A 57,671-nucleotide genomic window follows, 5' to 3' on the forward strand; every position below is an offset into this window, starting at 1 on the left:
CACCCTATTTTGCGCTCAGTACGCGTGCGCCGCCGTATGCTGTGCCAAGATCAACCCGATCCACCAGCAGGTACCTTTGAAGCCAGAGAACAAAGACTGGCTGAACTCTCTGATATGTTGCAAGACCCATCAACCACTAACAAGCTTAAGTATCACAGCTTAACAGAAGGTCAGCCTTGCTCTGCTTGTCACGAAAAGTATATCAACCCAATGGGATTCGGCATGGAAGACTTTGATGCCGTGGGCAAAATCAGAAGTGCAGACAACAATGGTAATACCATAGATGCATCCGGTACCCTATTCGCCCCCGAGAAATACGCAGAAGTCAGTGAGTCCATCCCATTTAATGGCGCCAAGCAACTAGGTGCCGTGATCTCGGATCTGTCATCAGCGCAAAGTTGCTTGCCACAGCAAATGTTCCGCTACGTCATGGGCGTGGGTCACGACTCACTCGACCCAACCAGCGACGAAGATAGACGCCTATCCGAAACAGAAAAAGTCGGTTACATGTGCGAAATAGACACGCTCACAGATGCCATGATGCAAAACAGCCCAAGAGCCATGTTGGAGAAGTTTGGTTCATTGAAATCTGTCCGTTATCGCAAAGCTTGGTCCAGAAATGAATAGTGCGGGTCACAATACAGAAGGTTAATAAAATGAAAGATGAACATTTAAATAACATGATGATGTCGCGCCGTAGACTATTAAAAGTGTTTATGGCATCGGGGATTTCTACCGCCCTGATCCGCACTTCGCCATTAGTATCGGGCCTGTTGTTTGCCAGAGATGCAGATGCGCAAACCGCAGGGCTGCCAAATAAAACCGTATCCATTTATATACCCGGCGGGTCCATATCATCTCTTTGGAACCCAACTGGTAGCGGTGAAAATATGCAGTTGGGCGTGATGTCCGCAGGCTATGAACCGGTCAAAACAGAATGTAACTTTATGGTCAACATGTCACATTCCAACGCAGGACATGGCCGAATGCCAATTTTGCTGGCACAAAACTGGGGCAGCGATAGCTATGACGTGACCATGGGTAATGCACTTGGGCCTAACTTGCCGTTTCGTTATCTTAATTTGGGTGTGCACAGCAATGGTCAAGGGCAGTTAACCAAGGACAATCGCAACCACTTGCCGTTCCAAGAAAACCCGTTCACCGTTTTTAAAATGGTGTTCGGCAGTGCACAAGGCAGCAATAGTAAAACGCCTATCATGAATGCGCATATGTCGGCGGCCAATGCGATTAAAAACCGATTGGCCGGTTATGAAATACAAAGAATGAATGACCACCTCGATGCGATTTCAGATACTCAGCGCCGTTTAGATGACCTATACGGCGGCGTATCTTGCGGTATCGCACCGGATAACACTGAGTTTCCTTTAACCTTTGATACCTTCAGTCAACAAGCCCGTTTGCAAGCAGATATTGCCGTAGCTGCCCTGCAATGTAACTTGACCAGCTCAGTATCGTTGGCATTTGGTAACCATCAGGCGGAGTTCCGTATTCCTGAATTAAATTTCCAAGGCCACTATCACAATGCAATTCATGGCGGGAGCAACGGCCAGCCAAACTATCCGTATTACACCGAAATGCGTAGCCACTTGGGTAGCCTAAGTGCGTACTTAATCCAAAAGCTGAAAGCGGCAGGCATACTGGATAGCACCGTCGTACTAGAAACATCAGATATGGGACACGCAGATAAACATTCTGCAAACCCATGCTCGTACCTTATTGCTGGCGGCGGCGCACGTATCAACCGAGGCGTAGTCAGTAATATGGGCTCAGGTTATAACCAACATGATGTACTGCATACAGCTGCTAAAGCGTGCGGTGTTGACCTTGGATTTGGCAAGGAGATCCCTGGGATTATTGTTTAATAGGTGATGACTTTATAAGCCCCTTTTTTAGGGGCTTATTAATTTGCTGTACATGCATTGGCCATTAAAGGTAGCTACAATGCAATTAAAATTAAAATTCTTTCCATACTCAGAGTTCCAGCTAACATTTTCACCTACAACTGTTTTTGCATAACCGTAACATATCAACATAAATAGATAAGCGACAAAACACAACATATACTCATGGCACTTTTAACAAAAAAACGATTGTCTGATATCTTTTATCGTCCCTAGTGATTGACTTTGATTAGGTGGGGAATTTGTTTTTATCAAAAAAATTAATGGAGAACTGGCTAAGTATCGTTTGGATTATACACTTCAACACCTTTTCCATTTATAACCCAACCGACCTTTCCTTTTTGAATGATTTTTATAGCCATATAGTCTTTAGTATACTGAATTCCCTTCACCTGAAACGTTTTGGTGGGAATAACTTCAAACACTATGGTGCAAGAAGCAATGTTCTGATAGCCGCATTCCCAATCGTTAAATGCAGGCACAAACTCGCTGATCTTTACAACTTTTTTTTTGTCTTTATAAGTTTCAGCTTGCCAAAAAAAAGTGATGGTTATAATAGTTGTTAATAGTATAAAAATGTTTGTTTTCATTGGGATTATTAAAGCCTAATTACAAGGCTGGGATAAAAGCGCGAAACAACATATCCAAGATGCCTTCATTCTAACCGATGTGCAGCTGGTTATGTAATCATAAAGCAAAGTATTATTTATGGACTTGACCTATTGAATTTGAAGTAAGCTAAAAATGGACAGGCACTTTTAAAAAGGCAAGTGAATCAATGCATTTCAAATGCCTAAACTTATTTTACAAATAAAAGCTGTCAAAAACTCAAAGTGTGAAAGACATAAGTTCCACTTAGGAATATTTTCATTTTGTAAAACGAGAAAAATCTAGGTGTGGAATATGGATAAGACCACTTTTTACTAGCCAGCCCCCTTATACCATTTCACATCATTTTTTGCAGACATGGGAGACGCAGATAAACATTCTGCAAACCCATGCTCGTACCTTATTGCTGGCGGCGGCGCTCGTATCAACCGAGGCGTGGTCAGTAATATGGGGTCAGGTTACAACCAACATGATGTGCTGCATACAGCTGCTAAAACGTGTGGTGTTGACCTTGGATTTGGCAAGGAGAACCCTGGGATTATTGTTTAATAGGTGATGACTTTATAAGCCCCTTTTTTAGGGGCTTATGGTTTATACCGTCTTCCTTACCTACCTTCTGCACAATGCACTCGCTGAGGTTTTTCATGTACCAGCTAATGTCATACAGTCTCGCTCGCCACTTTTCAATCAACTCTGATACAAGTAGCTGCTCTACTTCAGTTAATACTTATCTTCTGTGCATAAAAAAGCACGGCGTTCACCGCGCTATTAATTTATCATCAGAGGTCGACGACAAATATATCAGTGCTTTTCGAGCTTAATATAAAAGGCTCACTAGAGTAACTACGGTTCTTGGTGGCAACCAATCTCGCTGTCGCAATTTGCAGCGCGATTGCGCCATATCATCCCATCCATACGCACGCGCCAGATAGCTGTGTCATGGTGAGTGCCATCACGATTTTTCGTAACAACTTTAACATCGGTATAGTAGCCACCTGAATGCAGTGCTCTCAGTCCTTCTCGTAATTGAAGATAATCCAAGCTAGTCATTCCAAAGCTACCGCATTCTGAACGACACCTATACTCGTACCTTTCCATGGCCTTGATGGAGGAATTACCTTTGCCTAGCATGTTGTCGCTCATCACTCTGCCATCCATCACAAACTGAGCATACTGTTTAATAAACGGATGAAGCTGCTCAGTTGTCAGTCCCAAGTATGTGGCTAAGCGGGCATCATTTAGGTTTATCTCGGCTCTGAGGCGTTTTTCAAACTCTGGGGAATAGCCCTCGGCATGGTACGCTGCTTCCTGTACCGCAGGGATCTGATCAAAAGGCAAGATATCATCAGGCACTCCACTGTCGTGATAGCCAGCTGGTGCAGCCAGTTTGGTCATAAAGCGCTCATACTTCTGGGCGACATTGGCATAGCGCTCAACACTTATTCCCAATGCTTTAGCGCCTTCACCAAATGCCACCTGCATTTCCTTAAATTCAGCCATTGCCTGCTCACCAATCTGGCTGTTGGTATGTGCGAGCGTGCTATGACTCAGTAATGCTGCAAGTATAAATACGGTCAGTCGTAACTTTTTCATTTCAAATCCAATCCTTTTCATTTCAAATCCAATCCAATCCAATCCAATCCAATCCAATCCAATCCAATCCAATCCAATCCAATCCAATCCAATCCAATCCAATCCAATCCAATCCAATCCAATCCAATCCAATCCAATCCAATCCAATCCAATCCAATCCAATCCAATCCTTTTCATTTCAAATCCAATCCCTTTCAATTGGTAATAAAAAGTTATATTAATGTGTTTTTTTGTCAACGCCCTAGCTGTGTGTTTTTTGTGCTTTTAGTTCTTTGCAGGTTTAGAGCTAATAACCCCAGCACCTGCATACTTTTATATCCTATAAAGTTAATTGCCTATGAACATACTAAAAGCGATACTAAAAATGAACACGCACTTTTAAAAGATAAGATAAGTTAATCAATGCAATGCATTTCAAATGCCGAAACTTATTTTACAAATAAAAGCCGTCAAAAACTCACAATGTGAAAGACATAAGTTCCACTTAAGAATATTTTCATTTTGTAAAACAAGAAAAATCTAGGTGTGGAATAAGGATAAGACCACTTTTTACTAGCCAACCCATGCTCGTACCTTATTGCTGGCGGCGGCGCACGTATAAACCGAGGCATAGTCAGTAATATGGGGTCAGGTTACAACCAACATGATGTGCTGCATACAGCAGCTAAAGAGTGCGGGGTTGACCTTGGATTTGGCAAGGAGATCCCTGGGATTATTGTTTAATAGCTGATGACTTTATAAGCCCCTTTTTTAGGGGCTTATAAACTTACAATTATATAAAATAATTTGTTAGGCGAGTTTTCCTACAAGGATCACTGAGTTAAAAACACGATCATTATCATCTACTATATCCTCCATGAGTGTTTTGAAGGAAACATAGAACGAGCAATCTAACTCTTTAAGCGCCGCCTCTAATTCTGACTCGGTTGCGTCAACCTCTTTTCCATCAAAAAAATAGGGGACTACAAAAGATAAAGCTAATCCGATATCTTCGTAATCAGTGGCTGCTGTTGTCGTTTTCAGGTCATTAAAGGCTGAATTCAGGCAATTCTCAATTTTTGACTTTAAACACTTCCTATTACCTTCGGGCAAATATAGAAATAAATGTTTAGCTTCACAGATTACATCTTGTCCTTGAAAGTGAAAATACAGATCAATCCTGCCCATCTTTCTTTCAGACTCTGCTCCCTTTTCAGAAGAAAACTCCTCCTGAGCAAACCCACCTCTGCGCCAAACAGCTCCGGCAAGTGCACTAATATTAGAGCGCTCGTTATACCAATAAAGGTTATCACCGCTTTTTGTAAGCTCAATATAGTCACGGTTAAGTTTAAGCCACTCTTCAAAAACTGGCTTCAGCTTTTTAAACTCTTTTTTATTCTTATTTACGAACATGTTGGTTTCGACACCAAATAACTCCATTTAACCACCTCTATACCTAGATTCACCTAACCAGTTAAAAAAAACGAGCCCAACCCTTTTATTTTTGCGTACAAGGATTGTTAAATTAATAGCTTCTCAGCTTTATATAATACAAACAGCAAATTAAGAAACCATTTTAAATATAAAGAATAAAAAAAAGAACAAACGATAATATGAAAACCGCCACCATGATTGTGAACGCTTTTGATTTACGCATTGAACTTAACAATGCAAATTCTGTATGTGGAGTAAATAAGTCAGCAATACCGAAGGAATGGCCGCATCTTGGTTATTTATTTTTCATTCTAATACGTATTTCCTGTTCGTCTAATTGTACAACTAACTTAGACGAACAAAGAGTTCTTTAACGCTTTTTTGTACATGCTCCTACGCTTTCTTAGTTGACACAAACCAAGCTGAAACACGGCCAGTTAATGCAGTGGTACCTGCAGCGAAAGTAAAAATGCATAGGCAAGTAACAATCAAAATATCAACAAAAGATGCCTGAGCATATATGAAACCATTAACTTCAGATACGAGCGCAGAAATACCGCTAATACAGAATAAAAAAGCTAGAAGCCGAAATGGCCAGCGCATTTTTGAATGTTTTTTGCCAAAGCTCATAATTTTATATATTTCCATTGATTTATAAAGCAGTAGTCAGTGCAACGACGCAGTAATTTAATACACTAAATTGTTATGCACCTACTGCTCAAATATTGCATATGCCAACTCGTTAATTTGAAAAAAATCTACCTTGGTGAAACTTAGATTTGACCCAATCCCCTTGATAGCAGCAGCTGTTCATATAGACAATTTATTGCATCAAACATAACAATAACTTAAGAGGTTGTCACCAAATTATAAACAATAAATTTATATCTAAACACCTACAACAGGAGGAAATTCAAGAGACGTGCTCCATATTGAACTATCTTCAAAGCGGATATTATGGAAAAGCGATGTAGCAAGCCATGTTATTTATCAATTAAAAGGGGAAACAAGAAATGTTTAATCAATATGTCGATGCCAAGTATGTATCTTAAGAAGTCATTATGCATACAGCACATTAAATACACTTGATAAAGTTTATACCGCATAGGTTTATCGCAACATTATTCTAACAGCCTTCAGTACTCACGCCCTATCAGCACACATTTTTGAATAGTCAATCAAACACAGCAGGCCCCTCCTTTAAAATACTTTGCTAAAGTATTCATAAACAAATTCAACACCTCTTAAAATTATTCTGTTTTTTACCACGATAAACGAAACTCATAACACAAAATACACCAATAAAATGGGGGAGGATTTTATACTAAATGCAAATAGTAGCTTATATTTAACAAAAATTAAGGAAGAAGTAAGTCTTCACATTCACTATACAGAAACACAGAGTCTCTCAGAACATACATGACATATTAAACGTTTTGTGTAACGGGATGTAATAACATTTAGTAAACCTTGCTGATACGCTCAAAACTTGTTTGAAAATTAATCTACCGTTGATTTTTATAAAGCAAGGAAAGTAAACCATGAGTAAGCAAGACCCCATTGCGCAATTGCAAGTCGAAATTGCGCAACTTCAATCTGCATTTGAAGATCTAAACAAACAATGCTCTAAAACCGATACGCACAGCGCCATATTACGCTGCGCCTCATGCATCCCACAACAACTTAGCAGCTGCACAGACAATGCAACTAACCCGCAACAGCCGCAATTTGTTCCGGACTTTAATGTACCGCTAATCGCTGCCGGTGGTGGCGACCAAAACTGTGACATCTTCGCAAGGCTTGGGCCATTAGCTGGGTTAATTGGTACTTGGGTGAGTACGCGATATGGCGGGTTTAACGTAATGCCGATCCCACAAGATAATGCCCCAAACGGATTTATATTAAAAAATATGTCCTACTACGAAGTGATGACTTTTAGCGCTATTCAGGGCAAGGTGGCAAATCGTGCGGGTAATTACGAGCAAGATGCCTACACCATTTTTTATTCACAAAGGGTATTTTTTGCCGATGGGCCGCAAAAAGATGAGCTGGTGCATGCTGAGAATGGCAGCTGGTTACATCAAGTCACGGCCCGTCAGGGACAAGGTACACTGAACAAAAGACCATGGGTGCCGGATACCCCTAACCCGCTCCCAGAGCAAGCAAAAAACCGCACCATCGTAAAACAAGTGTCTGTACCCCACGGGAACTCTATTTTAGCAATAGGAGGCCACGATTGCTTTAGGGGGGCGCCCAACATCCCTGTAGCAAGCGCCTTGCCTGCGACTGATAGCGCTAGTTTTAAAGCCCCCTACGGTACCGACATTCCTGAAAACCCCAATGTTAATCCCAACATTGTGCTGCAAATTGCTTTGGATAGCCTTTACCAACAAGGTATAGGCGTGATTGACACCACGGTGCTGGATGTAGACACACATGCCGATGGCAATATCGCCAATACGCCTTTTATGCAAGCGCACTCTAATGTACCTCGCTTCAAAACTACGTTGTGGTTAGAACAACTATCTAATGGCCAGAATATGCTCCAGTACAGTCAGGATATTACCTTGGAGTTTAGCTTGGCAAACAGCAAAGACCCGAGTAAACGGAGCTGCTATACGTTTCCACATATAACGGCTAACACCCTATTTAAAGTGCAATAAATACCCTACTGGAATGTGTTTAATACGTCTTTTCAAGACGTCATGTTTGCCATTTGTGACGTATTCGGCAAGCAATAAACCTAGGTTGTATTTGGTATGTGATACCAAATAACACAATAAACTTAACTTAAGGAAAGTACGATGAGCGAACAAGCTATCAAAGAACTTCAGTTACAAGTAACTGAGCTCACCTCTAAAGTCAAAGCATTAGAAGCACGCTGCAACCCATGCGGCATCGCAGACTGTGCTGTATGTTATTACTGCACACCGTGTGCGCCATGTGCCGCACCTACTATCTTATGTGTCCCTTGTACTATCACGCTATGCTCAACCTGTGCGCCTGTTGGTACCAGCTACCAGCCACTAGGCCCACCAACACCATGTGTTGCCTGCGTACAATGTGAAGCAAACTATAAGTGCGTTACGTGTGAACCTGTCACCAACTGTGTCACCTGCTACCCCTGTATTGTCAATTTCTGTGCACTGTGTCAACCAGGCCAAAATCTACAATGTCAGCAATGTGCCCCTATCTCTCAATGCGATACTTGCTACCCGTGCATTGTGAATTTCTGTCAGCAATGCGCTCCAATCACCCAATGTGTATATTGTTACCCCTGTACAATTACGCAATGCCAGCAATGCGAGTCTGTCACCAAGTGTGATACTTGTTATCCATGTATTGTGACTTTCTGCGTGATGTGCCAGCCGGGTCAAAATGGACAATGCCAACTATGTACCACTACCACCAAGTGCGAAACATGCTATCCATGTATAGTGAATTTCTGCCAACAATGTGAGCCAGTTACCAAATGTGATACCTGCTATCCGTGCATAGTGAATTTCTGTGCTTTGTGTCAAACGGAGCAAAAAGCACATTGCCAGCAGTGTACACATATCACTAAATGCGATACCTGCTATCCATGTGTGGTGAACTTCTGTGCTCAGTGCTATCAATGTGCAACTCAATGCGTTCAGTGCACCCATCAATGCACTCAATGCACTTACCAATGCGCTCAATCTACCCAGCAGTGTGTGCAGGGTTACCAATGTGTAACTTGCACGCCATGTAGCACCGGCGGCTAGCGCAGTAATTGACACTCCCCGCTTTATGCGGGGCGTGTCTTAATAAATTGGATGTTTAATTTATGAAAAAGCTAAAATTAACACCGGCTGCGAGTATCAACCCCAATAGCAACGGTGTACTATTAAGTTCAGATTTGGGAGACTTCCAGATCCACGGTCGAGATACATCAGACTTTGTTGAAAAAATCCTACCATTATTGAAAGGCGAACTGACACAGGCTGAAATCTGCACCCGCTTGCCTGAATATGCAGATGCGAGTATTGAGGCAGTGTTGCAAATGCTCAGCCAGTATGGTCTGTTAGAAGAAGTCTCTGAACAGCTCGAGTTCAAGCCACCGGGTTTAGTGCAAGCTCGATTTTTACGCCCTTGGCAGCAAGCTAACCAACAACCACATAGTCAAGACCAAATATATTCTCTTGAGCCCTGCCGAATACTCGTTATAGGCCTTGAACCCTGGGCAATCACTCTGCTGGAAGAGCTGGGCACAGCAGGTGTCGGCCATATTCATTTATTAGATAAAGAAAACATCACCAGCGACGACTTAACATGTCACCGTTTTCTCACAACGCAAGACATTGGTAAACCCAGAGCGCAGATATTTGCAGCGGCACTGCAACAGCGTAACCCTTGGATGCAGATCAGCTACTCCGAGCTCACAAGCGATACCAACCACTTAGGCAGTCCGTCAAATGATTGGGATTTAACCATTGTCACGTTCAGTAAAGATGCTCACTTTTGGTCGCATAAAGTCTCTGAATATGTGCACCAACACAAGATTAAAACACTCTATGGCCACTTAGACGGTCTGGAGAGTTGGATAGGCCCCTTGGTCAATTTAGACGATGCTACCTTTAGTTCATGCTGGAACTGCTTAAGACTCAGAAAGTTGGGTACAGAACAACACGGTGAGCTTGCGCACGAGTTAGAAAAGAACCATAAAAATAATCGTGACGGTCGTGCCCGCAGTATGCTCACTCCTATGTCAGCCATCACAGGTCAGCAGCTTGCTATGGAAGCGTTAAAAATTCTTTGGGGCTATAGCGAAAGCGAGCTGTCATCACGTGTGATGGTGCAAAATCTAGTCACACACCAAGCTGAAAAGCATGCCATTATTCCTATTCCTTGGTGTGATGTATGTGGCTTTGATCATAACCATGCAAATAACCATGCGTTATCCATGCATCGTGACACTCAATCTGCTCAAAATCCCCTAAATCAACTCCAAGATGTTGAACAATTTACATCTCTATTTGAAGGCTGGGTGGACCCGGTAACTGGGATCGTCCGTCAGCTTACTGGGCATGCGCCGCATTTACCTGACTTTCCAATAACCGCATCTGCCGGGGTATCTTCATTTACTGAGGGCGAATTTGACCCAAGAGCGGCAGGTCAGGTCGGCTCAGGCAAAGGGTTAGATCATATTTCAGCACACATCAGTGCCGTCGGTGAGGCACTCGAGCGCTATTCAGCAGCCAGATACCAATTAAGTGATTTAAAATACGCCTCAATTAGCCAGTTAAATGGTCACTATGTTGACCCTGATACTTTGGTTCTGTATTCAAACAAGCAATACAGTACACCCAATTTCCCATTTCACAAATGGCATAGAAAACAAAAGATACACTGGTGTCGCGGTAGCTGGCTGGCAACCAATGAATCTGTTTGGGTACCAGCATTGGTCAGCTACTTTAACTTTGCCTGCCCTTATAAAGAGCAGTTTAGTCAAGTGTCTTCAAACGGGCTGGCAGCCGGTCAGAACAATGATGATGCCGCGCTCAGAGCCTGTTACGAACTCATTGAACGCGACGCTATGATGCTAACTTGGTATGCTCAGCTACCGTGTGAACGTCTTAGCTACGAAACGCTTAATCAAGGCAAAATGCGCGTTATGATTGAGGACTTAACGAAGTTAGGCGTTGAACTAGAGTGCTATTTACTGGATGTTGGGTTACATGTGCCAACGGTCGTATGTCTGGCGCTGGGAGATGGCTACCGTACCCCTGCAGCTTCCGTGGCTTTAGCCACTCACGGCGACATCAAGGTTGCAATGCGAAAAGCGCTGCTGGAGCAAGGGCATGTAATGCCTTACCTGTGCCAGCTGATGCGTTCAGGACAGCAAATCCCTCAGCAGGTCAGTGATGTAACCAGTCTGGAAGATCATGCCGCTTATTATTTTAGTAAAAGCAAACTCGCTGCATTTGACTTTATGCGCCGCCCATTCAGCGAGGCCAAAACGCTAGAAGACTGGCCATATGATGTGATCACACATGTCAATCAACTTAAGCAACGCCTAGATGCAGCAGGCATACAAATCGCCATTGTGGATGTGACCTCTCCTGATATGGCACTTAGTCCGTTTAGAGTAGCTCGTGCTATTGGTGTCAATATGCAGCCCATTCACTTTGGTGAGCAATTCAAACGGGTAGATAACCCAAGATTGCGCAAGTTATTACAAGGGCGCCCTGTTAATAAAGAACCACACCCAATTGCTTAAAAAAGGATAATATTATGAAAGTACTCGTTTGTGGTACACATTATGGTTCCACTTATATTCGCGCATTAACCCAGCTTCCACAAGATAGCTTCACGTGCGTAGGTGTCTTGTCAAAAGGTAGTGAGCATTCTCAACAAATTGCACATCAACTGGGTGTCCCCTACTACAATGATGTCACCAAGGTACCATCTGAAACCATTGATATTGCGTGTGTAGCAATATCCGGCGAAGCAGGAAAAGCCATTGTGTTATCGCTCCTAAAGCGCGGCGTCTCTGTGTTATGTGAGCACCCTGTTGATCCTACGTTTGTCAAAGAAGCATTGGCACTTGCCAAGCAGCATCAGGTTTATTTTCACGTTAATGGGCACTTTGCCGATCTGTATGCTCCACAGGCATTTTTACAATCAATCCTAAACGCGTATCAGCAAGGGTTTAGCTGTATGCATTATGCTATGGGTGCCAACCTAAGAACTCTCTATTCAGCACTTGATCTACTAGGCCGCGCACTCGGTGGCTTTAAAGGACTAGAAGTCATCAAATACAGCGGTAAACCAATGGCGTTTCAGCCTGTTATGCTCAAAACCGACCACCTCACAGTATCTATCTTATGTCAAAATTTCTCGTCCGTTGAAGATGATGGCAGCGCTACTTTTTTAAACCATCAATGCTCTGCACTGTTTCAACACGGTACCTTAACACTCAGTGAAACGACTGGCCCTTTGAGCTGGTTTCCTTCAAGCCAAAGTCTGCCTGCTGAATCATGGCGAACCTATATGCCTATAGAACTCGCCCCAATGGATAAGCAACAGTTAATGGGTCACAGAGATCAGTGCAATCTGGCTGCCATTGCCGTATTAGCGGCGACGATACGAGGTGAAACGCAACCTGTATATCAGCAACCTGATTACTTATTAGGGCTGAGTCAGTTGTGGTTAGCAGTCTTAATGGAGCTGCAACCCCAATCAAAAGATGACTGTGCAGCATAATAGAGCTCGCATCAATCTATAGGGCTTCAAATGTGTTGAGACAACTTGCAACCGCACAATCAGTTGACAGAAGACATCCGGTGAAGTGGTAGCGGCGCCAGCTACGGAGTATGTGATTTAATTAACTCTACTAGCGATGATACTGTTGGTGGCAAATTGAAAAGGGATAGGTGATGCAGCCGGTGTTATAAAAATAAACCGTGAGCAAACACTAGGGCTGCACAATTTTTCTGGAAATCATAGCGTTCTCATGATAATCACTTCAGATTTAGTAGATGCAGATGTTGTACATGACTTGCTTAATTATTTCAGCCAGCTCATTTATAAAGTATAACCATACTAAATGGATAAGCTGAGATACAACAGTCTGAGCAGGCACTTTTTATAAACAAAAATATATCTCTGTTTTAAAGTTCCTCCGATTATGAAAGTAAACTCACACTGAAAAAACGCAACTTAATTAGCACCCATTAAAGTACCGACTCTTTTTACAATATTCGTCAAAAAAGCGTTACATTTAATCTGATAGAAAAGTAATAAACATGGCCATTGGCAATGGCCACGTTAAGCATTAATGCGAGATTAAGCTAACTTTGCTTAAAGTCGCCCATAGGTATGCCATTGAGCGTCAAAGGTGTATATTCTGCCATTTTTGTGAATCGGGCCCAAACACTGAATATGGCCCCGATGGCGATACGTAAGCATATACCCCTGAATTTCAACATGAGATGCTGACACATTGCTCATAGACATCGGTGTAGAACCTGCATACTCATATTGGCAAATTGTAATTGGCCCATAATATGAAGTAGCGTTTACAGAAACTTCGTCAGATGCAGATACTGACAGCGATGATAATAACAATAATGGTGCAATATATTTTTTCATTTTTATTTCCTTATTTTTTTATGATATCAACTCAAGATATCCATTTAAAAAATCACATAATAAAAAAACAAAATCAACACGTAGAATTTCAAAAAAATAACATTTAAAAACAAAAAACTATAGACCAAACAAAAATAAATAATCAATAAAAACATAGATATGCAGTTATAATTTCTCACAATAAAAAAGGTTACTTTATTGGTGAACTTTTTGTTACTCTTTAAATTTAGGCACCAATTAGCGATTAGGGTAAATAATTTCTTTTTTTCAGCCATATATAAAAGATATATACGTACTCATCAATAGCGCAATAATCTAGGCAGAGTACAATGTCACGCGCTATGTGTCTCTCTTAACACTGAGCTCTGTTCATTTGCCAATTCAGCTGAATGAATAGTTGTGGCAATCAAATCTTCAAAAATGGATAACTGGCCAGCTGGGATCAGTTGGTTTTGGATATTTCTCCGTTTGTTTGAATCAAATAGTCGCTCTGCTAACCAACCAATTAAATACACCAATGAAAGGCAGCCTCCGGCGGTGGCTATGTTTCCATTTATGACAAGTGGTAAGTCCTGAACGTCTCCTCCCATACTCTGTAGAGTCGCCTTCGCATCTGGGTTTGTAGCCAATGGCTTACCTTTTAATAATCCGAGCTCATAAAGTATAAAGGAACCCGCACAAATCGAACCAATTAGCTGCTTAGTCGGGTCAAGAACTAACGCTGAAATAAATTCAGCATCTTTCATTGCCGCTGGAATACCCCGCTTACCACTGGTGAGCAACACTGCATCTTGGCTCACAACTTCTGAAATATGGCCATCAGTTTTCACCGTAATACCAAGTTGAGAGCTATGCTCAGGCTTAGTGCCAAGTATACTCACCGTCCAACTATCGGATGTTCGACCTAGTAAGTCATACATAAGAAAAAAGTCCACATCAGTGAAATCATCAAACAATACAACACCCACTTTATACATCAAACTTTATCCTTTTTGCTTCATTTGTGGTACGCGCAACTATAAACTTCCTTTTAATAATCAATTACAGGCCAATATACTTTAGTACTTCCCTTGGCCTTTTAAAATTCATAATTGACTGGTTATGTTCTAATTTATTACCTACTAAAACAAAGTTAACGCCCAGCTCTTTACACGCTTTCAAATCCCAGCTGCCATCACCAAAATATGTAAACGATACATTTTCTTCTCTAACTGCTCTTTTTTCAGCAATTTTCATAATCTCGATTCTTGAATAATGATCATTAGCAGATGCAATGGGGATGTTGGATGTATCAATACCAGCAGATTCCAGTTTTAAAATAGCACTTTCATACCAACCGCCAGTTGCAAGTGAAATGACAACATCATCCATTTCTTTTAAGTTAGAGATAAACTGACGAGCACCAGGTATTTCAAGGATTGGGTTATTTTCAATTAGAGTTTGTATTATAGATAAGAAAGCACGCTTAATATGCTCAGAGATAAGTGCACTATTTTCAATATGTTCTTCTTTGAAAAACTGATTAAGAATCCCACTATCTGTGACATGTTCATAACGAGACCAGTTAGTATCAATATCCAACCCCGTAACTTTTTTAATTGCTTGAGTGAAACACTCAGAATCTAAATCATATGATTGGACAAGCGTGCCATCAATATCAAACATTATGTGTTTCAAAGTACAGCCCCTTTGCTTTAAACCCACTAGCCCATTATATTTACTCGAGTTTACACAGCCCTGTTAATGAAAGGTTTTATTTGGCGCTTTTTAAAAAAGTAAAAATAACAAAACTTTACCTGCGAGTATAAACCTTCTCTGTAACAACTTACTATAAGCGACTGGCACAGCATCAATATGATTACATATCATTTTTAAATTTTTTATTTTTACCCAAAGGTAGATAACCAGACCATGCTATTTGATGAACAATACTAGGAGCACCTAGCCTTGTTATTTTTGTTTATATCGCTTTTTTTATTTATTTAATACGTTTGAAAGTTGCACGCAAATATCCATCTTGCTCCCCTAAACCCAGCTTAACCAGAGGGTAGGCCCCCTCTTGGATCATAGTGTCTCCAATTATCGTAACTTTAAAAGGAATGGATACCCCTTCGTAATTTGGAAAACTGGAGTAGTCAATATGTTCAATCAGTATATTTTTCTCGTAGCTATAGCGACCCAACGATCCCCCAAAATTGTCAAACGCGACCGCTTTTTGTTCTTTGGTTAATTGATATGAGTTAAATCGAGGCCGATTAGTACCGATACTTGAAAACGCAAAATGGCTATCCGTAAATATTTTTATCATTTCACGACTTTTACCATCAAAGGTAGTGTATTTCTGGTCGCCTATCACGAGTGTTTCAAGTTCTAGTTGCCACTCACCTTCAAGGGTATCAACTTGACTGCTATTGTTTGTAGCTTTACATCCGCTCAGTAATCCTGCTGCTAGTACTAAAGTAAATAAAATTCTCATCATTCATATATCCATATTATTTTTAAATCAAGGGTATCAACGTTTAAATACAAGAAAAGATAATCACCCACGGTTTAGCCTCGGCTTTTACAAGGTGAGGAAAAAGCCGGAGCCATAATTAAGTTTATTAAGTAACAAAACAACAGCGACTTAAGCGAACAAACATAACACAATGTTCATTTTTTTAGATACCCATAAAGAATTTATCTCGTAGCCCTATATTGAAGACTACCGTGGTGCACTGCCATCCATTTTTGGTTGTATCTCTTCACCTAAAATCGCTATGAGAAAGCTTATCAAGCAATATAAGTCTAAATACACAATATAATTCTCAGCGTTAACTTCACTTCCTTGATTGACTTATTATAAGCCTTTAAGCCTATGAATTATTATTCGCTATTATTGCAGCATTTGATAAATACCTTCAACTGATTACTACACTCAGTATTTTGCTAATAGAAAAACACAAAAAGCACAGCCTACACAACATACTATTAGGTGATAGATTTGAGCCTCCCCCTTATGTGTGGCTTTGTTGTTTTAATGCTCCTGCCAATTCATTTGCAGTTTGACCGACCATATGGTTACAGTATTACAATTGAACACATTTAACACAACAAGGAGAAAAGGAATTGAAGTCGTTAAGTTTAATGCTGATTATGTTCAGTGCCTGGTTGCCAATGCAGGGAAAAGCTTTGGAGGACATCCAACTCTGTGACAACACAAAAGTCTATAACAAGGGAGATATTTGCGAATACCACAAAGTACTATATATGAGTACACATTGGACCCAAAACACCTTACCAGAACAATCCAGTGTCTGGCTGAGGCTCGATATCCAGAATGCTACCGATTGGACCACGCAGAATACGTATCAGCGGGCCAGCATCGTTAAGTTTAACAATGCGCTATTTGCCGCGACGGACTGGAATATTAATAACTGCCCTATCAAGCACAGTGCATGCCCCGCAGAAGCCACACATTACAATAGCTGGGTTCAGGTCAATATCGAAAATAATGAGCCTGTGGCCGATATTCAAGTAACTTTGACCCTTAAAGATGATGGTCAGCCACTGGATAACGGTGCAATATTAATCAATAACGTTTATCAAGGCTTAACCAATGATAATGGAATACTAAGGTTAGAATACCCTTTACCAGATGGCAGCACGGAAGTGGAAATCCATCACCAGGGGGCTTCAATAAGACAATATATTACTCCCGGTAATGCCTATCAGTTTACACTTATTTTTGATGATGACAGTGAAGTGTATACAAAAGACGTTGAGCTTATTGGCGTGCCCGATAAGATCACACCCGATACTGATTTGGCGCTCTCATTTAAAAGCCCACGCTATGGCAACCTTCTCACGCAATATATCGAGGATATCTCTATTGGGCAAGTATCAATTGGAGCTACAGAGTACCTTGATAAATTGGTCAAACTAAATGAGCATGGAGTACTGCTTATCAAAGATAAACCCGTATTCTTGGATATTCTGACTCGTCTAGGAAATGATCAACTGGAACTATGTTACACCGCCAGTAATGATAACCAACAGTTTTTTGGGAAATGCGTTGAAACCTACTTTGCAGCAGCAAAAATTAAGCTTGGCGTCACACCACACGCTGCACACCCCAATATTGACTATTCAAGCGTCAAACTCACTGCACTTCATGAACAAAGTGGATTTAGCTTGGATCTGAAACTGGATGAAAACGGCAAGTACCAATCAGGGTTTATTCCGGGAGGCCACTGGAAACTGCAAGCACACTGGCGTGCAATGGACGGCAAGACCTATAATTCTGTGGCCTTCGTGGAACTCGGGCTGTTTATGGATATTAGTCTGCACCTTAAAGGTTATCAAGAAGCCACAAGTATTGATAGCTATTACACTATACATGCGCAAACTCCTTCCCAACCTGTTGCTTCACCAAACAACACTGAACAAGCACAAGAGGCCGCTGAACCGGCCAAAAAATTGATAGAGGAAGCGGTTGAACAAACCACCCAGATAGTGGAGTCTTACTTACAGTCTCACTCATCTGGTCAGCCTTTTTCAGAAGCAGCCAGCCAACCCCCTAGGATGCTTTTTGTCTCTTCAAAGAAAGGCGGTATTCAACTGCCCTTCCCCTCTGAATATGAATATACCATTGACGCATCTGTAAAAACGATATCGCTATTTTATACCATGAACACCCTCGAGTTCACCGATGTCTATTTAGGTGAAAACCACACCCCACAAAATGATGTCTGGTCAGTCTCATTGCAAGGTAAAGATGGCATGCCGTTTTACCTACAATCAAGAGGTGTATTATCACAGCAGTATATTGAGCCTATTTTGCAACCAGGTTCACGGGGAATAATGAATACCTCTGTAAAGGAAGTCTTTAATCTGGAACACCTGCCTCCAGGTGAGAAAAAAATTAAAGTGCGCCTTACAGCTAAAGATAAGCCGGGTACCTCTGGTAATCACCCAACCAATGTTGGTGCTGTTTTGATCTATCCCAATATCGCCATTGATCATGTTAAAGAGAACCTGCGTGTCGGTAACACCCGTTACGTTAAAAATTACGTTTCGATACCAGAGGCGGCCCAATTAAATACCTTTCAGCGCACTTTTGACTTAGCAGTCAGTAAACTCAACGATGTCAACATTGAAAGGGTCAAAGTGTACCTAGTTCCTCCGATTGGCGCTGGCGATGAAATACTAATCACAGACGCGGGAATCGGCAGCCCCTTTGTTACAAATTTAGGCAATGACAATTACCGTGTGATCACCACTTTTAAGCAGCAGGCTATATCAGGTTTATTGCAAAATGCCGCTTTCCATAGCTTTAACTACCGGTTTGAAGTTCACGCAGAGAAAAGTGGGACAGAGGCCGTGGCCCGTAAATACACAAGTAATAAAGTAGCACTTTGGTCATTGCCCAGCCACATTGCACGTTTTGGATCACGTGATCACGGCGGTGATGGCTGGGCTTCAAAAGGAACTTATCTCTGGCTCAATGACAATTCCCACCTGATCACTAAAGTCAATGACATCTCGGGAGAGCATGCCCGGAATATCGGTCACAAGACTCATAAATTAGGCACAGATATAGACACCTTACATTTTACAGAACGAAATAGAAATGGAACACGAAACTATAAAGCGATGAGATCGGATGTGATCAAGGCCTTAGAAGGCGACGCGGTCGCTAAAGAAAGAGTGATTGAATGGATCAGTAATCAAAGGGCTGGCTTGGCCTTATTAAGACAAAATAACGAGGTAGCACGTCTATATTCAGGGACAGGAAGAGCTTTTTCAATGTTGCCGATGCATTGGTTAAAAACCTTGATGCTAACAGGCCAGTTGACGGCCAATAGCCAAACTTTAGATACGGGTCTAGGCAGCTGGAGTGGTACGAAAATAAGGTTTAACACCATTCATGACAACCATGACCATATTACGTTAGATAGAAAAAAGTTGGTTATAAGCCCCTAAACTAATCATTACTGTGCCTATCTACCGATGGGTACACCGTTATACGCTAACCGCTTTTTATACTTTGAGACCAATAGTCTGAGCCAGCTGAAGAAAATAATAAGTTCATACCTGCCCATTATTACTACTTTTGATACTTTCTCCAAGCTTAATCAATGGCTATATATTGGTGCCAATCAACATGCTCTCTAGCGTAAGCATTTTGAAAGATTCTGTTACATATATTCCATGTCTCACCCAAGACTTGAACACAACGCTAAGATACAAATAAATTACTGCAAAAACAAAACATTATAAAGGTTAAACACTTAATATGAGATTCTCCTTTAAACCTTAAAAGAATAATTAACTTTTAACTTGTTACAGCTTGTGTAAACAATTAGTAATAACAACAAAAAAGGACAATTAATGTTTAATCGCACTATTTTATCAACTGCCATTTTTCTTTCTCTTACTGCTTCAGCTAATATGAGCGAAGACTACCGATTAGCTAAGGTTGCAAAACCAATACAGCAACATGTTAGTTTAGATGTAGACCCTGCTAAAGAGCGTTTTTCAGGGCAAACCACCATTGACATTCAAGTTTTAAAAGACACGCAATTTATTGAATTGAATGGACTTGATTACGCCATTGAATTTGCCAAACTACTCGGCGATAAGCAATGCGATCTAAAAGATACAATGTTGAAGACAGGAAAAGTGAAACTTGCTTGTGACACGCATATCCCAAAAGGGAAATACACCTTAAAAATTGCATTCGATGCGCCTTATAATCGTCAAAGTGTTGGCCTTTATAAGTCGATTGATAGAGGTGTGCCATACCTATTTACACAATTCCAAATGAGTGACGCAAGGCGTGCCTTTCCCGTATTTGATGAGCCAGAATTTAAGATCCCTTTTCAACTCACCATTACCGCGCCATCTTCACAAAAAGTGTATGCCAATACGCCTGTCATTAAAACCGATTCAAACGATGGAAAAACAACGCACTACTTTGATAAAACGCCCCCTCTGTCATCTTATTTAGTCGCGCTGGCTGTCGGGCCTTTTGAACACGTCCCCGTTGAAAAAATGTCGGTGCCGGGCAATATTGTGACGCCACATGGAAAAATTGGTATTGCACACTCTGCGGTTAAAGAAACGCCCAAAATCCTTAACGCACTAGAGCAGTACTTTGACATTCCGTATGCATACAAAAAGCTAGATCAGGTCGCTTTACCTGAATTTCCTTATGGTGCGATGGAAAATGCAGGGTTGATCACCTATCGCGAAGAAATTCTCCTTGTTGATCCCATTATTCAGCCCCGCAGAGATTTCAATACACATTTATACGTTATTGCACATGAACTTGCACACCAATGGTACGGTAATCTAGTGACCTTGAAATGGTGGAATGATATGTGGTTGAACGAAGCATTCGCAACTTGGATAGGTGGCAAGGTGGTCACCAAGTTATACCCTGAGCTAGAGCGTGATTTGTTGCTGCCGCAGCATAATGCCATGGTACGAGATGCCATGATCACTACCAAGCCTATTCGTAAGCCCATTAACAGTTCAGACGATATTATGGATGGACTGGGCCTTGCCTACTCTAAAGGTAGTGCGGTACTTACTATGGTTGAAGAGTGGATAGGCCATGAAGTCTTTCAACAAGGCATGCGTAATTACATAAAAAAATATGCCTATAAAAATGCAGAAGCAAAAGATTTATGGTCTGAGCTTAAAGCGGTCTCTAAAAAGGATGTTCCGGGTGTTTTAGACTCTTTTGTCTCTCAATCATCGTTCCCTTTAATCGATTTTACTCAGTCAGGCAAAACGCTCACACTCACTCAGGCTCGATTTTTACCTAAAGGGCAAAAGGCTAAAGAACAACTTTGGAAAGTGCCTGTCTCTATCAAATATGGTGATAACAAAGGCAATGTAGCCACGAAAAGAGTCCTACTCACTGAGCAAACTCAATCAGTTACACTCGATTTTACACCGACTTGGGTGTACCCTAATGACAATGCCATTGGCTACTATTTGTGGTCCATGCCAGAAGCACAATATCAAGCAGTGTTGACACAGGCTGACAAAGCATTAAACACACGCGAAAAGCTTTCTTTAATCGAAACTGCCAAGCAACTTATGGATGCAGGTAAAATTAATGCCTACACCCTACTCGCTTCTCTTAACACATTCACCAATGATGCTCACCCGAAGGTTGCCGCCAATGCGTTAGAGGGGATTGTAAGTAATATGCGCACCTTTGAGACAGATAAAAACCAATCTCAGTGGCAGTCTTTAATTTCTCAAAAAGTGTCCGATGCTATCGAGCTGTATGGCTTTGAAAAACAAGCTGGCGAGTCTGACACTGTTTCTGAATTAAGAGCAATGGTGTTCAGACTGGCTGCTTTTGAAGTGCAAGATACTAACATCATCGCTGAAGCACAAAAGCAAACAGTTCAGTTCTTAAAAGATCCCAGTAAAGTAGACCCATACTTAGCGAAAACTTATCTTGAAATTGCGGCTTACTTTGGCGATCAGGCACTACTTAATCAATTTAAATCAACAATAGAACAAACAGCCACCCCAAGTGTTCGCGTTAAACTGTTATCGGCCCTCGGTTACTTTAATCAAAAAGATCTTCAGTCCCAAGTACAAAGCTACCTGTTAACGGATAAATTAACGGCATCAGATACGCCTGCCGTACTTAGAGGGTTAAGCTATCGCCCAGAGCGAAAAGCAAAAATGAACCAGTGGATTTTTGAAAACTTTGAGCAAGTCGCAAAGCGCGTCCCGCCTTATGTGGTTTCTTATTTACCTTACATTTCAATGCCAAAATGCCAAGAGCAAGGCTTTAAAGCTATTAAGTCATTCTATGAATCAAAAATTGAAGCATTTCCTGGGATGGGTAAAAGCTTACCAACCGCAGAGCTCAGGTTAAACACGTGTCTATCTTTACAAAAAAGAGAACTCGCCTCAGCTGAGCGGTTCTTAAAACAACTATAAACCTCATGTTGAGTAATAGGGCTTCCCTATTACTCAATTCTGCTGACACACTATGCTACTTTGTGAGGAAGCTACACTTAAATCCCATACTTTATAACGATTCACTTTCTCCTTTACCCTGTCCCTGATATGCTAGCGCATAAATTAATCATACTAAGGATAAGTAATTAATGATTAAAAAAATCTTCGACAAAACCGCTTTTAATTTACAACCCTATCGTACTAAACAACTCATATTCGTTCCTTTCGCGAGCATATTGCTGAGTGGCTGTGAGGATCTTGGCCAGCGCATCGATAAAATCACGGGGGAGCAAGACAAACAAGTTCAAGCCTTGATTGCGCGCACCAAAGCCCAGATGATTTTTGTTGAGGGTGGTAGCTTCATGATGGGAGATGACGGCGCACCTGATGGATTACCATGGACCCGATTTACTGATAACAAGCCTGCTCACAAGGTCACATTAACCAGTTACTCTATGGGTGCTTATGAAGTCAGTTATGGGGACTTTGATTTATACACTGCGGTACATAATCTCCCAAAAGCAGTATGGGACGAATGGGATAGAAAAGAAATCTGGCGAGGACCCGAATATCCAGCTGGCGTGAGCTGGTTCGGCGCAAAAAACTACTGCTTGTGGATTGCGAAACTCACTGACTTACCTTTTGATTTACCGACTGAAGCACAATGGGAATTTGCCGCTCGTAACCGAGGTGAAAACCTATTTTTTGCAACCAATAACGGACAATTAGAGCTCAGTGTTAATTTTGCACCTTCGGTTAGCGATGAAAGCCCTGCAATCAGCGGGACGTACCCACCTAACCCGCTAGGCTTCTATGATTTAAGTGGCAATCTGAGCGAATGGGTAAACGATTGGTGGGCAGAAGATTATTACCAACACTCTCCTGAACATAACCCCACAGGACCAAGCACTGGCAATCAAAAAATCTTGCGTGGTGGAATGTTTTTAGAATCCCCAAGAGGCAGTAATGTTTACAAGCGTCAGGAATCTGATGAACTTGATGTTGCTTACCGAGCTAGGGGGTTTCGGTGTGCCTTACATCAAACACAACCTCTTTAATTTAAAAACGATTAAATCTTTAAACCTCATACTTTATGATGATTCTCTTTCTCCTTTACCCTGTCCCTGATATGCTAGTGCATAAATTAATCATACTAAGGATAAGTAATTAATGATTAAAAAAGTCTTCGACAAAACCGCTTTTAATTTACAGCCCTATCGTAGTAAACAACTCATACTCGTTCCTATGGCCGGCATGTTGCTGGGTGGCTGTGAAGACCTTGGCCAGCGCATCGACAAAATCACGGGAGAGCAAGACAAACAAGTTCAAGCCTTGATTGCGCGCACCAAAGCCCAAATGATTTTTGTTGAGGGCGGCAGCTTCATGATGGGAGATGGCGGCGCACCCGATGGATTGCCATGGACCCGATTTACTGATAACAAACCCGCTCACAAGGTCACATTAACTAGCTACTCAATGGGCGCATACGAAGTCAGCTATAGGGACTTTGATTTATACACTGCGGTGAATGATTTACCTAAAACCATGTGGGATAAAAAGTGGAAACGTGAGGCTATTTGGCGCGCGCCAGAATATTCAGCTGGGGTAAACTGGTATGGCGCAAAGAACTACTGCCTGTGGTTAGCTAAGCTTACAAATTTACCCTTTGATTTACCCACTGAAGCACAGTGGGAATTTGCCGCACGTAATCGAGGCGAGAACTTGTTTTTTGCAACGGATAATGGAGAGATGAATGAAGGTCGAAATTACGAATTGAATACAGACTACGCTGAACCTTCTGGTACCTACCCTCCAAGCCCACTTGGCTTCTATGATTTGAGTGGCAATATGATTGAGTGGGTTAACGATTGGTGGGCTGAAGATTATTACCAACACTCTCCCGAACATAATCCCAAAGGGCCAAGCACTGGCAATCAAAAAATCATGCGAGGAGGAACATTTATGGAATCTCCTCGCGGGAGTAACGTCTATTCTCGACAAAAAGCTGCGGAGCTTAATTTAAGTTACAGAGATCTTGGTTTTAGGTGCGCCCTAAATCAATCGCAACCTCTTTAATTTAAAAACGATTAAACCTTTAAACCTCATACTTTATAACGATTCACTTTCTCCTTTACCCTGTCCCTGATATGCTAGCGCATAAATTAATCATACTAAGGATAAGTAATTAATGATTAAAAAAGTCTTGGACAAAACCGCTTTAAATTTTCAGCCCTATCGTACTAAACAACTCATGCTGATTCCTTTGGCGAGCATGTTATTGGGTGGCTGTGAGGATCTTGGCCAGCGCATCGACAAAATCACGGGAGACCAAGACAAACAAGTTCAAGCCTTGATTGCGCGCACCAAAGCCCAGATGATTTTTGTTGAAGGCGGCAGCTTCATGATGGGAGATGGCGGCGCACCCGATGGATTGCCATGGACCCGATTTACCGATAACAAGCCCGCTCACAAAGTCACATTAACCAGTTACTCTATGGGTGCTTATGAAGTCAGTTATGGGGACTTTGATTTATACACTGCGGTACATAATCTCCCAAAAACAGTCTGGGACGAATGGGACAAAAACGAAATTTGGCGAGGGCCCGAATATCCAGCTGGCGTGAGCTGGTACGGCGCAAAAAACTACTGCTTGTGGTTAGCTAAGCTTACAAATTTACCCTTTGATTTACCGACTGAAGCACAGTGGGAATTTGCCGCACGTAATCGAGGCAAGAACTTGTTTTTTGCAACGGATAATGGAGAGATGAATGAAGGCCGAAATTACGAATTGAATACAGACTACGCTGAACCTTCTGGTACCTACCCTCCAAGCCCACTTGGCTTCTATGACTTGAGTGGCAATATGAGCGAATGGGTGAATGATTGGTGGGCAGCAGATTATTACCAACACTCTCCTGAACATAACCCCAAAGGGCCAATCACTGGCAATCAAAAAATCTTGCGTGGTGGAATGTTTTTAGAATCCCCAAGAGGCAGTAATGTTTACAAGCGTCAAGAGTCCAATGAACTTGACTTTGCTTATCGAGCTAGGGGGTTTAGGTGCGCCTTACATCAATCACAACCTCTTGATAATATGGCGCACCTTTAAATTGCTATGCTGTTGCGCTGAATGGTTCTGACTTCACCATTGCTACCTCAACAGAGCCCTCTTTGGCACTGAGTGGCAGCTGGCGCTGCCACCTATCAAACTGGGTCTGTTGAGAGAAATCTAAAATACTATTTAGTTGGTCTAGCCCCTCTTGCTTGGAACAGTTTGCCCCCCCCTCACCCATATGCTGCAGTACCTCGTCTAGTTCATGCCTGCACAGTATATGCTTTAAAATAACTAAGATGGCATTTTCTCTCTGCTCATTAAACCCTGATAAACTGTATGAGTCAGTATCAAAAAAGCTTGCTAGGCTAGTGTTTGCCAAAGCATGTAAAAAAGCGCCCTTAGCTTCTGGTGCTGTAAATTTAAGTATCTCAGGCGTAGCCATTATCTGATTAGCCAACGATTTAACTTGCAAGTGCAATATAATTTGTTTTCGCCACTCAATATCAACCCTTTCACCAGAACTATACAGAAACTCGATAGCTTTTTTCCCTGTATATATGTTTAGCATAATTGCTTTATACAACACCTTGAATGCATCTTCCTGAATAAAAGACAAATAATCATAGTCTTTATTTTTCAGCTGATGATATACAAATTGGGCCAACGTTATTAGTTCGTCACCACCCACTTCGCAGATGACTTCACCTCCTACACCAACACCCCAGACAATGCTAGCTTTCATCTTCATCAAAAACTTGCCCGCATCATACTCAATATAAAAAGATCTACTCGCCCCAAAGCCAAGTGACCCCGTTATTTTTGAGCCAAATTTTGCTAAATCACAAAACCCCGGTCTTTGTTTCTTTTCAGGGTTATCCCATTGCAACGCGCCAGAGGCTTCCCCCCCAACTGACACTCCGGCAAAAATTTCAACGCCTAACTTAGCAGGGATAAATTCTTGGTCAGCTTTTTTGATGGCGCTGAGCTCTTCATCGCTCAGTGCGTTTAACATCATCTTCCCTTGTGTATAGCTATACCCCAAATTGAACGCTGCTTGCAGATTGGCACCTGCATAACCCGTTACTGCCAATGACATATTTAGCCTTAAACGCCCAAGGTTAACTTCGGTTTTCGCACTGCTATTTTTCAGCGGCATCATAAATTTTACTTCATAACCGTGCTTACTCGGTGCATAGCCCCGTAATTGTGCTTTCCCTTCAGCCACAGCAAAGTCTGCTTTATAATCCCCTTGCAAAGCAAACACCCCATCATTTTTACTAAATTTTAGTGCAATGCTGGCCCCGTGAGTAAAGCGCATCAACCTAGCATCTGCGCTGGCATCAAAGTAGTCGCTTTTTTCAAACCCTTTAATACTTAAATTTTTATTTAACTCTTTAGCCCAGTCACCCCATATCATGACGTTGTTTTCAATAAGCTTAAAGTCAAATTTAAAACTGGTTTTAAGCTTGGTTAAATCATTTTTAAGGGCTTGAGCGAGTTTCTTTTTATCAAGCTCTCCTTTGTCATTGCTAAAACGTCGGCCATCGCGAATATCCGTGTCAATTTTATATTTGCGTGTGTGGTTCGCCACTTTATCACTGAGCACATAGGTATATTTATTGCCCTTATAGCCAATAATTTCTGTAAGTTTATTTACCCCAGGCCCCATTACCAATGGCTTAAGAGCCTTGTTCAAGTCCTGTTTAGCGTCGATCATTTCACTGGTAAAACCGTCACCGACAGGCGCTTTTTTCTGCCCAGCGATACACTGCTTTAAGTTTTCAATTAAGGGGTTCAGCTCGGCTCTTTGCGCATCTAAAATATCCGCCAGTGACTGGGTGACGGCAACAAAACTATGATCCGCGGGGATATAAATAATATCTACAATTTGTTGCTGCTCATTTGACTCAACAACCGAAAATTGAATGCGATGACTTGCGCCATCCGCATTGGCGGTAAGCTGGTACTGGCCTTCAATAAGCGGCAAGGCAAGCGTGTAGTCATACCCCGTATCAGGCTGATACTCACCATCAATGCGTTCTAACTCTGCGTGCATTGTTCCGGATGTTGGCCCTTGCCAGCTAACTTCAACAGAATGACTGTTATAAAACTGACCTTTAACTAGCACATCATAACCAGTATGTACTTTTATGGTATCACCGGGTTTAGGTGGCTTTTTAGCGGTAATTTGTGGGTAGTTAAAGCCATATATTCGGCCAGTGTCGAGTGTCCCTGTGTACAGGTCCACCACACTTTCAACGGTTTCACCGGGTCGCATCACATGGTGCGCAAAACGCTTTTTAGTTTGCGCACTTTGCTTTAAAACCAAGGTTTGCGCGTCTTTTGGCTGACTGATGATCACCGAGGGGGCAATGGTATCTGCATTTTTCGGCTGATTTTCAATGTGCTCTTTTGGCAGTGCACCAGCGGCGACCGCCGCTGCATCTGATTTAAACATCGCGCTTGTCGGCTTGGCCGGGGCACCTGTTACCGCTTGGGTTGATACGCTCACGGGCGGTTTTTTAATAAACGCATACGTATCCGCTGATTGACTTTGTAACGCGGTACTAATTCGCTGTGTGCTGTTTTTGTTAACACAATACAACTGTTTGTCTGCGTGCAAATCAAATCCGGTATGCCAGTACCTTGCTGAACTTACCGGTACACGTATGTAGTTTGAATAGTGCGGCTTAAGCCCTGTTAAAATATCACTGGGTACACCCCGCATGGGTAATTCACAATAATGGTTTGGCGGCGCAGGTTCGGCGCACAGTACTGGGTTGTCTTGCGCTGGTAAAAAGGGGGATAAATATTGCTTGTCTTGTTCGAGTTGCCCCAAAAAGTGCTGCTGTTTTAACAACGTCATAAAAATGCTTCCTTGTAAATTTGCTGCCAAAAAACCTATATGGCTTGGCAGTGTAAAGCACAAAAAAACCTTTTCATAGAGAGGCAACTAGGGCAAAAACACCGACAATTTGCCCCTTTGCAATAATTGTTCAAACCTACGCTACCCTACTACTTAATTCGTAAGGCCTGCACACCTTGTTGCGCAAGTTTGTTAACCTTTAAGGTGCAACAATCTTTTTAAATATTATTTGCTTGCGCTTGTCTTAGCTCATGATTTAACTGCTCAAAACCAATTTCACTGATTTTTAATACTAAGCTTTGGCGCTTAACACTTAACTGCGAAACATGGCGAGAAATCACATCATATACGCGCCAATGACCTTGCGTGTCTTGTTTAAACTTAAAGATCAATTGCGAGTGTTCGCTATTGGGCTTATTGATATCAATGGCCGCCTCTGCAAACTTTCGGCCCTGATTAGTTTGTAAAGACTGCAACGACACATCAGCGCCTTTATAATCCACCAGCACTTGGGCATACATATTTACCAGTTGTGACTCAATCAGCCTTGTAAACTCAGCGGTTTGCTGTCTATCTAAACCGCGAACATGCTTACCTAGTAATTTTAAAGAAGAAAACTCCAAGTCTAAATGCGGTGCAAGCTGTGCGTTAACAACTTGCATGGCAAACGTATCTCGTTCGTTGACAGGCAACAGAGCCAGTTTCTCAGTGGCTTGTTTAAACTGTAAGCTCAAATCTTGTGCTAATACATCTAGCTGACTCGCAGGTTGATTATCACTTTGACTGTGTGCAGAAAAACTTAGGCCGAATATCAATACTGCCATTAAGGCAAATGCTGAAAACCAAGTGCGCATTGTGTTGCTCTCTTTTGTTGTTAAGGTGCGATTAAGGTAAGTGTACACCTCCTTTACAGTTAAAAAAGTCAACAAAATAGCATTTAATTGATGCCAATAATGCACAAATTAAAAATTAATAGAAAAACCAAACACTTATATTATTAATGCCAAACAAGCACCAATAAATTGCTTTTTAGTTTCTATTTAGACATAAAAATAACGCGCACAATAACGCAAATTCTCTATTGAACCACGCGTTATGAAACACTTATCAGGCTTACTTTTATCTTTGGTTATGTCGGGATCAGCCTTGGCTAGCTCACCTCATGGTTACGGAGTACATTATATTCATGGAGAAGGTGATGTAAGGGGCGTAAAGCTTGCCTATCAGTACCATACAAAATCATGGCTGCCCGACAATTGGCATCATGTTGATATGTATTTCGAGTCAAGCGTCAACTTTTGGCGTTTTGGTGACAGCGGCAAGTACGACCAAAACTTTGTCTTAGCCGTATCTCCGGTGATCCGATACCCGGTCATGACACTCTATAACAGACCTTTGTCTATCGAGTTTGGCATTGGCTTGGCACTACTTGAAGATACTGAGTTTGCAGGAAAAAACGTTAGCACTCATTACCAGTTTGAAGACCGGTTAGGGCTCGTTTACAACTTAGGGGAAGCCAATATCGCGATGCGATATATTCATTACTCTAATGCTGGCTTTAAAAGCCCAAACCCGGGATTGGACTTTTTATCTCTTTCTTACTCATCCAAATTTTAACATAAAAAAGCCACAACCTAGGTTGTGGCTTTTTTTATACATGTTCGATTTTAATCACTGGCCGCTTTTGACACGACGCGGTGAGCAAGCAAGATAAAGTATCCTTCACGGCCTGCGCGCTAAATTCAATGAGTTCTATGTCAGGTACTTTGATCTGACCTGATTTCACATCCGCTAGGAGCTTTTGCCCCATAAAGCATAAGTGCTGCTGTGCACAGAGATTATTTGCTAGCCAAGCACCACCAATTGACACAACACCAATGTTTGGCGACTTCTCAAACAATAGCTCTTGAGGAATTTCACTAAACCCGTTCAAACAGGCTATGCGGCCACAAAAACGTAAGTGCTCTAAATCTGTCACAAACGAGTCGCCGCCAGAGGTATTTAAAATGCAATCAAACCCCTCTGGGCCAATCTCGCGCTTAATTTGGTCACACACGTTTTCTGACTCACAGTCAAAAGCAAAGTCAGCCCCTAACTTGCGCAGTCGTTTATGATGCTCTTTTTGTGCAAAAGCAAAGACTTGCGCGCCCTTTTGCTTTGCGTATTGAATGGCAAAATGCGACACGGCCCCCTGTGCGCTATTGATGGCGAGAGAGTCACCCTCTTGTAACTTTAACTTTTCAATGGCGAGTAACGCAGCCATACCAGCATTCGGTAAGATCACCGCCACTTCTGGGCTAATATCGGCTGGCAATTCAGAAACTGCGTGATTGGGTACCACCGCAAACTCTTTTAACATGCCTTTTTGTGCCAAGTTCGCATTAAACAACACTCGGGTGCCCGCTTTTGGAAATACCCCTTTACCAGCTTGGATCACTGTACCAACGGCATCCAACCCCAATATATGCGGGTATTCCCACTGGCTAAACCCATCTCTTGCCATTTTTGCATCCAAGTGATTGAGCGCAACATATTCAATGGCCACAAGTAATTCATTACTGCCTGGCTCAGGCATGGCGTGTTCACTCATTACTAAGTCAAAGTCGAGCCCGTGCGAACGTAATTCAAGGGCTTTCATCTTCGTGTTTTCAATAGACATAGTATGTTGTATCTCCAAAAGTGGCGCTGTTGCAAGTATTAAATACTTGCAACCAAAGCCTTAGACCATTGTCCGTTTAGTTCACCATATACACTTACCGACGAGCTAAGTAGCATATTTCTCATGGCCATTTGCGATTGTTGGGCTATTAAAACATCTTGTCGCGCATCCAACAACTCAAGATAGCCCAATTGCCCTTCTTTATATCCTGCGGTTGCTTGCTGATAAGCACTTTCGGCTGCAATCACTTGTTCATGCGCATAATTTAGTTGCACTTTAGCTTGTGACAAGGCACGTAATGAATACTCTGCCTGTGCCAAAACATGGGTTAAGGTTTGACGGTAGTCATAGTAGCTCGCCTCGCTCAGCGCCGTTTGTCTATCTAACTGTGCCAATAATTGTGGATAGCTAAACAAAGACCAGCTCAACGTAGGGGCTACCTGCCAGCTAGATTGGGTATCATTAAAATTAACCCCAGTTGGGTTGAGCACCCCAGCAAATGCCGAAAAACTAATATCTGGATATAGCGCTCGTTCTGCACTTTGCGACAGGTAGCTTTGCTGTTTAAGCTTGGCAATTGCACTTTGTACATCACCTCGTTGCAGCAATGCATCTGATGCCGAGTTTACGTTAACGGCAATCGCTAACGCTTCATAGCGGCTCTGCTCTAATGCATGCAAACCTAGTTTATCAGTCGACTTGTTGGTCAACACTGCCAATGTCTGCTCGACTTGAGCCAGTTCTGTGGCAATGTGCGGTAAGCGTTGCTTGTGCTCAAAATATTGCGACTTGGTGCGGTTAAGCTCCAACTTTGTTGCCACGCCTTCTTTAACACGGATCTCAATAATGGCTATCGATTCTTCAAGTGCTTTAAGTTGCGCTTGAGTCAAGGCCTGAGTTTGCTTCAGCGCCTGCCATTGCAGGTAACTCTGTATGGTCGTTGTGACTAGCTCTCCAGCCAGAGCTTGATACTGGCCTTGCTGCGCCTCTGCCGCGGATGCTGCTGCATCCGCCAACTTGGCAATACGACCCGATAAATCCACATCCCATGTTAATGCTCCGCCACTATTAAGTGATTCATTAATTGGGCCTTGCAGACCATTAGCAAGTACTGTAGTACCTCGCTGGCCGGTAAGATTAATATTACCTTGTGGTAAACGAGCCCGCTGAGCTTCACTTAACCCCGCCATTGCAGCGCGCAAACGCGCTGCAGAAGCTTTGAGGTTTTGGTTGGCAGACATCACATCCACCACCAGCTGATCTAAGTGCGTGTCCTCAAGTTGCTGCCACCAATTGGCTTCAGCCGAGCGCGCTACTGTGTTGAGTACCGCTGTGCCGTCAACTTGCGAGTTAAATGCCTGCTGACTTGCAACCACATCTTGCTCGTAGGAAGTGCTTGTACATCCTACCATTGCAGCAACAGCCAGACTTAAAATAGACAGTTTAATAATGCGCATGTTTATTGCTCCTTTGGCGTTACTAGACGATAAAATACAGGTGTAAATAGTAAGCCAAACACGGTTACCCCTATCATGCCGAAAAATACTGCGTTACCCATGGCTTGACGCATTTCTGCACCCGCGCCTGATGCCAATACCAGCGGGATAACACCTGCGGTAAACGCGATTGAGGTCATCAAAATTGGACGTAACCTTAGTCGACATGCTTCAATTATGGCCTCTAAATGTGTTGCACCTTGTACATGCTTGTCTCTGGCAAACTCTACCATCAAGATGGCGTTTTTCGATGCCAGTGCCACCAATACAATCAAGGCAATTTGCGTAAAGATATTGTTGTCACCACCTAGCATATACACACCAGCAAGTGCCGAGAATATCGTCATTGGTACGATTAAAATAATCGCCAGTGGTAAACGCAAGCTCTCGTACTGCGCTGCAAGTACCATAAAGACTAAAACCACAACCAATGGGAACACATACACCATGGTATTACCTGCCAAAATCTGCTGGTACGTGACTTCAGTCCACTCGTACGCCATCCCTTCAGGTAAGGTATTTGCCAGTACTTTTTCAATGGCTTGCTGTGCTTGATCTGAGCTGTAACCCGGCGCTGGGCTGCCGTTTAGCTCTGCTGTCACGTAACCGTTGTAGTGCATCACACGATCAGGGCCAGTGGTTGCTTCAACGGTAACAACTGAACCCAGTGGCACCATGTTGCCCGCGGCATTACGCACTTTAAGGTTATTAATTTGCTCTTTTTTCGCTCTAAATTCGGCATCTGCTTGCGCTTTCACTTGGTAAGTACGGCCAAATAAGTTGAAGTCATTGACATAAACAGAGCCTAAATATACTTGTAAAGCATCAAATACTTCCTGTAATGGAATACCTTGGATGAGCGCCTGCTCGCGGTCGATATTAATGTCCATTTGCGGCACTTGTACTCTAAAGCTGGAGTAAAGGCCGGTCAGTGCTGGATCTTGCTGCGCCGCACCTATGGTCGATTGTAACGCTGCAAACAATGCTTCAAACCCTTGGTTGCCTCTGTCTTGAATTTGCAGTTTAAAACCACCAGTTGTGCCCAAGCCTAAAATTGGCGGCGGTGGGAATACCGCAACAAATGCCTCATCAATGGCTGCAAAGCGCATATTCAGCTGCATCGCAATTGCCTGCGCTGACAAGCTTGGGTCGTTTCTGTCTGCAAAGTCATCCAGTGGCGTAAACACAATGCCGCTGTTGGTGCTATTGGTAAATCCGTTTACAGATAAACCAGGGAATGCAACCGTGTGTGCAACACCCGGCACTTGCAGAGCAATTTCTTGCATCTGTTTAATCACTTCTTCAGTGCGGTCTAAGCTTGCAGCATCTGGTAATTGCGCAACGGCAACCAGGTATTGCTTGTCCTGCTGCGGAATAAAGCCGCCCGGTACAGACTGGAACAAACCAATGGTTGAGCCAACAAGTGCAAGGTAAACCACACCAACAACCACACTCATACGGATTAGCTTTTTAACGATGGCTTCGTAGCCTTTTGCACCTTTATCAAATAAGCGATTGAATGGCTTAAATAACCATGCACCAAATAGCTTATCAAGCAGGCGTGTTAATCTGTCTTTTGGCGCATCGTGCGATTTTAATAAAATAGCGGATAGCGCAGGTGACAGCGTCAGTGAATTAAATGCTGAGATCAGCGTCGAAATCGTAATTGTAAGCGCAAATTGCTTGTAGAACTGACCCGATAAGCCCGTAATAAATGCTGTTGGAATGAATACTGCGCACAGTACAAATGCAATCGCGATAATTGGGCCAGTCACTTCCGTCATGGCAATTTTAGTGGCTTCGTATGGACTGTGGCCATCTGCAATATTACGCTCTACGTTTTCCACAACCACGATGGCATCATCCACAACAATACCGATTGCGAGCACTAGACCAAATAAAGATAAGGTATTAATTGAAACACCTAACATTTGCATCACAGCAAACGTACCAATCAAAGATACCGGCACCGCAATCAATGGAATAATAGAGGCGCGCCATGTTTGCAAGAACACCACAACCACTACAACTACCAATAGAATTGCTTCCATTAAGGTCATGATAACCGCGTCGATTGAACCGCGAACAAAAACAGTTGGGTCGTAAGCGATTTCATAAGTCATGCCCGCTGGGAATGTTTTCTCAAGACGTGCCATGGTTTCACGCACATCATCAGATAATTCAATGGCATTGGTGCCCGGACGCTGGAAAATCGGCATTGCAAGGGCAGGCTGGTTATCAAGCATTGCACGCAGTGCATAGTTTTCTTGGCCAAGTTCAACTCGAGCAATGTCTTTCAAACGTGTCAGCGCGCCATTATCGCCCACTTTAATGATCACACTTTCAAACTCTTCAATGCTCTCTAAACGGCCTTTTACATTTAACAAAATTTGAAATTGGTTTTCTTCAGGTGTTGGCTGTGCGCCCAATGAACCCGCTGCAACTTGTTGGTTTTGCGTACGCAGTGCGTTGACCACATCAGAGGCAGTTAAGTTACGTGCAGCCAAAGCGTCTGGGTCTAGCCAAACACGCATTGAATACTTTGCACCACCAAATAGCTGCAAATCACCCACACCCGGTAAGCGTTTTAGCTCATCTTTGATGTATAAGTCAGCGTAGTTTGCCATGTAAGCAGTATCTTGCTCACCATTGGGTGATACCAAGTGCACAACTAATGCAAGGTTGGGTGATGACTTTTGAGCTGTGACACCTAAGCGCTGTACCTCTTGCGGCAAACGCGGTAATGCATTGTTCACACGGTTTTGTACCTGTACCTGCGCTTGGTCAAGATCAGTACCTAGCGCGAACGTGACAGTCAAGGTTAAACGTCCGTCACTGGTGGCTTGCGAGCCGTGATACAACATATTCTCAAGACCATTGAGCTCTTGCTCAAGTGGCGTTGCCACAGTCTCTGCAATGACTTTTGGGTTAGCACCTGGATATGTCGCGTTAACCACAACTGTAGGCGGCACAACTTCTGGGTATTCACTGACCGGCAGTTGAAACAATGAGATAGCACCTGTGATGATAAAAATCATCGACAGCATGGCCGCAAAAATGGGCCTATTGATAAAAAAGTGGGAAAATTTCATAACGCTCTCTTAGTTTGCCGCACTGAGTAATAAAGAAGAGTCAGACTGTTTTAAAACAAACTGAGTATTTTCAAAGGCTAAACTGACAGAATTCGGGGTAATTGGCATACCTGGGCCGACACGCGCAGGACCATTAACAGCAATGCGATCGCCCTCTTCTAAGCCCGACTTAATGGCACGAAACGCACCGTAACGCTCGCCAAGTTCAACCAATCTGTACTGCAAGACATTGTTTTCGTCGATGGTCAGGACAAAACGATTTTTAAGATCTGTACCAATTGCACGTTCAGGCACAATGGCCATTTGCTGTGCATTTTGCGCACCGATTGAAACGCGAGCAAATGCGCCCGGCTTTAAGTGATGCTGCTGTGCATCAAATACGGCACGCACTCGTAATGTGCCAGTGTTGGGATTAATTTCGTTATCGATAAAATCAAGTTTACCCGCTACTTGCTTGGTTTCGCCTAAGCGCTGAAGCTGTACTGTGATCTGATCTTGTACAGAGACACCAGCAAATTGGCGGCTCCATGTGCGCTCATCCACATCAAAATACGCGTAAATTTCATCGTCAGAAACAATGGTCGTTAGCTCAGTTTCACCCGCTTTAACATAGTTACCTGTGGTGACCACTGCACGAGAAATAGTGCCGCTGATAGGCGCGGATACTTGGCTGAACTCTAAATCTAACTGCGCGTTTTGCAGACGTGCCTCAATGGCATTTTTGTTTGCAATCGCGCTGCGAAGGGTTGCACTGCGCTGCTCTGCCTCTTCTGTTGAAATGGCATTTTGTGCAACCAAACGATTTGCACGCTCTGCTTCACCTCGCGCTTGCTCTAAACTTGCCTCAGCACTTTTTAACTGGGCGTTTAACGTATCAATCTGAGCTTGGAAAGGTCTTGGATCAAGACTAAATAATAACTGACCTTTATTGACGCGCTCACCTTCGGTGAATGCCATACGTTCAATTTGACCGGATACACGCGGCTTAAGTAAAACGCGTTCAGGCGCTTCTAAACGCGTGGTAAATGTGTGCCAAGATTGAACTTGTTCAAGCTCAACGCTTGCTACGTCTATGGTTAAAGGTGGCGGCTGTTGTCCTTGCTGTGCATTGGATTGACCACATCCACTTAAAACAAGGGCAAGGGCCACAGCACTGAGTGTAAAACCTAACTTTTTCATTTGTTGCTCCGCAGAAAATTAATATGCGGACATCGTACGCCTGTTATTAATGACGAAAAATAGTAGTTTTTTAAAAACATTAATGCCAGAATGGCACCAATAAACATTTATAGTGATGCCAAATATGGATACAACCAGTCGATTGATCATGTTATTAGAAGTTGTTGAGCAAGGCTCTTTTTCAAAAGCGGCCGAAGTCAGAAACATAGATCGTTCAGTTATATCTAAACAAATCAGTAAATTAGAAGAGGAGCTTGGTGTACGTCTGCTCAACCGGACTACTCGCTCATTTTCATTAACTGCCGCTGGCGCTGAGATGGTTAAAAAAGCAGCTGAGCTGAGAGTGCTGCTGCAAGACACAGTGCAAATGGCAGAGAACTATCACCAAGAAGCCCGAGGTTTACTGCGTATCACCTCATCAAGTTACATCGGTAAATACTACCTACTGCCGGTGATCAATGATTTCCAAAAACGTTTTCCGCAAGTCACCATAGAGTTAAGATTAGATGACAGAGTAATCGATATGGTATCCGAAGGCTTTGATCTGGCGTTTCGCGTCGGTGAACCGAGAGACTCCTCATTGATCGCACGTAAAGTGGCGCGAAACCGTATGTTGATTTTAGCCACACCACAGTTTATCGAGACCTATGGTGAGCCAAAAGAAATGTCTGATCTGGCTGAGCTGCCAGCTGCAGCTTACTCAAGTAACCACATCCGCTTCGAGTCCATCAGCTACATTGATGATAAAGGCAAGCCTCAAGAGCAGCCTATTACGCCGGTGTTTAAATCTAACGATGGTGAAGCATTGCTTGAAAAAGTGCTCTCGCATACTGCGTTTTGCACCGCGCCTGCCTTTTTCTTTGCCGATCATATCGATCACGCGCAGCTAGTACCTATGCTGACACATGTGAATTTACCTGACTATAGCGCCATGTATGCTGTCTACCCGCACCGAGATTTACCGGTCAGAACACGATTATTTTTAGATGCTGCACGGCATTATATTGGCGAAGCAGTGCCTCGTTGGGAGCACAATATCCCGGGCCTAGATAAGATGTATTTGCCGAAATAACCGAGTCAGAAAGCAAGTAACCCGCTCTATGAGTTTGATATAAACTATCGCTTTCTGACAAACGTATTTTGGCATATGCCATTTTCAAACAATTCACTTTCTGTGCAACTGAAATGAAGTGGCTCGGCTAACTCACCGAATAAACTCACTCCGCCCCCCAATATGATAGGAATAGTTGTAATGATCATCTTGTCAATCAAGTCTAATTTTAAAAAGCTTTGAATTGTAACGCCACCGTCTATATACAAATCTACAAACCCCTGCCCATTCAACTTATCTACCAACTGGAGCAACCCTCCACTGACTAACTTTACTTTGTCTTCATAACCTGTGGGAACACACTGCATTGTATTGCTCAAAACAAACACTGGCTTTGTATAAGGCCAATCGCAATCAAAGCCGCAAACTAACTCAAAAGTATTTCTGCCCATCACTAACCCGTCAATGGCAGCAATGTGATTGTCATACCCCAAATCCAGTTCTTGGGTGCCAGGAATTGAGTGTAGCCACTCAATTGCGTTGTTTTTATCTGCAATATAACCGTCCAAGCTTGTTGCAATAAATACGATGTTCGCCATGACACCCTCATAGTTGATTTAAATAATAACTCCATTATTCTGCAATGTAGAATATATAAATCAAATTAAGCATTCATAATGAGCAATACAGCCAAAAAGCGCGGCCGTCCCCAAAAATCTCAAAGTGCACTAAGTAAAGCAGCTATCATTCGTGCCGCAAAAAATTTGATGGCAACAACAGGTAATATTCCCAGTATCCGCAAGTTATCAGCACAACTTGGGGTCGATGCGATGGCGATTTACCATTACTTTAAAAACAAAGATGCCCTGTTAGAAGCCATTACCACCTCGCTAATTGAAGATATTTATACACCGCAAAACACAGAAGATTGGCAACAGGAGCTCAGTGCCCTATGCAAAAGTTACCTTGCGATACTGAGCCAGTATGACGGACTACTACACACTTTATTGAGCATGAAATCTGACAGCCCCGCAGAGGTCTTTATTAGCCGGTTTGAGCAAATTATCAGTGCCTTAGAACTAGATAGCAGCCAGTCAGAAGTTTTCTTACATCTGTTAATAGACTACCTCCATGGGTTTTCACTGGCAATGAGCTGCGACAAAAGTAACGTGCTGAAAATTGACGATATTGACAAGCCGCTTAGGTTTTTAATAGCTGGTATTAAGCAGGGCTGACCTTTGACAGAATACCTCACGCTTGCTGCGCTGCAATTTTATTCAATCATCACTATTTCTTTTTGTTGTGATATTAGCTTTTCAAACAGCAGTTGCGAGTCACCTACATCAGCAATAGATAATATATTTGCATCAAGCTTTTTAATCAGCTGGTAGTGCGCGTGCTTAATCTCATTAACGGTGATCTTCAAGTCAAAATTAGTAGAGCGATGTCTGCCGTCAAACAATGTGACTGGTACGCTAATTTCACCGTTGAAATTTGCTGTTGAGATAATGGCAAGCTTATCAAAGGTGAAGTGCTTCCCTTGAGTCACTTCAAGGATAATATCCTTGGATAAAGAGTCAGTATCGACGAACACTAGTTGCTCAATATCAAGACTAAACGTGGTATCTTCATCCATTTTCAAAGATTATTGCCCCATTATCACTGGCGCTGTTTTATTTTCTTTGAGCACAGTTACCAATACTTTGCCTTTGATGTTGCATTGGCCAAATCTTTGATCTTGTAGTCAATGACATCGGTGCTGTCAAAATCGAAGTTTGGCGTATACTCCAGCACATTACCTTTTATGAATACTTGTCCATTTTTTGCGAACACATGCGTGATAGTTAAAATATCGCCATCAATATCAGAGCGTTATCGAGTACGTTTATTAATCTCGTAGTATTGGCAATTAAAGTCACTGAATCATCTTGTGCCACTGGGGCATCTTCACTTAAAACAATATAGTCGTTGTTAATAATTGGGGCGGTATTGGCTCGCGCATTTTCGCGCAAATTTTCTGCTTAAATTGCAAATGAATAGGAAAGTCAAAATCTACAAATAGCGCAGGTCTTGCCATCATGCACAACAAAATGAGCGGCAGTATAAAAAAACGCGAGTCACAATCATCCCTTTAAAATATCTTTATTGTTATTTAATCCAACAGGGGGTTTTACCGCACAAAGGGTGTTCTGCCTCTACAAGTTTTACTGCTCGATTTTCTTGATAAGCTTGGTACCCTTCTTTATGGCAACCCGTTTCACCTCCCCAAAGCTTATAAACGGGAGCATTTCCATGATCGGCTAAACGATTGCCATGGATGGAGGTATCACCAAAAGTTAAATACGCATTGAAGGACTTAAAGAAAGATAAAACGGGTCGACCGTAGTTCACTTGAAAAGGCTCAGTCTTACACTCAGAGTCTAAAAACAATAAACCTGACAGATTCGATTTAATAGCAGGTTTATATGAATGATGCTCTTGAGTTCCATTTAGAGGAACATAGGTATATCCAGGGGTATATCCATCATTGAAAGTAACAACCTTTCCTACTTTAGTTAACCCATCCCCTTTGTATAACCATGTACCACTTGAACTTGCTTTATCATTGGAGCTTAATGACAAACTTTGAACTTGTTCAACATCAGCTATCGACTCACAACGCTCAGCTGATTTTACCGAAACTAATTTTTCTTTGGATATAGCAGTTACCAGTAGACTATACATCGCCTGCCCTTGTAGGGAGCTCAGGTTAATCGCCCACTTATTCTGATTACTTGAACTTACACAGTTCGGTATTGTATGTGTCTTAGGCTCTGATAAGACAAAAGTGGCTGTGTCACCCAATACATTCAACTCGTCAACGGTTGAAGCAGCCAGTGCTGAGCTTGAAATCAATAATGTTATAAGTGTACTAATTTGATATTTCATAAAATAATTCTTTAATTTTCAAATAGGATTGTTATAAAGTTGAGTAATTTTTTGAGTTAACTGTGCTATTTAATGATACTGGTAATGTGCTGACAGACCTTTTACTAACTAGATATACGCACTCACAAAGTTGTTCAAAAAACCATATCAGAATGAATGGAGCTCTTTTTTAACCTACCTATTGTTGCTATGAGTACTCAATCTAATTTCGAATAATGTTCTTTTTAATACTAAACTGCAATTCACCTAATTGCTGAGTAGTAAGATATAAGCGCTACACCCTTTTGGCAGTAAGTTTGTAAAAATTAATCTATGTTGATCACCTAAATAATGTTAATAAAATAAAAGTAATTAAGGGGGTGTATTTAATCTTCATATGTAGCATCTACTAGCGAAAATTTAGCAAGAGTATTAATCTCAATTTTAGGGTACATTAAAATATTTTCCTCATGTATAAATTAAATCCAAAGTAGCCATCCACACTCTGACTTAAGTTGTCTTAAATTAGAACTCCCCCTTGAGGCTTTATAATTAGAGAAGTACTAATTATTGATAGATATTCTTTTTACTAACTCGACTTGAGTATCTGCGAAACAGCGTCCTGCACCATCAAGTGAAACGGGAGCTTTATTTTCAACAGCTAGAACAAAAAATGCTATAAATTTCATTCCCTATAGGCCCCTTCACTGTATCTAAAAAGATTTTTACACGGAGGTTAAAATCCACTTAAACCTTAACTTTGTCGGCGAATAAACAAACTAAAAGCCAAATTTTTAATTACTAAATTAAGAGAACATTTTAACCAAGTACAAAGAAAATTAGCAAGCCTATATTGTAAATACAACAATAATATTTAAATTTAATTTTTAAAAAACAAAAAGTTTAAAATAAGACGCCACAAGCTCACCACTCCTAATTCTTTGTTCTTAATTTTAAAAATAATTCTCAGACTAATAAATTTGATAAGACAATAGATTAGCTTATTAATTGATGCCCTCGAAAACCATTATAATTTATGGGCTTAAGTACGGCTATCAAAGTGACATTTTAACCATGCGTATACAATGGTAAAATTTGAAATACGTGAAATAACCTAACCTACAATACAGCCCGGTATTTATGGTTAGATATGGATAAATATTTAAAATAAATATCCAATATGCTCACTCTTTTTATATTAGTGTTTGGAATATATTATTTAAAATCCGCTCATAAAATATGCATATAAAGCAAAGTGGCCTAGCTCATCACAAAACAAACTGATATCAATGCAAATATAAAAAAGTCACAGCGATCATTATTCAATCAAAAGTGTGCGCTTTTAAAAAGGTCTGTATTGTCATGCCACCATCAATATAAAAACTCTCACCTTTCTCATAGATTAGCAGTTTTAAAAGCTACGTTGGCCCCTCGTTGATCACTCTAACTTTACCTTCATGACAATTAGGTATGTGCTGTATTCAACAAGGCAGAACTTTGACAGTTCAGCCAATACTTGCCCAGCTTGTTGAGCTATAGTTTTATTCAATCATCACGATTTCTTTTTGTTGTGATATCAGCTTTTCAAACAGCAATTGCGAGTCACCTACATCAGCAATAGATAATATATTTGCATCAAGCTTTTTAATCAGCTGGTAGTGCGCGTGCTTAATATCATAACGCCAAAGCCAATTAGCGCTAGAAAGCCCATACAAAAAGCCGTCGCGTTCAATAAACTCCGCTTTGTGTGCATGTTGGTTTAGTACTGATAAAGCCACAACTTGCCCCTGCTCTACACGCCAAAAATGGCCTTTTTGATCCTGATAAATCAACGATTGAGGCTTTAGCAAAACAGCATCTTGAATCGCTGTTTTAAGAAGAATCTCTAACTTTCCTTCAAGGGATAATGTGGCCAGATGTATTTCACCGCGCTCTTGATACGCTAACAAACTATGAGTGGATAGTTTAGAGCGGTACAAACCTTCAATGTCTTTATCAGACACTAAAACCCGGCTTTGGCCACTTAAATCATATTGATAAACCGCCTGGTTGGTCGCGACAACAATATCTTGTCTATTGTGCAGCCACTGAAGCGTGATTACCCGCTCAGGATCTTTAAATTGCGTGATACGTTTTGACTCTCCACCACCTGATAGCCATACTTGATCACTGCCATTTCGCGCTGAAATAAACGCCAAATATTTTTCATCTGGGCTGAATTGGCCACCACGTTCTCGCCTCGTAGAGCGGCTTTGTGGGGTAAAAACATTTGACACTTGGTCACGTGCAAAAGATGCTGAAACTAAGTCCGAGTCGTACGTACCGTAAGTGCCCACAATCGCATTGGTGTGTGGGTGGAAATTAATGCTGTAAATATCCTGATAAAGGGGTAAAGTGATAGGCTTTACACTGCCATCAAAGTCCAGTTCAAACAAGGATTTACCACTACCATAAAGCAACCTTTTTGAATCAGGGTCAAAATTGGGATAAATACGTGAACTGCCATCAAATGACGCGGGAAAATCAATGATATTTTGCGCAACAAGCTCACCGGTGGGTTTTAACAAGCTCAATACTTGCCCTCCTTCTTGGTTAAACCCTATCACGGCCAATAATTGATGAGTGGGTGAATACCTTAATACATATAAATGTAAGTTTTTATCTTCAAAGAGCGTGGCGACTTGATGTTTACTTATATTGTGCAACGCAACACGTAACTGGTTGTTTTGAAAATCAAGTGTGGCAAATGAATCTGCAGTTAACCACTGTGGGTGATACATTTTGGTCGGCTTACATGCTTTTAGTACATGAGGTGTTTGCGGACTTTTCAAAGCTTCAGCAAAATTGATTGCCACCAAATCCCAGCAGTTTTTTACAGTATGATCGTATTCAATGGGCTCGTGCTCACATGCTCGGTTTTGCAAAAAGCCTAACTTTTCCCCATTTGGTGAAAACGTAAACCCCGTGAATTTAGCACCGCTCAATGTGAGCTTCATTGATTGCTCATTTGCAAGATCTTTGGCCCACAGCTCACTCTCGCAATGCGCCAGGTGACGGTAAAATAATAGGTATTTACCATCAGGTGAAAAGATCCCCGCGCCTTCTTGTACATCACTGGCAGTCAAAGAAGTCAGTTGAGTAAACTCGATCGTCTCACTCTGTGGCTTTGTAAAATAAAACACACTAACCAAGCTGATAATAAACAATACGATTGCCAAAAAAAGTACAGGCTTTGTGGCTTTCTTTGCATGTGTATGCGCCTTTATTGCTGGCTCGGTTTGTTGCTCGCTCCATAAAACTTCAGCTTCTAAGCTATAGCCTTGCTTTGAGTGCGTTTTAATGATGGCCTGCGCTTTACCGTCATCGCCAAGTGCCTTTCGCAGTTCAGCAATAGCACGTTGTAGCGAATTAGGTGACACAACGACGCTTTTCCAAACCTCGTCAATCATCTCATCATGGCTGACCACTTGCCCCTGTCTTTTGGCCAAGCAATATAAAACCGCAATCACTTTAGGCGGCAAGATCTGCGGTTGGTTTTTATAGGTGATTTGATTTCTCGCGGTATCAATAACTCGCTCGTTTATTATTATTTTTTGTCGCACGTATTTTAGCCTAGCTTTTCTTATCGGTGCTCACTTATACTCATAGTAAAACACAAATAAGCAATAATTTCATAAAGATATCAAGATAATTTCAGGTCAATTTCATGTTTCCCTTGCTCAGTTTGTCACACTGTAGCCTCGAATATCACAATAATAATTCAGGAGCGTAACATGCAATTTGTATGGTACATATTATTTTTCATCGCGACTTTTTGTACACAAGCTAGCGTAAAACCAATCACAGAAACACCACTTATCGTTGGCAAAACGCTCAGTATTTCCTCCAAATATATAAAGGAAACACCAAACTTTGATGTGTATTTACCCTCGGACTATCACACCACATCTGAAAAACGTACCTACCCACTGGTTGTTACGCTCGATGGTTGGCTAGTCTCTGAGGCAACAAATGGTATTTTAAGCCACCTCGGCGACACTGCTTCCATGCCGCAAGCCATTATCGTATCCATTCACTCCCATAATAGGTTTGCATGGGGGCCTAAATTGCATGCAAGTTTCAGTGGATGGAATGGCGACGTAGAAGGCTTTTCACAAGGGCGCTCGCAAGACATGATTAACTACTTGCAAAAAGAGCTGTTTCCATTTTTAAAAAGTCAGTACCGCATCAATGATTTCCGTATTTTCATCGGTGCATCGCCCACTGCGGCATTTGGTTTGCATACCTTAAATGCAGCACCTAATCTATTCAACGCGCATTTCTTATTTGCTGCAACCGATGTACTGGGATTGGGCTATACACCTGATACCACCATGATTGATGCAATCGCTAAAAGCTTCGAGAAGACCCCCGACAGAACCGGTTTTCTCTATGTCGCGTCAGCAAAGCGAGAAGCTGAGAGAAACCCGGTCAGATATACGCTTGCCAAACAGCTTCGAGAAGCGCTCGCCCCTTATTCAAAAACATTTAAGTTAAAAGTCGAACACATAGATGATTATGGTCACTACCCCATGATAGTGCCCGGATTATTAAACGCCATCGGCTTTGTATTTCCGCGTAAAGACTGGGATATAGGCGCTAAGTTCATCGAGTTCACAAATAACGGGAATCAAACACTGACAGATATCCTCGCCCATTATCAAATGCTTAGCAAACAAGTGGGTTTTGATGTCTACCCCAACTTAAACCTAAACAACAATGCAGCCTGTATTCGTGCTATCGCTCAGCGCTTACGAGGTCAAGGCCGCTATGGCGAAGCTGATGCGTTATTTAATTATTGGATATCACACTCGCCAAGCTCTGCGTCAGCTGTCGCTGGACTTGCCGTCAGTAAAGAGCTACAAGGTGAAGCCAGCGAGGCACTGACACTCTATCGTAAAGCGTTAACGCTAACTGAGCCTGAAAATACCAGAAGAAAGGAATGGTTAACGGATAAGATAGAGACACTGACAAAAAAGTAAATTCTGCCCCTCATATAATGAGTTTGTAACCCATGAGGACCTGTTCCATCAGGTCCTATTTACTGATATTTAAGCGCTTAATTACACTTATAACCATTAATTGAAACAGGGCAAGAATAGTTCGGATCAGAAATTGGCCCACATCCCATCGCAGAAATACCACCTGCTATTTGGCGTGTTTTTTCTTGATTTAATGAAGCCATTGTCTGAGAAAGGTTTTTTACGCTCTTTTTGTTCATTTTTAATTTCATTGTTATTTCCTTTACTTTGTTGAGCCAAGATTGGCAAAACCAGTGTGTCGCTAATTTGCACAAACAGGCACTAGACAATCGTCTAATAAACAAACAAATTCAAAAAAACGTCATATAGCCATACTCTTTATTTATTGATATAACATAACAATTACCAATTGATAAAGGACGCTATCATGGTCATTCAACACACACCTATGCCAAATTATGGTCGGATACCGCTCCTAGACACTATCCGCGGATTTGCCTTATGCGGCATCATCTTTGCTAATTTGATGAGCTTTTTTGGGTTTTATTCATTAAATTATACTCAAATAAGCCAGCTTCCTTTTGCTGACAGAGCCACGTTATTTGTCATTGATTGGCTGGTTGAGGGTAAATTTTATACCGTGTTCGCCATATTGTTTGGCGCAGGATTTGCGCTATTACACGGGCAAAAGCAAGGTGCTGATTTTGCTTCATATTGGCGCAGGAGAATGAGTGTTTTATTGTTTATTGGCCTCATCCACATATTTTTTATCTGGCATGGCGATATTCTTGTTTTGTATAGCCTTTTAGGTATGACACTGCCTTGGTTTATGCGCTTGTCTGCACCGCGCTTACTTTTTATCGCTCTCACCCTCCTGTTCATACCTTTACTTATTCACCTCATGGCCATAATCAGCAAAGACGCTGACTTTTGGTCAGCTCTAAAATTGATTGCGCTAAGCTTAAAATCAAATCTCGGTTATGAACATACCAGCTTGCTGAGCATGCGCACCTCAACAGAATTTATGGACGTGTTTATTGCAAACATTTATAGCGCTATCCCAAGACCCATGTCTTATCTTATTACGGGAAGGCCCTTTCAAGTTCTAGGGCAATTTTTACTTGGGATTTATTTTGTCAAAACGTTTATGAAACAGGGTCGTCTCAACATCTTTATTTCGTGGCAGGCCATTGCTTTTTTAGCGCTTACAGGGCTTTTACTGAATTTAGTGTACGCCACAGTCAAAGCCATGACAGGCAGCCCGTTTTCTCTTAACTTAATTGGTTTTATGCAAGGTGTATGTTACCACCTAGGGTGCTTACTCTTAGCATTAACGTACCTTACTTGCATCGTCAAATTAATCGATAAATGCCACAGCAAGGTTGCACTTGGGCTTAATACATTGGGACGTATGTCACTGACCATGTACTTAATGCAAACCACTTTCTGCGCCATGTTATTTTATGGGTATGGTTTAGCACTGATGAATACTCTGCCGTTTTACTTGATCGGTGTATTTGGTGCTGTCATTTTAGCTGCGCAAGTATCTTTTGGGCAGTGGTGGCTTAATCAATTTCGACAAGGCCCGGTAGAGATGATGTGGCGAAAGGCGTTGTAAATTGATAAAAAAAGGGCCAGTAAGCTGGCCCTTTGGTCGATTCAAGTGGAGGTTATTTACACTCGCCTAGGTGTTTCCATACTGCCCAACGGCTAGAATATTGCGCTGGGTTTTGATTGCGTGTCCACCATTTCGCTTGATATAACTGTCCATCAAGGCTGGCTTGCTTACCAGATGTATACACACTACTTGCCTGCCATGCTGGCACATCACAGCTCGGTTTACTGCCATTCACTTTAAAGCGATTTGTCGAAGACTGTGTACTCAAGCCTTGTGCATCCGTTGCAATGGCAAATACACTGTAACTACCCGCCGCTGTAGTCTTAAAGCTAGCACTGTATGGCGCTACACTTGATGCTGCAACTTGCTTGCCATTCACAAAGTAAGCAATTTGCTTTAAATCATTGTCTTTGTCACTGGCGACAACTGACAGTGCAACTTGCTCACCAACATTAAATGTACTGCCATTTGCAGGGCTCGTTAAGCGTACGCTTGGGGCCTCTGGTGTTGGTTGTGGCTCAGCATTTGTTACCGTAATGGTACGACTCACGGTCGCGGATTGTGCCTCATCATTATCATATGCAACCGCTGATAATTGATAGGTACCTACTTCAAGTGGTTGATAGTTAAATGCATAAGGAGTGCGCGTTAGCTCAGTTAGCGCTTGGCCATTGACACTCACTGCAACTTTAGCAATCTCACCATCGCTGTCATTGGCAGCAAATCGCACCGACACTGACTCTCCTAATTCAATCGCTACATTACTTGATGGTGATGTAACTGAAAGACTTGGCGCTTGATTTGGCTTATCAGCCACACCGCCACACTCTAGCCCTTTTTTCCAAACCCCCCAAGATCCTGAATTGCTCGCTGGGTTTTGGTCTCGGTTCCACCACTTCGCCTCATATTCAAAACCATCAAATGCGACTTTGTTACCTTGGGTATACACTCTGCCACCTTGCCAAGGTGCTGTTTGGCATTGACTTGGATCGATCAGGCTAAATGACACAGGTGTAGCCTCTGTTGATAGACCTTCATCATCGGTCACTTTGGCTGTTACCGTATATATACCTGTTTTTTCAGCATTAAATTGGGTCTCAAACGGCGCTTGAAGATCGGTATTATACAATGCTCCATTGACGAAAAACTCGACCTTCTCTACGGCTCCATATTCATCTTTAGCATCAGCTTTAAACGTAACGTCACTGCCTATCAGGTAACGCCCGTTGCTTTGTGGGCTAGTAATTGAAATGGTCGGCGCTTTATTTTCAGTACAAGCAAAAACACCTACCGCTTTAAAGGATTCTCCCACGGCTTTAGTGTCGTAGCCCAAGTCAGCCGCAGCATCTGTTACGCCACAGGCAAGCGATTCAAACTTACCATTGTAAACCCAGAAATTTTTATTGGCATGAAGCATCACTTCATAGGCTTTTTTAACCCCCCAACCTTCACTATTTGCAAGTAAATAGAAAGCGCGATTGAATACACCCGAACTGTGGTGAACACCCATGCCTATTTCAAACTTGCTGGCGTGACCGATAGAACGGCCATCTCGCTCTGGATTCTCCATATAACGAAGTGCCGTTCTATTTTTAAATATGCTTGCACCAATCAGCCAATCAACTTCACAAGTGCCATCTGGTTTTTGGTTCATAAAGCACTCAAGTGCTTCAGAAGTCATATCAGAAAATGACTCATTCACGCCACCAGACATATTGCTATAAACCAATTTAGAGTTTTGATGCGTCACACCATGACCGATTTCATGGGCAACAACCCCTAAAGACGTAAATGGATAAACGCCGTAGTTATCTAAGTCACCATCACCAAAAGTGACCTCTTTACCATTCCAAAACGCGTTCAAGTAATCTTTACGATAATGAATTCGCATTACAAGGTCGCCTGACAGTGCACGGCTATCGAACCAATCATTAAACATGTCTATGGTTGCTTGACCATAAAACATCGCGTCGTTAAGTGGCGAATAAGCACCATTTACGTGCTTATGGGTATTTTCGTGACATGGGAACTGATACGTTTGCGTATTCGTTGTGCCATGCTCCATGTCAATCACACGTATATCTGTATGAGACATTTCACAATTTCCATTACCGAGCTCCTTTGCGTGGAACTTTGGCATATCATCACCGTAATAATGCTTGCCAATTTTCTCATTACCGCCCGGACCCATGCCAATTTTCGAGTGATTAAGTGTTTCAATGCGCGACAGCACTTCACCGGAATGTGCATCAATTGCAAACTCTGGGCGCATTGGTGCATGTTCAGTTTCAGCAAATAAAGTCACTAAATAAGCGAGTTTTGCCTTCCCTTGATGAGGGTAAATAACCAGCTCAACCTGTTCATCTGATGTTGCAAGCAGCTCAGTAATTTGCTCTTTTGCAAACTCAATGGCTTGCTTATCCGAAATACTCGCTTTAACCGTGGCAAGGGAGATATGTGGAACAACAGATCCACTGATTGATGTGATTTCTCCTTCAGGTTGAAACCAAACACTTAAAAAGTTTTGTTCATTATGATGAGTGACAATTTCACCGCCATACACGCGCACACCTTTATAATACTGGCTGCGGCGCATGTGACGTCCGTCTTGTGTTGTTTGATGGGTGATAAACTCTAAATCTTGCTGTTCATCATTTGAGGTCGCTCTAAAAAAGCTCTGATGCTGTGACAGCTGCGATTTGATGTTTGCTTTCAATTGTTCATTGTTGTGCAGGCTCACAGGCTCGCTGGCAAATGCCGCGACCGTTGAAAAAACACCAACACTTGCCGCGACCAGTAGTGCTATTTTTTTTGCTTTTAACATGGATATTTACTCTGTACTTGTTGTTATAGTAAGAAGGTGCATCCATGCACCAGAATGAACTCGGTTTGAATGAACTTGGTTTGAGTAAGCTCGGTTCGAACGAGCTCAGTTAATTAACCTGTTATAGCTTGCGCCAAACAGAGTTGCTGCCCGGAGTTTGACCGCGTGTCCACCAGCGAGCTTGGTAGGTCTCACCATTGTGAACCACTTTGTCACCACCGGTATAAACTAGGTCACTGCGCCAATCACGTACTTTGCCATCATCAGGAATGATCTCAGCCCATACGCCGCCATTACTTGGCACAGCACCACGAGTCCACCAACGTGCTTTATATTGAACGCCTTTGTACCAAACCGTGTTGCCGCCTGTGTATACCTTGTTTGCATCCCAAGTTGTCTTGCCATCATCTGGCGTTGGCTCTGGATCCGTTTCGACATTCTTAATCGTCACATTAAACTGACGCGTCACGCTGTGCTCGCCATCAGATACCACAACGGTGCCTGTGATTGTCTCAGTTTGTGTTACTTCACCTGCTTTTACCGTGACAGTGCTGCCTGTGCCAACAATCGTGTGACCCGGTAGTTGCCATGCAAAGCTCAGTGCTTTTCCTTCAGGATCGGTTGCTGATACGCTGATAGACTCGCTAGTATTTTCATCAAGGGATATCGCTGAAATTGTCCCAACTACTGGCGCTTTGTTTTCTACAACAGGTGCTTTAACAATGACTTTTACTGTGCGGTTAACCGTGTTTGCATCATCACTGACAGCCAAGTTCACGGTGAACACAGAATCACTTGTGACGCTAGGAGCTGTCACGATAACGCTGTCATTTTCACTTTGCAGATTTAAGGCCGCATCACCTTGCCAAGAAAAACTAAGTGCTTTTCCTTCAGGATCGATAGCTTGAGCCGTTAGAACATGAATATCGCCCGCATTTAACGTAATCTGGCTCGTCAGTGTCACTACAGGTGCTTTATTCACTGGCGTTGGGTTTGTGACTTTACCTGCAAGGCCTTCATGCATTGCATTTAAGATGTCACCGTTATCCGCATCAATTTCCCACGCAAATAGACCTGCTAAATTATGCTCACGTACATAGCGACCTTTTGCGCGAACAGAGCGAGGGCTGTCATAGGTAACCAAGGTGCCTTTTTGGCGATTCCAGACATATGCTGCTTCAGCTTGCTCATCGTACCCTACTTCAAAACCATTAATACCTTGCTCATCATGACCAATCATGTGTGCTTTTAGTCCCTTATAGTCGATAACGCCTGCTTCCCAAACACCTTGCGACGTCGAACCGCGTAATTTACCATTTGCTGGCGCAGTCATTGGGTTATCTGCAATTTGCGCATTTTGTGGATACACGCCTTCCCAACCACGGCCATACATTGCTGTACCAACGACTAACTTTTCACTTGGCACACCTTGGGCTAACAGTAACTTAATAGCATTATCCAATGTATATGCAGGGCCTTTTCGCGCTTCGCCTTTATCATCTACACCCGTGCCGTTACACTCATCTGTAGACATATGAGAGCCACAATAAATCGCCGTTTGGTGTCCTGTTACATTGTTCCAGCCACCTGCAAAGTCGTACGTCATGGCAAAAATGTAGTCCATGTATTGCGCGGCTTGCTGATAATCAACATCTTCAATTTTGTCGTAGCCAGTACCAATTGCTGAAGTCAGTTCAAACTCACGACCCATCTCAATCTCGAGTTCATCCAACATCTCACGAAGCTCTTTCATCAGGATGATGTAGACTTCGCCATCTTTGTCTGAACCTAAATCTGGGTTTGCACCGTCACCGCCTGGGAACTCCCAGTCAATGTCGATACCGTCGTAGAATTTCCATGTTTTTAGGAATTCACGCATTGAGTTTACAAAGGTGTCACGGTTTGCTTTGACATCAAAATCAAAGAACGGATCTGAGAGTGTCCAACCGCCCACAGAAGGTAAAATTTTCAAGTCAGGGTTACGCTGCTTCAATGCCATTAGCTGTGCATATGTACCACGAATTGGATCTTTAGAACTGATCCCCGGTAGTGCTTTTTGCACCGCAGCCCAAGGGTCATGGATCACTACTTCATAGTCTTTTGAGCTACCACAGGCTAACTTAAGCGCTCTCAAGCTATTGCCGTTTTCGATCTCTGCCAGCGAGTCATTTGGGCCACATACTGGAATAAATCCATAAAGTAGGTGGGTTAAGTTATCCGCAGGAATTTGCGTCACATCGAACTTACGGCCATAAATACCCCATTCAACAAAATAAGCACCGACAACCGTGTTTGGATCTGTGTCGAACTTTTTATTGTTTGGATTTACATTCAGTTTAAGTGGCTCTAAGTGGCCACCGTCTGTATCGGCGATCACAATTGGCTTTGACGCAGACATTGAACAGCCTGATGAATCACACAATGCGATTCTTAATTCATGACGACCAGACTTGTGATATGGAAAACGAATTGTGCCACCGGTTGTGCCCTCAGCGAGTGTGCCTTCATTCACCACTTCATTGTCAAAATATACTTTATAGCTATCGCCACCTTTACCTGACCATGCATTCCATTCAATTTGAATATCCACCACGTCTTTGGCTTGGATCAGCTGCTTGTATGAGCCTCGACCATAAATATTCACGTCAACAAACGAGTAATTTTGTGGTTTCCAGTTAATGCTTGGTGTTGATGGCGCAGCCACAACAGCGGCACTTGCAAGCGCAGCACCGACAGCTGCAGCAGTAGTTAAATATTTAAACATTTTTGAATTACCTCTATGATATTTTTATAGTTTTTTCCAAACGGAATGTTGGTCAGGTTGCTGATTACGCGTCCACCAGCGAGCTTGATAGCGTGCACCGTTAAAAGTCACGATTTCACCGCCACGGTAGGCTTTGCTTGACTGCCATGATGTATTGCCTGCATCTGAATCATCACCACTTGGTACTAACTCCCACGCATGGCTCGACGTTGGTAGTTGGCCGCGAACCCACCATTTAGCACGGTAAGTTTTGCCTTGATAAACCACGGTATCGCCAGCTGTGTAGATTTTGCTGGGCGCCCAAGTATCCCCTGTTGGCTTGTCTGGCGTGCCAGGATCGGTATCGATGTTTTTGACATTCACAACCAGTGGTACTGTTTTGCTTAAACTGCCATCTGATACGGTCACATTGCCGTCAAAGCGCGTATCCGCGTCCACCTTTGGCGCAGTGATCGTGATGGTTGAACCTGAACCGGTAAAGTTCAATGCACTTGGTAGCTGCCAGTCAAATTTCAGGGTTGGCTGCTCATCATCAAATGCATGGACATGCAAGTGCTTGCTCTGCTCCTCATCAATGGTGATGGGGGCTGGCGTATGCACTGTTGGTGCGGTATTTTTCGGCTTTGAAATCACCGATAAGTTATAGCTATATGACTTGTCCGATAAAAAGACTTGGTTGCTCGAAACTGCCTCAGAATTAAACTCAATATTACCCGAGCTGTCTTTCACACCGATCCGCACAATGTCAGCAAATTGCGTGCTGAGATTAAAAGCAAATTGACTTTGCCAGTGTGTTTCATTGGCTGAAGTGACATCGAACCGCTCTTGAATAAGCTCATTGCCATTACCGTTGAATACTCTGACCCACACAGTGTCTCCAGCACTTGCCTCTTGACCTTGCTTGACAAAATAATCGACTGGGAACCAAGTATCTGGCGTCGGCGTTGGCTCAGTACCACGCACAATGGTCACATCACTACAATTATAGAAGCCTTCACCCACCACATCATCACGCTGCCAGCGGCTATATAAAATCGCATCACCTGAGAACTTTTCTGGGATCGCAACTTCCATTTCGTAATAGCGCTTGCCATCTGGTGCCATGAAAAATGCAATATTGCCATGCTCTTGAACCAGCTCTAAGTCATGCCAAGCAAGTGGTTTTTGCTTAAAATCAGTACCCGGCTTAGTTAAATAAAACTGCCAAAAACTTGGGTTATGCGGTGTGGTGGCACGGTAGCGAATTTTCACTTTGCCATTGGCGCTCGGCTTTATCTCTGTTGCCTGCCACTGCGCTGATGGAATGTTCATTCCCGCTTTTTGGCTATCGCCTGCGCCACATAAGGTGCCATCTGGGATGTTTGCTTCAACGGCTGCTTGGTTACGAAAATCTGCTGTATTTGCTGCAAACTCATGCTTTTGAATAAATTGCACGTGTTCTGACTTCAGATATGCTGCACGACATGCAGCATTGGGAATTTTTGAGCCATCTTTTGGCCACCAAAATCCACCTTGCTCCTGACAGATTGCTTGCCTCGCTTTGGGAAAGTCCATATAGCCATGCGCGTTCACTTTACCGATGACGCCCACACCTATGGCTACGCCCAGCGCGCATAAGGTTACTTGTTGTCTCATAGTTTTCTCATTTATTGATTGTAAGAGTGATCCGCAGATCACTCCGGTTGGGAATAAAAGTGGCCGTTACAGGCTACACACTTTCTGCCATGCGCCACCGTTACTTGGTGTGCCATTTGTCCACCACTTAGCTTTGTAAACAGCGCCGTTGTGGATCATCATGTCGCCACCGACAGCATGACTTGGATCACCTGCCCAGTTGGTGCGAGGCCAGTTTGGATAGGTGTTGATATTTTCAATTTTCACGCCTTCACACTGCTGCCCATTTGGTGGGTTTTTATCGCCGTCACCTGGATTTGGAATGTGTTTCTTAGCGACTGGCAGCTCTGGATATTCAGAGGCAAATGCGTACTGCTTACCGTCTTTTTCAACAATAAAGTTCACAGGGCCTGTGATAGGCATGTAGTACATAACCTGCGCGTTCACAGTCTCGCCTGGGGCAAAAGACTCAAGCTGACCACCCCACTCATTTTTAAATGTGATTGAAAAACGGTGGAATTCATTTTCAAAACCGCCGATGTTATTACCAGTAGAATTTGACGCATCATGCTCTACACGCATACCCAGTTTTTTGCGCGCATTCCAATTTGACTTGAAAATAGCGGAGGTAGAAGTGGGTACATTGAACGTGATCGTTGCACCGGTCAGGTCAATCTCAGAGTTATTAGTAAAGGCAAACGTTGGGCGAATTGGGTAGTTTTGGTCACCCACCGGGAAATCTTTCGCTTCAAATGCAATATCAACTGCTTCGGTGGGTACTGCAAATGCACTATCACCAACATGATTGTCATAGGCCACACCACTTTGGTTGAAGGTGTTGTATGCCAGCGCTGTCATTGTTGAGCCCATGAAGTACTCGCCTTTATCAGCGTGATAATCAAAGTCACCAGCAAGCTCCCAGAACATAACACCGCCCAGGCCCTTATCAACCACATAGTCTAATTTGGTTTTCATAGACTCTGTGTCTTCCATCGATAGGAATACTTTTTTCTCGGCGTTATATAGCCATGGTGCAACTGCAACGTCATCGTAATGACGCACATAGTCACCGCGCAGAACATCATCTGCATCGGTTTCAGGGGTTAAGCCATAAACTTCTAAGTAACTTGGGTTGATCCCATGCTCAAGGTTTTTCGCATGCCAAAGTGGGTTAGAACCGGCAGCCACTTCTTGACCGTTTTCAATGTCATGCCACAGGTTATCAATACCAATTGCGCCGTTACCGCATTTGTTCTTCTCACCAATGCCTGTGCCTTTTGGACAATCGCTTTGGTTTGGCAAAGGTGCACGACCCCATAAGCCATTTTCACCACCGCGTACGTCTTTAAAACCACGGGTGTAATATGGAATACCAATGTTGATACGCCCTGCAGGTAATGCGCCGCGGAAATAGTTTACCGCCCAGTCTGTATTCAAATAACCGATACCACCGAACTCTTTAGTGCCGTAAACATTCCACACCTTAAGCTCTGTGTCTTTACCCGTATCGTAAAGCGGCGCATTATGACCAACATGATCGTTCCACGCACCGTGCAAGTCGTACGACATGATATTCACAAAATCTAGGTACTGTGCTGTTTGGAAGGTTTCCATGCCACGTAATAAATAACCTGATGAAGGAGAGGCAATGGTCAACATATAGTGTTTATCGTCTTGCTCACCTGCTTTATCGAGCGCTTCACGTAATTCTTTCATCAGTACTTGATAAGATTTATTTAGCCCCGCACGTCTTGCATTACTCACAGGGAAATCTTCTGGGTGACCGGAGTCTTTCATTGATGATGGGTATTCGTAATCAACGTCTAAGCCATCAAAACCATAGGTTCTTAAGAACTCAACCGAGCTTTTCACAAATTGAGCAATACCAGCATGGTTAACGCTGCCATCAGCATTCGTGGTCATCGTATAGAAACCACCGTTATTCACGCGTTTACCCGTTTCGTCGAAATAGCCACCAGTTTCAGCCCAGCCACCAACCGAGATCATGGTTTTAACGTGTGGATATTGCTTTTTGTATTTATTCAGCAGGTTGAAATGCCCTTTGTAAGGCAAGCTAGGATCCATTTCAGCACCAGCAATACCCGGCCAAGTCATATTGGTTGCCGCATTTCCGTCTGCATTCGGGTTGCCAATGCTTATCTCATTTTTATCATTGACGTGTGCAAACGCGTAATTGATATGCGTGATCTTGTCCCATGGAATGTCTTTAACAAGATAGCTAGGCTGATCGTTTTTGCCGTGGCGCCAACTTGTGAAGTAGCCAATCACACGTCTTGGATGGTCGGCGCCCATTTTTTCCCGCCCTTCACTGTCATAAATATCACAGTAAGACGGCGTTACACCCGCCGTTTGGTATAAACCAGCAGGGCGACAATCGTCATGTGAGCTTTGACCATCATCTTTCGCTTTCACCGTAAAAGTTCGGCTTATTTTTTCTGATTCTAGACCGTGTTCATCTTTAGCGACTAAGACAAATGTCTGCGGACCTTTTGCAGTGGCTGTCCATGCATATTCGAATTCATTTTGAGATGTGCTGACTACTTCGATGCCATTCACAGAGAGTGATTGAGTCAAACCATCTGACTCTTTATCATTTGCAATCAAAGTAAATACAATCTGACTACCCACTTCTAGCTCACTTGGTAATTGAGCTGCTAAGCGCGCGATCGGTGCTGTGTTTTGATCTTTCGGTGGCAACGCCTCAACACTTACTTTGCGACTGACTGATTTTGCAGTAGCACCATCATCATCTAACGCAACACCATGAAACTCATGCTTGCCCTGTTTCGCTTGCCAAGAAAAGCTATATGGCGCTTGGCTCAGCACTTTTACCAATGCATCGTTGTGGTATACCGCAACATGCTTCACTTCACCAT

The 57,671-nt window shown here is 42.6% G+C and carries 43 protein-coding genes (2 of these 43 running past the window's edge); 16 read left to right on the forward strand and 27 right to left on the reverse strand.

The annotated features are described in order from the left end of the window. On the forward strand, window positions 1–627 hold the end of the coding sequence (locus AC2CZC_RS25340) for a DUF1592 domain-containing protein (RefSeq protein WP_484585125.1). It extends 2,544 nt beyond the left edge of the window; only the last 627 of its 3,171 coding nucleotides appear in the window; its start codon lies beyond the left edge, outside the window; its stop codon occupies window positions 625–627. Window positions 628–656: 29 nt separating this feature from the next. Continuing rightward, window positions 657–1,883 (forward strand): DUF1552 domain-containing protein, encoded by a 1,227-nt coding sequence (locus AC2CZC_RS25345; RefSeq protein WP_484585126.1) that lies wholly within the window; start codon window positions 657–659, stop codon window positions 1,881–1,883. A gap of 314 nt (window positions 1,884–2,197) precedes the next feature. Here the strand turns inward: AC2CZC_RS25345 and AC2CZC_RS25350 are convergent, their stop codons facing one another. Then, on the reverse strand, window positions 2,198–2,512 hold the full coding sequence (locus AC2CZC_RS25350; protein WP_484585127.1) for a hypothetical protein: 315 nt from the start codon (window positions 2,510–2,512) through the stop codon (window positions 2,198–2,200). A gap of 376 nt (window positions 2,513–2,888) precedes the next feature. Between AC2CZC_RS25350 and AC2CZC_RS25355 the strand changes: the two genes are divergently transcribed. Further along, complete coding sequence (locus tag AC2CZC_RS25355; protein ID WP_484585128.1) at window positions 2,889–3,080, forward strand: hypothetical protein; 192 nt, start codon at window positions 2,889–2,891, stop codon at window positions 3,078–3,080. Between the two features lie 294 nt (window positions 3,081–3,374). Here AC2CZC_RS25355 and AC2CZC_RS25360 read toward each other — a convergent pair whose 3' ends face one another. Both AC2CZC_RS25360 and AC2CZC_RS25365 read right to left on the reverse strand, forming a co-directional pair. Further along, window positions 3,375–4,301, reverse strand: coding sequence for a hypothetical protein (locus AC2CZC_RS25360; RefSeq protein ID WP_484585129.1), 927 nt, complete (start codon window positions 4,299–4,301; stop codon window positions 3,375–3,377). A gap of 612 nt (window positions 4,302–4,913) precedes the next feature. Continuing rightward, on the reverse strand, window positions 4,914–5,543 hold the full coding sequence (locus AC2CZC_RS25365) for a hypothetical protein (protein WP_484585130.1): 630 nt from the start codon (window positions 5,541–5,543) through the stop codon (window positions 4,914–4,916). A 1,535-nt stretch (window positions 5,544–7,078) separates the two neighbouring features. Between AC2CZC_RS25365 and AC2CZC_RS25370 the strand changes: the two genes are divergently transcribed. Next, window positions 7,079–8,200, forward strand: a complete 1,122-nt coding sequence (locus AC2CZC_RS25370; RefSeq protein ID WP_484585131.1) for a heme-binding protein — start codon at window positions 7,079–7,081, stop codon at window positions 8,198–8,200. Window positions 8,201–8,704: 504 nt separating this feature from the next. Here AC2CZC_RS25370 and AC2CZC_RS25375 read toward each other — a convergent pair. Together AC2CZC_RS25375 and AC2CZC_RS25380 are read right to left on the reverse strand one after the other, a co-directional pair. After that, window positions 8,705–8,929 (reverse strand): hypothetical protein, encoded by a 225-nt coding sequence (locus tag AC2CZC_RS25375; protein WP_484585132.1) that lies wholly within the window; start codon window positions 8,927–8,929, stop codon window positions 8,705–8,707. After that, complete coding sequence (locus AC2CZC_RS25380; RefSeq protein ID WP_484585133.1) at window positions 8,930–9,298, reverse strand: hypothetical protein; 369 nt, start codon at window positions 9,296–9,298, stop codon at window positions 8,930–8,932. Between the two features lie 47 nt (window positions 9,299–9,345). On the opposite strand from AC2CZC_RS25380, the gene AC2CZC_RS25385 reads away from it, so the two are divergent. Both AC2CZC_RS25385 and AC2CZC_RS25390 read left to right on the forward strand, forming a co-directional pair. After that, window positions 9,346–11,778, forward strand: a complete 2,433-nt coding sequence (locus AC2CZC_RS25385; protein ID WP_484585134.1) for a TOMM precursor leader peptide-binding protein — start codon at window positions 9,346–9,348, stop codon at window positions 11,776–11,778. 14 nt (window positions 11,779–11,792) lie between these two features. Further along, window positions 11,793–12,764 (forward strand): Gfo/Idh/MocA family oxidoreductase, encoded by a 972-nt coding sequence (locus AC2CZC_RS25390; RefSeq protein ID WP_484585135.1) that lies wholly within the window; start codon window positions 11,793–11,795, stop codon window positions 12,762–12,764. A 597-nt stretch (window positions 12,765–13,361) separates the two neighbouring features. Here the strand turns inward: AC2CZC_RS25390 and AC2CZC_RS25395 are convergent. The 4 genes from AC2CZC_RS25395 to AC2CZC_RS25410 form a co-directional block, all read right to left on the reverse strand. Then, a complete protein-coding gene (locus tag AC2CZC_RS25395) occupies window positions 13,362–13,652 on the reverse strand; it encodes a hypothetical protein (protein ID WP_484585136.1) in 291 nt (96 codons plus the stop codon). Between the two features lie 332 nt (window positions 13,653–13,984). Continuing rightward, window positions 13,985–14,629 carry a DJ-1/PfpI family protein gene (locus tag AC2CZC_RS25400; protein ID WP_484585778.1) on the reverse strand — a complete coding sequence of 215 codons (645 nt, stop codon included), beginning with the start codon at window positions 14,627–14,629 and terminating at the stop codon, window positions 13,985–13,987. Window positions 14,630–14,693: 64 nt separating this feature from the next. Then, complete coding sequence (locus AC2CZC_RS25405; protein WP_484585137.1) at window positions 14,694–15,329, reverse strand: HAD family hydrolase; 636 nt, start codon at window positions 15,327–15,329, stop codon at window positions 14,694–14,696. A gap of 301 nt (window positions 15,330–15,630) precedes the next feature. Continuing rightward, window positions 15,631–16,131 (reverse strand): lipocalin-like domain-containing protein, encoded by a 501-nt coding sequence (locus AC2CZC_RS25410; protein ID WP_484585138.1) that lies wholly within the window; start codon window positions 16,129–16,131, stop codon window positions 15,631–15,633. Between the two features lie 770 nt (window positions 16,132–16,901). Here AC2CZC_RS25410 and AC2CZC_RS25415 point away from each other — a divergent pair. The 5 genes from AC2CZC_RS25415 (at window position 16,902) to AC2CZC_RS25435 (ending at window position 25,737) form a co-directional block, all read left to right on the forward strand. Then, window positions 16,902–19,616, forward strand: coding sequence for a hypothetical protein (locus tag AC2CZC_RS25415; RefSeq protein ID WP_484585139.1), 2,715 nt, complete (start codon window positions 16,902–16,904; stop codon window positions 19,614–19,616). Between the two features lie 408 nt (window positions 19,617–20,024). After that, on the forward strand, window positions 20,025–22,607 hold the full coding sequence (locus tag AC2CZC_RS25420) for a M1 family metallopeptidase (protein WP_484585140.1): 2,583 nt from the start codon (window positions 20,025–20,027) through the stop codon (window positions 22,605–22,607). 170 nt (window positions 22,608–22,777) lie between these two features. Then, the gene (locus AC2CZC_RS25425) at window positions 22,778–23,686 is read left to right on the forward strand and encodes a formylglycine-generating enzyme family protein (protein WP_484585141.1); all 909 of its coding nucleotides are present in this window, start codon (window positions 22,778–22,780) and stop codon (window positions 23,684–23,686) included. A gap of 112 nt (window positions 23,687–23,798) precedes the next feature. After that, window positions 23,799–24,704, forward strand: a complete 906-nt coding sequence (locus AC2CZC_RS25430; RefSeq protein ID WP_484585142.1) for a formylglycine-generating enzyme family protein — start codon at window positions 23,799–23,801, stop codon at window positions 24,702–24,704. Between the two features lie 112 nt (window positions 24,705–24,816). Continuing rightward, window positions 24,817–25,737 carry a formylglycine-generating enzyme family protein gene (locus AC2CZC_RS25435; protein WP_484585143.1) on the forward strand — a complete coding sequence of 307 codons (921 nt, stop codon included), beginning with the start codon at window positions 24,817–24,819 and terminating at the stop codon, window positions 25,735–25,737. Window positions 25,738–25,741: 4 nt separating this feature from the next. Here AC2CZC_RS25435 and AC2CZC_RS25440 read toward each other — a convergent pair whose 3' ends face one another. Both AC2CZC_RS25440 and AC2CZC_RS25445 read right to left on the reverse strand, forming a co-directional pair. Then, window positions 25,742–28,549: a hypothetical protein gene (locus AC2CZC_RS25440; protein WP_484585144.1), complete on the reverse strand. Its 2,808-nt coding sequence runs from the start codon at window positions 28,547–28,549 to the stop codon at window positions 25,742–25,744. Window positions 28,550–28,767: 218 nt separating this feature from the next. After that, window positions 28,768–29,403 (reverse strand): ABC transporter substrate-binding protein, encoded by a 636-nt coding sequence (locus tag AC2CZC_RS25445; RefSeq protein ID WP_484585145.1) that lies wholly within the window; start codon window positions 29,401–29,403, stop codon window positions 28,768–28,770. Between the two features lie 241 nt (window positions 29,404–29,644). Here AC2CZC_RS25445 and AC2CZC_RS25450 point away from each other — a divergent pair, with 241 nt between their 5' ends. After that, window positions 29,645–30,166 (forward strand): acyloxyacyl hydrolase, encoded by a 522-nt coding sequence (locus tag AC2CZC_RS25450; protein WP_484585146.1) that lies wholly within the window; start codon window positions 29,645–29,647, stop codon window positions 30,164–30,166. A 34-nt stretch (window positions 30,167–30,200) separates the two neighbouring features. Here AC2CZC_RS25450 and AC2CZC_RS25455 read toward each other — a convergent pair whose 3' ends face one another. Genes AC2CZC_RS25455 through AC2CZC_RS25470 form a run of 4 tightly spaced genes read right to left on the reverse strand, consistent with a single transcriptional unit; the run spans window position 30,201 to window position 36,975 of the window. Next, window positions 30,201–31,208 (reverse strand): zinc-binding dehydrogenase, encoded by a 1,008-nt coding sequence (locus tag AC2CZC_RS25455; RefSeq protein ID WP_046356489.1) that lies wholly within the window; start codon window positions 31,206–31,208, stop codon window positions 30,201–30,203. A gap of 38 nt (window positions 31,209–31,246) precedes the next feature. After that, a complete protein-coding gene (locus tag AC2CZC_RS25460; RefSeq protein WP_484585147.1) occupies window positions 31,247–32,665 on the reverse strand; it encodes a TolC family protein in 1,419 nt (472 codons plus the stop codon). Between the two features lie 2 nt (window positions 32,666–32,667). Then, window positions 32,668–35,796, reverse strand: coding sequence for an efflux RND transporter permease subunit (locus AC2CZC_RS25465; RefSeq protein ID WP_237137450.1), 3,129 nt, complete (start codon window positions 35,794–35,796; stop codon window positions 32,668–32,670). A 9-nt stretch (window positions 35,797–35,805) separates the two neighbouring features. Beyond that, a complete protein-coding gene (locus AC2CZC_RS25470) occupies window positions 35,806–36,975 on the reverse strand; it encodes an efflux RND transporter periplasmic adaptor subunit (protein WP_063360510.1) in 1,170 nt (389 codons plus the stop codon). A 124-nt stretch (window positions 36,976–37,099) separates the two neighbouring features. On the opposite strand from AC2CZC_RS25470, the gene AC2CZC_RS25475 reads away from it, so the two are divergent. After that, entirely contained in the window at window positions 37,100–38,047 is a 948-nt protein-coding gene (locus AC2CZC_RS25475; protein ID WP_063368287.1) for a LysR family transcriptional regulator, read from the forward strand. 44 nt (window positions 38,048–38,091) lie between these two features. On the opposite strand, the gene AC2CZC_RS25480 is transcribed toward AC2CZC_RS25475, so the two are convergent. Next, window positions 38,092–38,625, reverse strand: a complete 534-nt coding sequence (locus AC2CZC_RS25480; RefSeq protein WP_484585148.1) for a dihydrofolate reductase family protein — start codon at window positions 38,623–38,625, stop codon at window positions 38,092–38,094. 78 nt (window positions 38,626–38,703) lie between these two features. On the opposite strand from AC2CZC_RS25480, the gene AC2CZC_RS25485 reads away from it, so the two are divergent. Continuing rightward, complete coding sequence (locus AC2CZC_RS25485; RefSeq protein WP_484585149.1) at window positions 38,704–39,261, forward strand: TetR/AcrR family transcriptional regulator; 558 nt, start codon at window positions 38,704–38,706, stop codon at window positions 39,259–39,261. 38 nt (window positions 39,262–39,299) lie between these two features. On the opposite strand, the gene AC2CZC_RS25490 is transcribed toward AC2CZC_RS25485, so the two are convergent. The 6 genes from AC2CZC_RS25490 to AC2CZC_RS25515 form a co-directional block, all read right to left on the reverse strand. Continuing rightward, window positions 39,300–39,668 carry a hypothetical protein gene (locus AC2CZC_RS25490; RefSeq protein ID WP_484585150.1) on the reverse strand — a complete coding sequence of 123 codons (369 nt, stop codon included), beginning with the start codon at window positions 39,666–39,668 and terminating at the stop codon, window positions 39,300–39,302. 50 nt (window positions 39,669–39,718) lie between these two features. Continuing rightward, window positions 39,719–39,859, reverse strand: coding sequence for an Ig-like domain-containing protein (locus tag AC2CZC_RS25495; protein ID WP_484585151.1), 141 nt, complete (start codon window positions 39,857–39,859; stop codon window positions 39,719–39,721). Window positions 39,860–39,870: 11 nt separating this feature from the next. After that, window positions 39,871–40,038, reverse strand: a complete 168-nt coding sequence (locus AC2CZC_RS25500) for a hypothetical protein (protein ID WP_484585152.1) — start codon at window positions 40,036–40,038, stop codon at window positions 39,871–39,873. Window positions 40,039–40,174: 136 nt separating this feature from the next. Continuing rightward, window positions 40,175–40,954: a hypothetical protein gene (locus tag AC2CZC_RS25505; RefSeq protein WP_484585153.1), complete on the reverse strand. Its 780-nt coding sequence runs from the start codon at window positions 40,952–40,954 to the stop codon at window positions 40,175–40,177. 542 nt (window positions 40,955–41,496) lie between these two features. Continuing rightward, window positions 41,497–41,622, reverse strand: coding sequence for a hypothetical protein (locus tag AC2CZC_RS25510; protein WP_484585154.1), 126 nt, complete (start codon window positions 41,620–41,622; stop codon window positions 41,497–41,499). Between the two features lie 852 nt (window positions 41,623–42,474). Beyond that, a complete protein-coding gene (locus tag AC2CZC_RS25515; RefSeq protein WP_484585155.1) occupies window positions 42,475–44,535 on the reverse strand; it encodes a winged helix-turn-helix domain-containing protein in 2,061 nt (686 codons plus the stop codon). Window positions 44,536–44,706: 171 nt separating this feature from the next. Here AC2CZC_RS25515 and AC2CZC_RS25520 point away from each other — a divergent pair, with 171 nt between their 5' ends. Then, window positions 44,707–45,954: an alpha/beta hydrolase-fold protein gene (locus tag AC2CZC_RS25520; protein ID WP_484585156.1), complete on the forward strand. Its 1,248-nt coding sequence runs from the start codon at window positions 44,707–44,709 to the stop codon at window positions 45,952–45,954. A 77-nt stretch (window positions 45,955–46,031) separates the two neighbouring features. On the opposite strand, the gene AC2CZC_RS25525 is transcribed toward AC2CZC_RS25520, so the two are convergent. Beyond that, complete coding sequence (locus tag AC2CZC_RS25525; protein WP_155401385.1) at window positions 46,032–46,205, reverse strand: hypothetical protein; 174 nt, start codon at window positions 46,203–46,205, stop codon at window positions 46,032–46,034. Window positions 46,206–46,381: 176 nt separating this feature from the next. On the opposite strand from AC2CZC_RS25525, the gene AC2CZC_RS25530 reads away from it, so the two are divergent. After that, a complete protein-coding gene (locus AC2CZC_RS25530; protein ID WP_484585157.1) occupies window positions 46,382–47,572 on the forward strand; it encodes a DUF418 domain-containing protein in 1,191 nt (396 codons plus the stop codon). A 52-nt stretch (window positions 47,573–47,624) separates the two neighbouring features. On the opposite strand, the gene AC2CZC_RS25535 is transcribed toward AC2CZC_RS25530, so the two are convergent. The 4 genes from AC2CZC_RS25535 to AC2CZC_RS25550 all read right to left on the reverse strand — a co-directional run. Continuing rightward, the gene (locus AC2CZC_RS25535) at window positions 47,625–50,396 is read right to left on the reverse strand and encodes an Ig-like domain-containing protein (protein ID WP_484585158.1); all 2,772 of its coding nucleotides are present in this window, start codon (window positions 50,394–50,396) and stop codon (window positions 47,625–47,627) included. 121 nt (window positions 50,397–50,517) lie between these two features. Further along, window positions 50,518–53,160 carry a glycosyl hydrolase family 18 protein gene (locus AC2CZC_RS25540; protein ID WP_484585159.1) on the reverse strand — a complete coding sequence of 881 codons (2,643 nt, stop codon included), beginning with the start codon at window positions 53,158–53,160 and terminating at the stop codon, window positions 50,518–50,520. Between the two features lie 24 nt (window positions 53,161–53,184). Next, window positions 53,185–54,795: a lytic polysaccharide monooxygenase gene (locus tag AC2CZC_RS25545; protein ID WP_484585160.1), complete on the reverse strand. Its 1,611-nt coding sequence runs from the start codon at window positions 54,793–54,795 to the stop codon at window positions 53,185–53,187. A gap of 66 nt (window positions 54,796–54,861) precedes the next feature. Then, window positions 54,862–57,671, reverse strand: the 3' portion of a protein-coding gene (locus AC2CZC_RS25550; protein WP_484585161.1) for a glycosyl hydrolase family 18 protein. 361 nt of this gene lie beyond the right edge of the window; only the last 2,810 of its 3,171 coding nucleotides appear in the window; its start codon lies beyond the right edge, outside the window; its stop codon occupies window positions 54,862–54,864.

Source organism: Pseudoalteromonas sp. MMG033 (assembly GCF_057197785.1).

What these genes read in the sequence shown, in the direction of transcription:
- AC2CZC_RS25345 (WP_484585126.1), top strand. Translation starts at nt 657, where the DNA reads ATGAAAGATGAACATTTAAATAACATGATGATGTCGCGCCGTAGACTA.
- AC2CZC_RS25350 (WP_484585127.1), bottom strand. Translation starts at nt 2,512, where the DNA reads ATGAAAACAAACATTTTTATACTATTAACAACTATTATAACCATCACT.
- AC2CZC_RS25355 (WP_484585128.1), top strand. Translation starts at nt 2,889, where the DNA reads ATGGGAGACGCAGATAAACATTCTGCAAACCCATGCTCGTACCTTATT.
- AC2CZC_RS25360 (WP_484585129.1), bottom strand. Translation starts at nt 4,301, where the DNA reads ATGAAAAGGATTGGATTGGATTGGATTGGATTGGATTGGATTGGATTG.
- AC2CZC_RS25365 (WP_484585130.1), bottom strand. Translation starts at nt 5,543, where the DNA reads ATGGAGTTATTTGGTGTCGAAACCAACATGTTCGTAAATAAGAATAAA.
- AC2CZC_RS25370 (WP_484585131.1), top strand. Translation starts at nt 7,079, where the DNA reads ATGAGTAAGCAAGACCCCATTGCGCAATTGCAAGTCGAAATTGCGCAA.
- AC2CZC_RS25385 (WP_484585134.1), top strand. Translation starts at nt 9,346, where the DNA reads ATGAAAAAGCTAAAATTAACACCGGCTGCGAGTATCAACCCCAATAGC.
- AC2CZC_RS25390 (WP_484585135.1), top strand. Translation starts at nt 11,793, where the DNA reads ATGAAAGTACTCGTTTGTGGTACACATTATGGTTCCACTTATATTCGC.
- AC2CZC_RS25395 (WP_484585136.1), bottom strand. Translation starts at nt 13,652, where the DNA reads ATGAAAAAATATATTGCACCATTATTGTTATTATCATCGCTGTCAGTA.
- AC2CZC_RS25400 (WP_484585778.1), bottom strand. Translation starts at nt 14,629, where the DNA reads ATGTATAAAGTGGGTGTTGTATTGTTTGATGATTTCACTGATGTGGAC.
- AC2CZC_RS25410 (WP_484585138.1), bottom strand. Translation starts at nt 16,131, where the DNA reads ATGATGAGAATTTTATTTACTTTAGTACTAGCAGCAGGATTACTGAGC.
- AC2CZC_RS25415 (WP_484585139.1), top strand. Translation starts at nt 16,902, where the DNA reads ATGAGTACACATTGGACCCAAAACACCTTACCAGAACAATCCAGTGTC.
- AC2CZC_RS25420 (WP_484585140.1), top strand. Translation starts at nt 20,025, where the DNA reads ATGTTTAATCGCACTATTTTATCAACTGCCATTTTTCTTTCTCTTACT.
- AC2CZC_RS25425 (WP_484585141.1), top strand. Translation starts at nt 22,778, where the DNA reads ATGATTAAAAAAATCTTCGACAAAACCGCTTTTAATTTACAACCCTAT.
- AC2CZC_RS25430 (WP_484585142.1), top strand. Translation starts at nt 23,799, where the DNA reads ATGATTAAAAAAGTCTTCGACAAAACCGCTTTTAATTTACAGCCCTAT.
- AC2CZC_RS25435 (WP_484585143.1), top strand. Translation starts at nt 24,817, where the DNA reads ATGATTAAAAAAGTCTTGGACAAAACCGCTTTAAATTTTCAGCCCTAT.
- AC2CZC_RS25440 (WP_484585144.1), bottom strand. Translation starts at nt 28,549, where the DNA reads ATGACGTTGTTAAAACAGCAGCACTTTTTGGGGCAACTCGAACAAGAC.
- AC2CZC_RS25445 (WP_484585145.1), bottom strand. Translation starts at nt 29,403, where the DNA reads ATGCGCACTTGGTTTTCAGCATTTGCCTTAATGGCAGTATTGATATTC.
- AC2CZC_RS25450 (WP_484585146.1), top strand. Translation starts at nt 29,645, where the DNA reads ATGAAACACTTATCAGGCTTACTTTTATCTTTGGTTATGTCGGGATCA.
- AC2CZC_RS25455 (WP_046356489.1), bottom strand. Translation starts at nt 31,208, where the DNA reads ATGTCTATTGAAAACACGAAGATGAAAGCCCTTGAATTACGTTCGCAC.
- AC2CZC_RS25460 (WP_484585147.1), bottom strand. Translation starts at nt 32,665, where the DNA reads ATGCGCATTATTAAACTGTCTATTTTAAGTCTGGCTGTTGCTGCAATG.
- AC2CZC_RS25465 (WP_237137450.1), bottom strand. Translation starts at nt 35,796, where the DNA reads ATGAAATTTTCCCACTTTTTTATCAATAGGCCCATTTTTGCGGCCATG.
- AC2CZC_RS25470 (WP_063360510.1), bottom strand. Translation starts at nt 36,975, where the DNA reads ATGAAAAAGTTAGGTTTTACACTCAGTGCTGTGGCCCTTGCCCTTGTT.
- AC2CZC_RS25475 (WP_063368287.1), top strand. Translation starts at nt 37,100, where the DNA reads ATGGATACAACCAGTCGATTGATCATGTTATTAGAAGTTGTTGAGCAA.
- AC2CZC_RS25480 (WP_484585148.1), bottom strand. Translation starts at nt 38,625, where the DNA reads ATGGCGAACATCGTATTTATTGCAACAAGCTTGGACGGTTATATTGCA.
- AC2CZC_RS25485 (WP_484585149.1), top strand. Translation starts at nt 38,704, where the DNA reads ATGAGCAATACAGCCAAAAAGCGCGGCCGTCCCCAAAAATCTCAAAGT.
- AC2CZC_RS25505 (WP_484585153.1), bottom strand. Translation starts at nt 40,954, where the DNA reads ATGAAATATCAAATTAGTACACTTATAACATTATTGATTTCAAGCTCA.
- AC2CZC_RS25510 (WP_484585154.1), bottom strand. Translation starts at nt 41,622, where the DNA reads ATGAAATTTATAGCATTTTTTGTTCTAGCTGTTGAAAATAAAGCTCCC.
- AC2CZC_RS25520 (WP_484585156.1), top strand. Translation starts at nt 44,707, where the DNA reads ATGCAATTTGTATGGTACATATTATTTTTCATCGCGACTTTTTGTACA.
- AC2CZC_RS25525 (WP_155401385.1), bottom strand. Translation starts at nt 46,205, where the DNA reads ATGAAATTAAAAATGAACAAAAAGAGCGTAAAAAACCTTTCTCAGACA.
- AC2CZC_RS25530 (WP_484585157.1), top strand. Translation starts at nt 46,382, where the DNA reads ATGGTCATTCAACACACACCTATGCCAAATTATGGTCGGATACCGCTC.
- AC2CZC_RS25535 (WP_484585158.1), bottom strand. Translation starts at nt 50,396, where the DNA reads ATGTTAAAAGCAAAAAAAATAGCACTACTGGTCGCGGCAAGTGTTGGT.
- AC2CZC_RS25540 (WP_484585159.1), bottom strand. Translation starts at nt 53,160, where the DNA reads ATGTTTAAATATTTAACTACTGCTGCAGCTGTCGGTGCTGCGCTTGCA.
- AC2CZC_RS25545 (WP_484585160.1), bottom strand. Translation starts at nt 54,795, where the DNA reads ATGAGACAACAAGTAACCTTATGCGCGCTGGGCGTAGCCATAGGTGTG.